Source organism: Gracilibacillus ureilyticus (assembly GCF_900111195.1).
Classification (GTDB): domain Bacteria; phylum Bacillota; class Bacilli; order Bacillales; family Amphibacillaceae; genus Gracilibacillus; species Gracilibacillus ureilyticus.
In genome coordinates this window covers 1-57,671 of sequence record NZ_FOGL01000013.1, presented here as the reverse complement: position 1 = coordinate 57,671, position 57,671 = coordinate 1, and the positions used below count along the sequence as shown (strand labels likewise).

Sequence of the window (57,671 nt, the reverse complement as noted above, 5' to 3'; positions counted from 1 at the left end):
AAAAAGCTGGTGATGAAATAAATGAGAACAAGATTGATAAAATCTTTACTTTGGAAGATGAAAATATAACGGCAAAATTCAAAACGCTAATAGCTGACATCCCTATAGAGTATATGGAATTATCTGAGAAAATCATTAACTACGCAAAGATGGAATTAGGTAAAAAGCTAGATAATAGTATTTACATTTCTTTAACAGATCACATTCATTTTGCTATAGAGCGACATAGAAACAATATACCGATAAAAAATGGGTTGCTTTGGGAGACAAAGCAACTTTACAAAGAAGAGTTTGAAATTGCAATTGAAGCATTAAATATGATCTTTGAGCAGTTTCATATAATATTACCTGAAGATGAGGCGGGTTTTATCGCATTACATTTGGTAAATGCTCAGTTTAGTGAAGATATGAGTAATGTTGTCGATATGACAAAGGTGACGCAAGATATTATAACGATCATCAAATATCACTTTAAGATTGAATTTGATGATAACTCGTTAAATTACTATCGGTTTATCACTCATCTAAAATTCCTTGCCCACAGATTGGTGAAGGGCAATCATTACAAGGGTGAATCTGAGGATGATCTCTTAAATGTTATTAAAAAGAAATATCCGGAAGCGTATAAATGCACCGAAAAAATCAAGAAATTCGTCGAGAGTCAACATCGATATCAGTTGACTGAAGAAGAAATGCTTTACTTAACAATTCATATACAAAGAATAGTTAAAAATAAATAATTCTATTTAGGATTGTGACTTATTAGGCAAAACCTAAATTGACCTTCTAAAGTAAAAAGGGTCGATTTAGGTTTTTTATATGTAAAATTGCAGATCTGAAGATATTCAGAAAAATTTTAAAGTTTAGGAATTTAATTACGTGGTGTTAGGCTGACTTTACATTTATAGACATAGCAAGTTTTATTTAGTGTGTGACCTGGAAAAAATAATATAACAAAAAATGTAAAATAAAATAAGGAGGAGAAAATATGAGTTATGAAAAACTAGCGAAAGATATTTTACAAAACATAGGTGGAGAAGAAAATATCTCAAGCCTTGTGCATTGTGCGACTCGATTAAGGTTCACGTTGAATGATACGAGTAAAGCAAATAAATCAGAATTGGAAAGCAATGATGATGTTTTAAGCGTTGTCGAAGCAGGGGGTCAGTACCAAGTCATTATTGGATCACATGTAGGGGAAGTATATAAGGAAATATCAAAAGTTACAAATGTAGGTGAAAAAGCAGACGATTCGAAGAACAAACCAAAGGGATCAATTATGTCTCAAGTGTTTGATGTGATTTCTCGAAGTTTTTCACCTTTGCTAGGTGCACTAGCCGGTGCTGGTATGCTTAAAGCGTTATTAACCGTCCTAACGATGGTAGGCTGGCTTTCACCAGAAAGTGGAACGTATTTTATATTATCAGCTGCTGGAAATGCTGTTTTCTATTTCTTACCCATATTACTAGCAATTACACTTTCTATTAGATTAGGCGCAAACCCATATGTAGGTGGATCGATTGGTGCAGCATTACTTGAGCCAAATTTAACAGGGTTAATTGATAGTGAGGCATCGTTCTTGGGAATACCAGCTATTATTGTTGATTATTCTGCAACTGTATTTCCTGTGTTTATAGCTATATGTATGTATGCGCTCTTTGAAAAAGGAATAAAGAAAGTAATACACAAGGATTTCCAATTGTTCTTAGTACCCATGCTTTCTCTTATCGTAATCCTTCCACTGACAGTTCTTATTTTCGGACCGTTTGGAACCTATTTTGGAGATGGGATTGCAGCAGGAATTAATTTCTTATTAGATCTTAGTGGTTTATTAACTGGTGCTGTTGTCGGAGCAGGTTGGTTATTCTTAACCTTATTTGGACTTCATTGGGGAATTATTCCGATTATTCTTCAAAATCTCGGCAATGGAGCAGACCCACTGCAGGCAATGTTAGCGGGTGCCGTTTTTGCGCAGATCGGGGTTGCAGTAGGATTCATAATTCGTGCAAGAGACAAAAAATTAAAAGCATTAGCTGCTTCAACTGTTCTTCCAGCAGCACTTGCAGGTGTCAGTGAACCGATTATTTATGGTTTGGCTATTCGTTATAAAAAAACATTAGCTTATGTTGCAATTGCTGGAGCAGTAGGTGGAGCGATTAATGGTGCTCTAGGTGTCAAACAAGTCGAATTTGCTTTGGTTAGTTTCTTAGCAATTCCTACATTTTCGCCAATGGGCTTATTTGTAATCGGTGCTCTAATAGCGTTCATTTTAGGTATGCTTATGACCGTAATTCTAGGGTTTGAAAAGAAACAAGACAAACAAGTGGATACTGATACAATAAAACCCGAAAACGCGCAAGAACGTCAGGTTTTAATCAAAAAGGAAAAAATAGCTAGTCCACTTACAGGAGAAGTGAAATTATTAAGTGAAGTAAGCGATCCTGCATTTTCTTCTGAAGCGATGGGAAAAGGAATTGCCATAGAACCTTCAGTTGGTGAAGCTGTTTCCCCGGTGAATGGTAAAATATCAGCAATATTTCCTACTAATCATGCGGTTGGAATTACATCGGATGATGGTGCCGAAATATTAATTCATATTGGAATTGATACAGTACAGCTGGAAGGCAAGTACTTTACGTCTTTTGTAAAACAAGGTGATGTTGTAAAGCAAGGGGATCGATTAGTAGAGTTTGATATAGAGAAAATTAAAGAAGCTGGCTTTGCTGTTACGACACCGATAATTGTTACAAATACAAGTGAATATACAGAAATCGTTCCAACAGAACATGAAAATATTCAAATGAAAGAAAATCTGATAACACTAATAGTTTAAGCCTTAAAAGGTGAGGATAAACTCCTCACTTTTTATAGATATTCTTTATCATCACAATTTTTACTATTATTTCCATTATAGAAAAAAAGATATTGGGGCTGATATATGGCTCTGACAACTTTATAACATTGAAAAACAAGAATAAATTCATAAGAAATGAGGGGAGGACTTACATGTTAAAATGTGCGATTTCGGAACAAGATATTACACCTATAAAACCAATGGACCTCAGCGGTTATACTATTGATTTTAACTATCCATTAAGACGAGGTATAAGTAATGGAGCGTTAGATCCTTTACTATGTGTCACGATGTTATTAGAGATTAATGGTGAGAGGGTCCTATTTGTATCTTTAGATTTCATAGTAGTAATCAAATCCTTCACGGAAGAGATAAGAGAAGCAATTTCTAATCGTTTTTCAATTCCTGTAATGAATATTATCGTCAGTGGCACACACACGCACTCAGGTCCGCATGTTTTTCTGCCACAATATGTATCAAATGAAGACCAGGAAAAGATATTAGAAAAAGACTATTTAAATATAGTGAAAGAAAAAATATTTTTATCCGTTGAGGAAGTTCTACATAATCTAGAGTCAGTAGAAGCCTATTACTCAAATACACATATAAATGGTTATTATGGGAATAGAAATGTGCGAAGCGGCTCATATGATGACAGCTTTCATGTCATCCGATTCAAAAACTCTGAAGATAAGGTTATTGGCAGTTTTGCTAATATTAGCTGTCATCCAACCATTTTAAAAGAAAATTCTTTAAAGTTTAGTGCGGATTTACTAGGGAATATTCGAAAAAATATATCAGAGAAATGGGATTCACCAGTTTTACTGACGAATGGTGCTGCAGGTGATGTGAGTAGTAGACATTTTACAAATGATAATACGTATGACACTGTAATCGAGTTTGGAACAGGAATTTCAAATCAGGTTCTGAATAACTTTAATGAGTCAAGAATAGATCTGGACGATATTAAAGTGAAGAAAGTTAGCCTCAAGCAAGAATATTCCCCCAAAAAAGATAAGAATCTTGCAGGTATTAATATACTTGATAACCCAGATGTACCAGAAATTTTTAAAAAAGAAGTAAAAAGGAAACAAAGTGTAAATAATATTTTATTTGAATTAGAGAGTTATATTTATCTAATTGGACCAGTATCTTTTATTACATTTCCTGGAGAATGTGTTACAAGCCTTGCTGAGAAAATAAAATCGGCTTCTAATATGGAGATTACAATGTTAATTTGTTATGCTAATGATTTTTGGTATTATTTTGTTCCGGAAGAGGAATATGGAAAGTATTTTGAAAGTATAATTTCCCCCCTTCCAATGGGACTTGCTGACAAGTACGGACACTTAATAAGTGACGAGTTGCAAAATATTCAATCAAAATAAAAAAATCAAAATTTTCAAGAAAATGAGTAAAAACAGGAGGTAATAACAATGACTGTAAAAAATGAACAATTTCCTCAAGGATTTCTATGGGGTGGGGCAACAGCAGCAAACCAAATCGAAGGTGGTTTTTACGAAGGGAATAAAGGGTTAAATATTGCTGATGTGTTACCAGGTGGGAAAGAAAGATTGAAGGTTTTGAAAGAGCCTGGATTTAATTTTGAAATAGATAAAACAAAATACAATTATCCAAATCATGAAGCTATTGACTTTTATCATCGGTACAAAGAAGATATTAAGTTATTTGCTGAAATGGGATTTAAAGTATTTCGTATGTCCATTGCCTGGAGTCGCATTTTTCCAAAAGGTACAGAGTTAGAGCCAAACGAGGAAGGACTTGCTTTCTATGATCGCGTATTTGATGAATTGCATAAATATGGGATTGAACCAGTAGTTACTATTTCTCACTATGAAATGCCACTAAATCTTGTAAAAGAGTACAGTGGTTGGAAAAGTCGGGAAGTCATACCCCTATTTGAACGTTATGCGTCTGCTGTTTTAAACCGATATAAAGGAAAAGTGAAATATTGGATGACATTCAATGAGATTAATAGTGCACTTCATTTTCCGATTATGAGTATGGGTTTCTCAGTTCAAGAAGGAGAAAATAAATATCAAAAAATATTCCAAGCTTTCCACCATCAATTTGTTGCAAGCAGTCTCGCTGTTAAGGCATGTCGTGAAATCATTCCAGAAGCTAAAATTGGTTGCATGCTTTTGCATGCACCTGTTTATTCGTATGATAGCAATCCAGAGAATATCTTGTATGCACTTCAAGAAGAGCAGATTTTTAATTATTTCTGTGGTGATGTACAAGTTAGAGGGGAATACCCTGGTTACGCTAAACGTTTTTTCGAAGAGAACCTTGTCGACATTTTAATGGAAGATGGTGACTTAGACTTAATTAAAGATTATACAGTAGATTATATTGGATTAAGTTACTACATGTCGCAAACACAGAAAAAAGAAAAAGAAGGTCTAGATACAGCTGCCGGGAATCTTTTAGAAGGTGTCAAAAATCCATTTTTAAAAGCAAGTGACTGGGGATGGGAAATAGATCCAACAGGTTTGAGGATAGGTTTAAATAGATTGTATGGTCGTTATCAAATCCCATTATTCGTCGTTGAAAATGGCTTAGGAGCCTATGACAAGATTGAAGATGATGGACTTATTAATGATGATTACCGTATTGATTATTTAAGAAGTCACATAGAAGCCATGGCAGAAGCGATAAAAGATGGGGTGGATCTTATGGGATATACAAGTTGGGGATGTATCGATTTAGTTAGCGCATCAACTGGTGAATTCTCGAAGCGGTATGGATTTATATATGTCGACAAACATGATGATGGAAGTGGCACACTTAATCGCGAGAGGAAAAAATCGTTCTATTGGTATAAAGATGTTATTAAAAGTAACGGAGAAGTTTTATAAATATAGCAGAATGAATAATGATACGTCAAAAGGAAGAAAGGGAATTCCCTTGTGGTATTAATTAACTAGCATCGTTACTAAAAGGTTCCTATAAAACCTAAAGGTGCCTACTTTTCAGTTGATACTAAAGCTTTTATTATGACTGTATGGAGAGGTTTCACTAATTTACTAAATTTGTGAGTCATGCATCATTTTATGAGTTTCGCATAGTACTAGCTACCGGCCAATGTAGGATGCTTTAATTGTGCAAATATAATAACGTTAGACATTTACAGTACTATTGACCCATCTATGTTTTTAGGTGGTGAGTAATTGACGGTGAGACTTGGATTCAATTTATGGAAGTTTTCAATCAAGGAATTTTGTTAGGTACAGAAACAAGTAAATGGAAAGTAATTGGGCGGAAGAAAATCATTAAATATTGTTTTATAAATATTAAGTGTATTTAAAGGAATATTAATTTAATCATAATGTTGACCTCAAAAGATCCTCTCCTGTTGAACAAGTTCAATCACTTGAAAAAGGAGATGACTAACTTGCTAAATTTTAAAAATATTGTATCTAAAACAATTTTGACTCCAGCAAATGGATGTGTTGCAAACAATGATTTTACGTTTTCATTAAATCCTTATGTTGGCTGAATGTTTGCTTGTAAGTATTGTTATGTTAGAGAAATGCCAAAGGCTAGATATAGAGGAGAAGAATGGGGAAGTTATGTTGACATAAAGTCAAATGCAAGCACCTTATTGAAAAATGACATAAAAAAGCAAAAAAGAAAGATCAGCGTATCTCCATCTTTATGAGTACAGCAACTGATCCGTATCAATGGATAGAAGCAAAAGAAAGATTAACAGAAGCAATATTAGAAAGTATGCTTACATTTATTGACGATATTGATTTTCTAATGAATCACACACGTTCGCCATTAGTTATGCGGGATATTGAATTGTTTATGGAATTCAGGGTTAAAATATTTGTTAGTATGACTATAGAAACAGATAGCGAAAATAAAGGAAAATTTTCACACCTTTTGCGCCACCAATTCCAGCAAGATTAAGAGCTTTAAAGGAAATCATTCAAGCGGGGATCCCTACAAGAATATCCATTTCCCCATCCTACCAATGACAAAAAAAGTGATGAAGTTATTTAAAGAGGCAACAGATACTGTTGTATTAGATACGTACTCATTTTGTAATGGAGGAAAAGGTAATCGAACCGATCAGATGGGAATTAAAAAAATTTATGATGATATAAAACTCCCTCAATGGTATGAAAAAGATGCTTATAAAAAAATCATACCAATATTAGAGGAAGAGTTCGATGAAGTCAAAACGATTAAAGATGAATGTAGTAAATGTAGCTACTTTTCATCCTAGAAATGATGATAGGGATAAATGACTGATATGTTTTGTGATGTAGCAATAAGTGTAAACTTACAGACGATAAACGCCGTGTTGCTTAGCTTTATATTTATAATCATTTAAAGATGAGAGGAGATTTGTTTGGATAATAATATATGGCTTCAAATGAAAGACTATTTTGCTGAAAACATGGGTGATTTTTTAATTGCAGTGAAAGAGCATTTAGAAGTCAGTTTGATTGCTTTACTCATTGCAATTATCATTGGTATCTCGTGTGGATATGTTTGCTTTAAGTATAAAAAAATGGAAAGTAAAATTATACCTTTTTTTCAGGTGTTGAGAGTTATTCCAAGTCTTGCGATTTTACTTTTGTTAATACCGATTATGGGTACTGGTATAAAGTCAGCGATTATTGCGCTTGTCCTATTATCAGTACCACCTGTTCTCATGAATACTGTTGTAGGCATTAAAGAAGTCCCTGGATTTTTGATTGAATCAGCATATGGGATGGGAATGACGGAGAGACAAGTATTTTGGAAGGTTCAATTGCCATTAGCCTTGCCCTTGATATTTACAGGAATTAAAATCGCAACAATAGAAATAATTGCCAGCGCCACATTAGCAGCCAAAATAGGAAGTGGTGGAATCGGAGAGATTATTTTTACTGGTCTAGGCCTTAACAGGACAGACTTACTTGTAATAGGTGGTATTACTGTTGGGTTAATGACCATACTAGCATCGTTTATTATAGAATTAATAAATAGAATGCTGATGAGATATAAATACTTAAAGTAGTAAGAAGCAAATCCAGATATTGCAGAAATTATTCATAAAAAGAGTGCGATATTGGATAATGCGAAATTAAATGGATACTAAAGTAGATGAAGGAAAATAGAGTTCAAAAAAGTAATATAGAGTAGTGGAAATCCAATAAATAATGGATGTGGGAGGTTTTTATGACCCAAAAAGCAATTGAATTCCATAATATAAGTAAAAAATTTAAGCATGCACAATATTATGCAGTCGATAAAGTGAACCTCAGTATTGAAGAAGGTGAATTTATTACTATATTAGGTTCATCTGGATCTGGAAAGACAACATTGCTTAAAATGGTTAATAAGTTATACGAACCAAGTCAAGGTTCTATTAGTTTGTTCGGTGAAGATATTGCAAACATTGACTCTATTCGTTTACGTAGAAAGATTGGGTATGTTATTCAACAAATTGGTCTTTTCCCACACATGACTATTGCTCAGAATGTTGCAACTATACCTAAATTGTTACAATGGAATAAAAAAAAGATTAACGATAGAGTTGCATATCTCCTAAACTTAGTAGGTTTAGATGCCAATGATTTTATGAATCGATATCCATCCCAGTTATCTGGTGGACAACAACAAAGAATTGGGCTAGCCAGAGCATTAGCAGTTGATCCGAAAATTATGTTATTGGACGAGCCTCTAGGGGCGGTGGATGCCATCACACGACTTAGTCTTCAAGAAGAATTGTTACGCATTCACGGAGGATTGAATAAGACATTTTTACTAGTGACTCATGATATTAATGAAGCGTTTAAACTAGGATCTAGAGTAGTTATTATGAATAGTGGTAAAGTCTCTCAATTCGACACACCTAGAAATATTGTAGCAAACCCAGCTGATGAATTTGTATATTCACTGATTGAATCATCACGGAGTCAAGAGCAGTTCTGGGAGGGGTTAAGGTGATAGAGTATGCTTTAGAATACCCAGACAAGTTATTGTATCCATTACTAGAGCATATACAAATGTTGGTTATCACTTTAATGATATCCCTTATACTAGCAGCTTTTCTAACAATTATATCGATTTACTCTAGATTATTGTCAAAGACATTAGTTTACTTTTTTTCGGTGATTTATGCGGTACCAAGTATAGCTCTTTTTGCTTTATTAATACCATTAACTGGGTTAGGAAAAACTACTGCTATTATCGTTCTTGTTTTATATAATCAATATGTATTATTACGGAATTTTCTAGAAGGCCTCGATGAAGTGGATCCTGCTGTAACTGAAGCAGCAACTGGTATTGGAATGACTAAAATGCAATTGCTTATTAAGATAAAAATCCCATTATCAAAAAGAGCATTATTTACAGGAATCCGAATTTCGGTTGTTACAACAATTGGGATAGCAACCATCGCCGCTTTTATTAATGCTGGCGGATTGGGAAGTATTCTAAATGATGGACTAAGGACAGTTAATACTGTGAAAATTCTCTGGGGTAGTATTTTAGCAGCAGGTCTTGCAATTGTAACTAATACTATATTAAGTAAATTTGAACGAAAATTGTAATCGGAAAGTGGTTAAATCAATTTAGTTTTTAAACAGAAAGATGGAAGAGGAGAAAACTAGTTTAAGCTTTTTATAACCTCTTCCTAATCTGTTGAGAAATATTTCACTACTGAAGATGCAACTTTGTATGTCAGGATAGATAATGAATCTACTTTTCAAAATCATGAGAAGATTTTAAACCAGAATTCTCAAGGTTTTATTAGATTTTTGAATTAATAAAAATATATATTGAAAAAATTCAAATGTAATGCTAAAATAAAGAAAACGCATTCATACATTGAGTGTTTGTTATGTTATAGGATTGTTACTCTTTGAGTTAAACTCTTTGAGGCATGACCTTAATTTATTTGGCATGCTTTAAAGAGTTTTTTTATTCGAATTTTTTGGGGAGTCGTTGTTATGAGAGTAATTAAAAAGATTAACAATAATGTAGCAATATGTAGGGATAGTAATAATAAGGAGTTAATAGCCTTTGGAAAAGGTATTGGTTTTCCTGTTATTCCATACAACATTACGGACTTAAGCAAAATATCAATGACATTTTATCGAATTGATAGTCGATTCTACACACTTATCGAAGAGATTCCTGAGGACATTTTAGAAGTTGCTGCACTAATAGCAGATAAAGCGCGTGTAACATTAAAGGGGCCACTGAATCCAAACCTAGTTATTGGTTTATCTGATCACATTAATTTTGCGATTGTCCGAATGAAAAAATATAAAAAAATGAAAATGTTGTTTTCTTATGATGTGGAGCAATTATATCCAAATGAGACAAAGCTTGGAAGATATGCGGTAAACCTGATTCAGAGAAAGCTGTATGTAACACTGCCAGATAGTGAAATTACCAATATTGCGATGCACTTTGTTAATGCACAAGAAGAAAAGCTGCCAGATGAAGGTCATGATGTAGAGGTGCTAATTGCGAAAGCTACAAATGAAATTGAACAATTTTTTTCTATTAAAATCAATAGAAATGACTTTAATTATAATCGATTTGCGATGCATATGAGATATTATATAAAAAGGATAAGAGAGAGAAAGCAATTTATTGATAATACAACTGTACTTGTGGATGCGATGAAAGAAAATATTCCTAAGGTTTATGAATGTGCATATAGAATAGGAAATTTAATAGATGAAAGTCTAGAGTCAAAAAGTAACGATGAAGAGATTGTCTATTTGATGATACACATTAATCGAATGATTGGAAAAACAAAATCTGAGAATGAGGGATTGTAACTCGTTGTGGAGGCATAACCCAAAATTACTAGGAGTTTTACTCTTAGTGGTTTTGGGTTTTTTTATATATAAAAAGGAGGAGAAAAAATGGAGAAAAAAAAGAAGTACCATAAACTTGCCGAAGATGTATTGAATGCAGTAGGAGGAAAGGATAACGTCACAAATGTGACACATTGTATGACAAGATTACGATTTAATTTAAAAGATGAAAGTATTCCAAACAAGGAAGAGCTGGAAAAAATATCAGGAGTATTGGGTGTTACAAAAGCAGGTGGGCAATTCCAAGTTATTATTGGACAGACAGTAGATAAGGTATTCGCTAACCTAAGTGATATAGGAGGATTTGATCATAATTCGAAAACGGATGATGATCAAAATCAGCCTAAAAGAAAAACAACTCTAAAATCAATTGGAAGTAACATATTAGACGGTCTTGCAGGTTGTCTTACACCATTAATTCCACTACTAATAGGTGCTGCAATGTTTAAATTATTAGTTTCACTTCTTGGACCTACTATGCTCAATTTAATAGAAGAAACTAGTGATTTGTATATATTGCTAAATTTCGTGGGGGATGCAGGATTTTACTTTTTACCGATCATAGTTGGTTATACTGCAGCAAAAAAATTTGGTGCAACACCAGTTGTTGCCATGTTTTTAGGTGGTATTATGCTACATCCAACTTTAATGGGAATTGCAGCAGAGGGTAGTCAATTTTCTGTATATGGCATTCCAACTAATGCAGTTAATTATTCCAGTACAATTTTGCCAATGATTATGTCTGTTTGGGTCATGTCCTATATTGAAAGGTTTTTCAAACAGTACTTACCGAGCACCCTCAAAACAGTACTTGCACCATCGCTAACTATTTTGGTCATACTACCGATAGCACTAACTGTTTTAGGTCCGCTAGGTTCGTTTCTAGGAATATACATTGCTGATGTACTATTAAGTTTTAACGGAGTTGCAGGATTTATAGGAATTGCAATAGTTGCTGCTTTATGGCAATTCCTAGTCATGAGTGGTATGCATATTGTGATGATTTCAACGGTGATTTTAGTATTTTCTTCGGGTGGTAATGAATCCTTTATAATGCCAGCTGCTGGAGTTGCAAGTCTGGCGGTTTCTGGAATGTGTTTAGGGGTAGCGCTTCGTATTAAACATAAGGAGCAACGAGGACTTAGCATTGGTTATCTTATTGCAGGCTTTGTTGGGGGTGTAACTGAACCAGGTCTATATGGTGTAGGAATTCGATATAAGCGACCATTAATTGGTATGATGATTGGAGCGTTTGCGGGTGGGCTTTATGCAGGCATCACGCAAGTCACTGCTTACACGATGGTTCCTGTAGCAAGTATTCTTGCAGTGTTATCCTTTGCCGGGGGTCCTATTCCCAATTTCGTTCAAGGGGTTATTTCATGTGCTATAGCTTTTATTGTTGCAACAATTGCAACGTATTTCACTGGATTTAAGAGAAATGATCCAATTACAAAAAAGCAAGCATAAAGAATACGAATGATGTGAAGAGTTTGGGAAAGTGGATTTTTTAAAAATAGAAAATGCAAAGCTCCAAACTGTATCAAAAGAGGCATGGTTAGAGGTAATAAGTGGTCCAAAGTTAGTAGGCTATAAATAGAGATACTAGAATAAAATTAGAGGACCCAAGCGAAACTTTTATATAGAGGAGATATTAAAATGATAAATTTATTAGTTAGAGCCGATGATCTTGGCTATTCGGAAGGTATAAACTACGGTATTGCTAAAAGTGTGAAAGACGGCATCGTTAAAAGTGTTGGAATCATGACTAATATGCCAACTGTCGTACATGGCATAGATTTGCTCGAAGGAACAGATGTCTGCTATGGTCAACATACAAATATTTGTATTGGAAAACCGCTTACAGATCCATCTCTAATTCCAAGTATCACTGATAAAAATGGTGAATTTATACGATCGAGCGAATTTCGCCGAACAAAAGAGGATTTTGTTGTGTTAGACGAAGTTATTTTGGAAATTGAGGCCCAATACAAACGATTCATAGAGCTCATTGGAGAGCCACCCCGTTATTTTGAAGGGCATGCAGTCGCAAGTAATAATTTCTTCAAAGGGTTAAAAATTGTTGCAGAAAAGTATGGTTTAAAATACTCTCCATTTTCAATTGGGAAAGAGCCAGTAAGAATAGGTAACAAAGATGTTTTTATTACTATGGAGAGTTTGGATCCTAGTTATGTGCCAATTAATACTTTGGAAAAAATTGTAGAAAATGCACAAAAAGATGAGTACCATATGTTTATTACGCATCCAGGTTACTTAGATAATTATATCCTGAAAAATTCCTCACTTACTATACCTAGAACGTTGGAGGTTGATATGCTTTGTGAACCAAAAACAAAGGAGTGGCTAAATCAGCTAGGTGTCGAATTAATTACGTACGATGATCTATAATGTCAGTGATTATAGATGCTCGTTATACTTGATTTGTGTTACACTCGGAGAAATTATTCACCAATTCAGTTATTGGGTTAACTCCTGAATTTTAGGGGTTAACCTAACTTCCTCTGGTAATTCTACGATATATCAGTTACCTCAAGGTTACTATCTAATAAAAAAGTGCCTACTTCACCATATTTAACTTTTTTTTTAAAATAATACTAGTACATCTTTTTATTGTTGTGAGAAATCAGAAAGGAGCTTTATTTAAGATATATTCGACAATTATTTCTAGTGGTTCTGGGATATTCTATAGAAGAGTGATCCATGCATGCTAACAAATAAGAGAAATTATAGGGGGAAAAATAATGAACAATAGAATCAAAAAAATACTGGTAGGAGTTACTGGTCTAATTTTGCTAATAGCTTTAGTCGCATGTGGAAATAATCAGGCAGAGAGTGATACAACGATTCGTGTTGGTACAAAAGATTTTACTGAAAATTTGATAGTTGGAGAACTTTATGCATTAGCGCTAGAAGATGCGGGGTATGATGTGGAACGTATGCCAAATATCACCGGATCTGTCATCCACACCTCTATCCTTAATGATGAAATTGATATATATCCTGAGTATACGGGAACCGGTCTTTTAACAATACTGAATATGGATTTAATTACAGATCCTGAAGAGGTTTATCAAACGGTAAAACAAGAATACGATGAGCAGTTTGATTTAACATGGCTGGATTACTCAGAAGCTAATGATGGTGCTGGTCTTGTTATTCGTACAGAAGTATCTGAGGAATTAGGGATTACTACTATTTCAGATCTGCAAGAACATGCAAGTGAAATTAGATTTGCTTCTCAAGGTGAGGTTGATCAGCGAGAAGATGGTATTCCATTGTTGGAAAAAGTATATGGGGAATTTAATTGGAAATCATCAAAAGTATATGATAATGGCATAAAGTATGAAGTGTTAAAAAATGACGAAGCAGATGTGGCGCCAGCATATACAACAGAGGGGCAATTAACAAATACTGAGGAATTTACATTACTGGAAGATGATAAACAAGTTTGGCCACCATATAACTTAGCTCCAGTTATTCGCAATGAAGTGTTAGATAATAATCCTGAAATAGAAGAAGTAATTAATAAAGTAAGTGCAACATTAGATACCAAAACCGTTACAGAATTAAATGCTAAGGTAGATTTAGATAAAGAAGAGTATACTACTGTGGCTAAGGAATATTATGAGTCAATCAAATAATTATAAATGAAGTATATTCTTTCTACTGGTTGGTCAATTTTTGGAGTAAGATCTTTAGTGGAAATTTGAGAAGTGATTTTAATGAAACAAAGAACACCTAGAAAGGACTGAAGGTAATGAAAGCCGTTGTATTAGAAAAAGCGTGTTCTGCAGAAGAATTAGTTGTAAGGAATGTCCCTTTGCCATGTGTTAAGCCTGGATGGGTTTTGGTTAAAATAAAAGCGTTCGGTATTAATCGATCAGAAATTTTCACACGACAAGGAGATTCTCCATCTGTTAAATTACCACGAATTATAGGAATCGAATGTGTTGGTGAAATTCTAGATCCTTCTGACAGTGACTTTCAAACCGGACAACACATTGTTTCCTTAATGGGAGGTCTAGGCAGGGACTTTGACGGGAGTTATGCAGAATATACCTTAATTCCTGCTAATCAAGTCTATTCTATTGAACATGATATCGATTGGATCACATTAGCTGCCATTCCAGAAATGTATTATACGGCCTATGCTTCCTTATTTGAGACATTAAAAGTTACAGCGGATGAGACATTATTAATTAGAGGTGGGACTAGTTCAGTAGGCTTAGCTGCATTACAACTTGCTAAAAGTGTTGGATTAACTGTATTTTCAACTACCCGGGATGAAAAGAAAATTTCTTTATTACAACATTACGGAGCTGATCACGTACTGCTGGAAGATGGGACTTTACGGGAACAAGTATTATCTATTATGCCAAATGGAGTAAACAACGTATTAGAGTTAGTTGGTACCGCTACATTGAAAAATTCATTACAACTTGTCGCAGAACACGGAAAAGTATGTATGACTGGTATACTTTCTGGAGAATGGGTTATGGATCATTTTGAACCTATGATTGATATACCAACAAATACGTATTTGACACAATTTACGAGCACATTTATAAAAAAAGATTTATTGAATGACCTTTTTGACCATATCCTGAAACATGATATTCATGTTCCAATTGCAAAGGTTTTTAAATTGGATGAGATAGGAGAAGCACACCGACTTATGGAAAGTAACCAGGCAAATGGGAAAATAGTAGTAACTAATGAATGATAAATAAACCTCTCATATATTCATTAGTCAAACCATCAACAGATTTTTCAACCTGATTCATAGAAGCAATTAACTCTTTCATTATAAGGGGGAATTCACGACATGAGAAATGACTACCAAGTACGATTGAATCAAATGATGAAAAGATTAGAAGAAGCGGAATATATTTTAGTCGGTGGTGGTGCAGGATTGTCAGCTGCTGCGGGGCTAGACTATACTGGTGAAAGATTTACAAATAACTTTTCATCTTTTATTGACAAGTATGGTTTTACTGATTTATATTCTTCAAGTTTTTATCCATTCGAGACGCAAGAAGAAAGGTGGGCCTATTGGGCAAAACATATCAGTGTAAATCTTTATGAAATAGATGCAACAAAATTATATGAGGATCTTTACCAATTAGTAAAAGATAAGAAATATTTTGTTATTACAACAAATGTTGAAAGCCAATTCACAAAAGCGGGTATTCCTTCTGATAAGGTGTTTGAAATCCAAGGAAATTATGGTTACTTGCAGTGTGAAAGAGGATGTCACCAGAAACTTTATTACAACGAATTAGTCATTAAAGAAATGCTGGAAAAAACAAAGGATTGTAGAATTCCATCTTCATTAGTTCCAAAGTGTCCTAAATGCAACGGAGAAATGGATGTAAATTTAAGACATAACGAATTTTTTGTTCAAGATGATAAATGGAATCAGTCAGATGAATTATACCGAGAATTTCTTCAGGAGGCTGTTGATAAAAAAATTGTCTATCTGGAGTTGGGCGTTGGATTCAATACACCGGGAATTATTCGGTATCCATTCGAAAAGCTGACTTATCATAATAAAAAGGCTACATTAATACGTTTTAATAAAAATGATCACCAAGGGTTCCAAGAGAATAAGAAAAAGACGATAACGTTTACAGAAGATATACAGGATACAATTATGGCTATTGGAAAATATTAAAGTGATTTTTAAGGAGGGAAGATGGTGGCACAATTAGTTTTAGAAGAATATTCCTCACTTATTTCATTAGATAGAAAAGATAAAGATGAAAAGAATCAGCTTTTCAATAAGCAAGAACTAGTTAATCATCTACTGGATATATTTATTAAAGAAAATAATAGTCTTAAAAATGTTGAAATTCCTAGTGATTATCACAATAAACGTGAATTATTGAAAGATATATTAACAATACGGAAACCTAATCCTTTGCCTAAAGTTGTTTTAACAGAATTAAATCAGCTTTTACTAATGGAAGCAAAGGAGAAAGGTATTGTAGACATTCAGTCACTATCGACTGGATCTGAGATCATGCACACCAAAAAATACTCGAATAGTGATAAATTTATTTTGTGGAAAGGTGATATTACAAGACTAAATGCAGATGTGATTGTCAATGCAGCAAATAAGTATATGCTGGGGTGCTTTCAACCAGGACATCGGTGTATTGATAATGCAATTCATGCAGCTGCAGGACCTCAGCTTAGAGAAGATTGTAATAAAATCATGCAAAAACAGCAGGAGGACGAAATGACTGGAGGTGCAAAAATCACCAGCGCATACAATTTGCCTTCTAGATTCATCCTTCATACGGTTGGACCAATTGTACCTAAAGAAGCCTTTCTATCAGTAACACACAAACAAGAATTGGCAAACTGTTATAAATCTTGTCTAGAACTTGCAAACAAATTTAATGAAATTCATACCATTGCATTTTGCGCTATATCAACTGGTGTATTTGGGTTTCCCAAAAAAGACGCTGCTGAAATAGCTATTGAAACTGTTAATAATTGGTTAGACCAACACCCCCATCATTTTAAAAGAGTCATCTTTAATGTATATACAGATATTGATTATAATGAATACGCTAACGTTTTTGAAAAATAATAGTAGTTGAGAGTAGCGAAATTTCACATACATTAATAGCAAATTTGCACAAAGAAAGAAACTATGAGGATTAAAAGTCACACATATTCGTATAGCGGGTGTGTTTATGGATGTTGTTTTCTTATATTTAAATGTATAAAAGGAAAGGTATTTTTAACCCTTTCCTTTTAAAGTACATCTTTTAATTCTGTATCAGAATAAATAGATATTAACAATATCGCTTTACTTTCTCCAATGTTTTTTACGAAATGTGGAACACTTGCGTTCCAACTAAATGAATCCCCCTCCTCTAATATTACCGAATCTTCGCCTTGTTCAGCTAAAACTCTTCCTTTTATAACTAAATGAGATTCTTCACCTTCATGAGAATGCGGTTCTCCGATTGATGTATTAGGTGGAAACTCCACGATCATATTTCTCAAACCGCCTTTTGATGCCAAATGTTCAATTTTTAAATGATTAAAAGTTGAAGTTCTTCTTTCACTTTTTCTTACTGTTTTCATATGTTGGTTTTTATTTAGCAATAAATATGGGAGTGGTACATCAAGATATTCTGCAATAGTATTCAATGTATTTATAGAGGGTGATGTATTATTGTTTTCAATATTGCTAATAAACCCCTTTGATAAACCTGTTCCTTCACACATTTTTGCGATAGTAATTTTTTTTCTATTTCTAATTGCTCTGATTTTGGTCCCAATATCCAGTTTAACCATCCACCTCTCCAATCAAAATTTTAAAACTAGATTAATGGTAACAAAAAAAACGTTGACATGCTACTTTTATTTTGTTATCTTATATGTAACAAATATTTCTATTAGAAAACATTTAATAGATAAAGTATTTGTTTGAAATAAGATTACGATAACAAGGAGGTTTAACATCATGATTAATAAATATGAAGTTAGTATATTAATTTTACGAGTTGTATTGGGTATCTCTTTTTTCATCCACGGCATAGCTAAATTTCAAGGTGGGATTGAAAACACGGTTGGCTGGTTTGATAGTATTGGTTTACCTGGTTTTTTCGCTTATGTAGTAGCTTTAATTGAAGTTCTAGGTGGAATTGCATTAATTGTGGGACTATTAACAAGAATTGTTTCAACCTTAATTGTCTTATTAATGATTGGTGCTATTTTTAAAGTGAATTTAACAATGGGTTTCTTGGGTGGATATGAGCTAGATATTGCTTTCCTAACAATGGCATTAGTAATAGCTATTACCGGTTCGAATTTATATTCTATAGATCATATGCTTAAAAAGATGAAAAGTAATTAGAACATAAATTGATAGGGGAAAGAATGGTAAAATTTATATTTTACTATTTCTTTCCTGTCATTTATAGAAAAAATGATTCTTGCTTGTTAAAAATCAAAACACTATTTAAATTAAAATGCAAATGCTCTCGTTATTTAAGTTTTTTTGAGTAAGTAACTTTTCTGGAATAATATGAACACAATTATTTTTATAAATGCAGTATCTAATAGTTACTAAAAGGTTATTCTATAACTAAAAGGTGCCTACTATTCAAAATTGATATAAGTTGTTAACATATATTCCGATCTAAAATTTTATAAAATAAATTAATTTGATTGTACGGAAAGGATGTATTAATAATGAATTTTGATCCAACTAAAACGGCTTTACTAATTGTAGATCTACAGAATGATAATTTGACAAAAGGTGGAAAATTTGAAGATTCAGGGGCTGTAGAACATGCAAAGAAGCAAAATGTTGTCGAAAATATAAAAGTAATAGCGGAGAACGCAAGAAAGATTGGAATCCCAGTTTTTCATAATCATTTTGTCGTAGAAAAGGATGCTAAAGGAATCGGCAACCGAGCTCCAATATTTAGAGCCATAGCTGAAACAAAAAGTATTGTTAGAGGAACTTGGGGAGCTGCTCCAGTTGAAGATGTTAAACCACAGGAAGGTGATTTTGTAATCGAAAAATCACGTATGAGTGCTTTTAATGGAACATCATTAGACACATTATTAAGAGGGCTAGGCATTGAAACAATTATTGTTACAGGTGTATGGACGAATATGGCTGTAGAGCATACATGTAGAGATGGAGCGGATTATGGATATAATGTTGTTATCGCAACAGATGGAACTTCAACAGTTAGTGAAGAATGGCAAGAAGCAGCACTCAATTATGCAATGAACAACATAGCTACAAAGATGAGCACAGCAGAGATAATAGGAAATATGTAATATAAAAAATATTAGGAAAAATTATTTTGAATAGGAAAAAGAAATTTCATATCATATTGGATAATGAATAGCTGCTACTTACAATGAACGATTTGTATTTAATTAAAAAATTATTTAATCATGATTATGAAGAAAGAGAAGGAGAAGTTTAATGGCTATGATTCAATATACATCCAAAGTCCAGTCAGTTTTAAAAGATAAAATTCAATTGCTTAATAATAAAGAAGGGGCTATATATTTAGTGGGTCCTATTCGACTTCCTGTTAATCTTTATGGAGAAACAATTGAGTTTAAATGGTATTGTTGGCTAAACTGTGAAGAAGTTACAGAAAATTATGAAAGAATTATTGCCAAATTGTCTGCTTCTAACCTTGCAGAATTACAGCAATCGAGTATTCTGACATATGGTGATTTTGAAAATGATGATGATGCGCTTATTAGAATGCACTCTATTTGTCATACGGGAGATATATTTGGAAGTAAACGTTGTGATTGTGGTTTTCAATTAAAACAGTCGATGAAAAAAATTGTCGAACATGGAACAGGTGCATTATTTTATTTAGCCAATCATGAAGGTAGAGGTATTGGGTTATTTAGTAAGGCAATGGCCTATATCCTGCAGGAAAATGGATTTGATACTGTTGAAGCTAACCATGCACTTGGTTTTGAAGACGATTCTAGAGATTATAGTGATGCTATAAAAGTGTTAAAAGCATTAAGAAGTAAACCAGTTTCTCTCTTAACTAACAACCCTAGAAAATTAGATGCTCTTAGCAATGATGGATTGACTCTATCAGGAAGAGAAGCTTTGTGGGGGGATGTCTCAGAGTACAACGAGAAATATCTTGAGACAAAAATTAATCGATCCGGTCACATTAGAGATAAGGAACCTTGCGACAATGACTAGCAATGAATTCTACATGGATCTTGCCATGCAAAATGCAAGAGCGATGAAAGGTCAGACAGATCCAAACCCATTAGTAGGTTCTGTTATAGTAAATGAGGATCGTATTGTTGGTATAGGTACCCATTTGAAAGCAGGAGAACCACACGCTGAAATACATGCACTTAATATGGCAGGTGATAAAGCAAGTGGAGGAACAATTTATGTTACTTTAGAACCTTGTTCACATCATGGAAAAACTGGCCCATGTGCCGTTGCAATAAAAGAAGCAGGAATTAAAAAGGTGGTTATTGCAACACTCGATCCAAATCCTATAGTATCAGGGAAAGGTGTCCAAATACTCGAGGATGCAGGAATAGAAGTGGAAATTGGTGTTCGTCAAGAAGAAGCATTACAAATGAATGAGGTATTTAACAAATTTATTGTTCAAAATAAACCATTTATTACATTAAAAGCAGGTATTACATTAGATGGTAAAATTGCTACACATACATCAGATAGTAAATGGATTACTTCGGAAGATTCTAGGTTGGATGTACACCAAATAAGAAATGAAAATATGGCTATTCTCGTCGGTGTGAATACGGTTATTCAAGATGATCCTGCACTTACTGCAAGAATCCCGAACGGTCGAAACCCTGTTCGAATAGTAGTAGATTCTAAATTGAAGACTCCTCTAAGCGCTAAAGTAGTAACTGATCAGAAAGCGAGTACTTGGATTTTCACAAGTCAAAATGCGGACATTGATAAAGAAAAATCATTTACATCAAATGGAATAAAAGTAATTCGTACAAGCGGATTAGAGAATGTGGATTTAAACGATGTAGTAGAAATTTTAGGGGAAAACCATATTTCTTCTTTGTTAATTGAAGGTGGAGGAAATATTAGTGGATCTTTTCTAGAAAATGGATTGATTGATAAATTAATTCTGTATTTAGCACCAAAATTAATTGGAGGCAAAGATGCACCGACATTTTTAGAAGGTGTTGGAATAAGCAAGATGAAGGATGCTGTTGAACTGTCCAATATAGAACTGTTTAAAATAGGAAATGATTTTAAATTAATTGGATACCCAGTATACAATAGGTAAATTTAGTTCTATAGAAGGGTATAAATTCTTGAAATATTCATTAATTGAAAATTAAGAATGATTATTCCAAGATAAAAACTGCAGAGCAGTATACTGTGATGCATCTGATTATGTAATTGAAAAATGGGATTACTGTTCTACCTGAATAATGGTAGTTTTATTGATGATAATTTTAGTCATAAATATTATCTAAAGAGATAGGATAAGATAATTTAAAAATAAATCAATAGTTTCGAATCTTAGGAGGAAGATATTGATGAAAATTGAAGCAGCAGTAGCGCATAATGTTGACGAAGATTTAGTAATTGAAGAGGTACAATTAAAAGAACCTGGCAGTGATGAAGTTTTAATTAAGATTGTAGCCACAGGCGTTTGTCACACGGATGCAGAGTCAATTAAAGGAAGAGGGGCACCATTTCCTGCAGTACTTGGCCATGAAGGGGCAGGAGTTATTGAAAAGGTTGGTTCTAATGTGACAAATCTACATACAGGAGATCATGTTGTATTATCTTACAGTTATTGCGGAGAATGCTCACAATGTTTATTAGGAAATCAAAATTTATGCGAAAGAACTGTAGAACTTAACTTTGGTGGTAAATCAATAGGTGGTACATATAATATTCATCAGAATGATCAAGAACTCTCAACATTTTTTGGTCAATCATCCTTTGCTACCTATTCTGTAGCAAATAAGAACAACGTAGTAAAAGTAGATAAAGAAGTAGATTTAGCTTTATTAGGTCCATTAGGATGCGGTATTCAAACAGGTAGTGGTACCGTAATGAATAGTTTACGTCCCGAACCTGGTACTTCAATTGCTATTTATGGTGGTGGTTCAGTAGGTCTTAGTGCGGTAATGGCGGCTAAGATTATAGGATTAAAGCATATTATTGTAGTAGACCTTCATCAAAATCGGTTAGATCTTGCAAAAGAACTAGGTGCTACCCATGTATTAAATGGTAAGGATGTAGATGTAGTACAAGAAATTAAAAATATTACAAATGGTGGCGTTCACTTTGCAGTTGAAACAACTGGTGCTTCTCCTGTAATAAAACAATCGATTCATGCACTACGTGTATCAGGTACAGTAGCCATTGTAGGAATGGGTGGAGATGTTACTTTAAATTTTACAGATGATATATTAATGGAAGGTAAAAAAATTATAGGGACCGTGCAAGGTGATTCTATTCCTCAATTACATATTCCAAAATTAATTCAATACTATAAAGAAGGAAAATTTCCATTTGATAAATTAGTAAAATTTTATGATTTTGAAGATATTAATAAAGCCTTTGAAGAATCGAAGACCGGTGTAACACTTAAACCAATTGTGAAAATTGCTAAATAACTAAGCTTCTTATAACAAAAGCATCCTATATAATAGCCAAGAACTAGACTATTTATAGGGTGCTTTTGTATTTCGCTAGAAAAAAATAAAAGTAAAAGGATGTTTTTCTTAAATAACGATTTTAAATATTTGTATGTATGATTTTTAATAACTTTCATTGTGTATAAATATTGATGATACGAGGAGGAAAAAATGAATTTTCATCGGAAACCCATTACGTTTGTAAGTCAAGTTAATTTAAAGGTAAAAAATATAAAACGATCAGTAAAATTCTATAAAGAAATTATCGGTCTTAAAGTATTGGAAGAAACCGAACGTAAAGCACAATTAAGTGCTGACGGAAAGAAAGTACTATTATCTATTGAACAACCTAGTGACGTAATAACAAAACAAAATCGTACTGTTGGTTTATTTCACTTCGCATTACTATTACCTAATCGCTCTGATTTAGGCGAATTTTTAAAACATATACTTCAAGTAGAGTATCCTTTGCAAGGAGGTGCCGATCATCTTGTGAGTGAGGCACTGTATTTATCTGACCCTGATGGAAATGGCATAGAGATTTATTGTGACCGTAATCCGTCTGAATGGGTATGGAAAAGAAATGAAGTAGTAATGCCATCAGAAGAATTGGATGTTAATGACCTCTTAGAGAACATAGAAGGAAAGGAGTGGAGTGGTCTCCCTGTCGGTACTATAGTAGGTCACATACACTTACATGTATCAGAATTAAAGAAAAATCAGGAATTTTATATAAAGGGACTTGGTTTTGAAGTTGTGAGTCGATATGATAATCATGCAATATTTATGTCAGAAGGTAAGTATCATCATCATGTCGCTTTAAATATATGGAATGGGATAGGTGCTCCGCAACCTCCGATTAACAGTGTGGGTCTAGAGTCTTTTTCTTTGATGATTGCTAGTGAAGAAAAGAGAAATAAAATTGTTACTCAATTGAAAAATATTGGCGCATTTGTAAAGGAAGAACATGGTTCAATTATTACTGCAGATCCTTCCGGAAACCGCATTCGTTTAATAATCTAATTTGTGATGTTATATTAGATAAAACTATATTAGCGAGGTATTTCGCTAATATAGAAACTGATCAAAATATATAAACGTAAACATACTATTTATAATAAGGAAATTGATGCAAATACTATAATTAAACTCATTGAAAAGTATAAAAAGAGAGTGGCTTTAAAAGCCATTCTCTCATTAACTATGTTTGTCACTTTAAAGATATCGTCTATGCTGCTTTTTCATTAGCTATAGCTGTTTTTTTCGTTTTTAAGAAAAAAGATAGCAACAGTCCGACAATGGATAATATGGTTGCGACCCAAAACACGGTGTTATAACCACTAATCGCAGCATCTCCTGCTACTTGTGCCATCTCTTCCTGTTCGGACAAGCCTGTTAAATCCGCTTGATCTGGTTGATAATTACTTGCTGTTGTTGTCATTAAGGTAATTAAGATCGCTGTCCCGATAGATGCAGATACTTGTTGCATAGTATTAGCCATTGCTGTACCGTGTGAATGCCATTCATCTGGCAATTGATTTAATCCAGCAGTCATTACTGGCATCATAACAAGTGATAACCCAAACATACGAATTGCATAGATGATGACAAGGTAGCTAAATGCTGTATCAAGTGCAAGGTTCGTAAACAAGAATGTGGTAATCGTAACTATCGTAAGTCCGCTTGCAGCTAACCATTTCGCACCAAACTTATCGAACAACATACCGGTAATTGGTGACATAATCCCCATCACAATTGCACCTGGAAGTAGCATTAGACCAGAGTCTAAAGGAGAGAAATCTCTTGTGTTTTGCATATAGAGTGGTAATATCGTCTCAGCACCAATTAATGCCATTAGTACAATCATCGTGATGACTAATGATAATGAATAGACAGGAAATTTAAAAACACGAAATTCGAGCATTGGTTTTTTAATTTTAAGTTGACGAATGATAAATAGTGTTAAAATAACCGCACCACTAATAATAATTGTTAATGCAGTACTATTTAAACCGCCTGATGCCTCACCTGGACCGTGTCCGCCAATACTGCTAAATCCGTATAGTAAGCCACCGAAACCAAATGATGACAACAAGATGGATAGTATATCAATTTTCGGAAAGGTTTGCTTTGTAACATTTTTAACATATATAGATGCAAAAATAATTGCGATGATTACAATTGGCAATACTACGTAAAATAGTCCTCTCCATGAGAAGAATTCAAGCAACCATCCAGATAATGTTGGACCAATTGCAGGTGCAAAGGAGATAACAATCCCTGCCATACCCATTGCTGCACCACGTTTTTCGATTGGGAAGACAGCTAACATAACGGTCATCATTAGTGGAAGCATGATTCCGGACCCTGACGCTTGGATGATACGTGCTGCAAGTAATAATTCAAAACTGTGTGATATGGAAGCAATGAATGTACCTACTGCGAATATAGTTATTGCAGTAATAAATAATTGTCTTGTCGTAAAACGTTCAATGAGAAAGGCAGAGATAGGGATCATAATCCCATTTGTAAGTAAAAATGCGGTAGTTAGCCATTGTACCTGTGTTTCGAGTATACCAAAATCTTCCATGATACTGGGTAATGCTGTTGCCAGTAATGTCTCATTTAAAAGGCCTACAAAAGCCCCAATTAACATGACTGCAACCATAGGTATTCGCTTAACATTTGCTAAATTCGTTTGTTGATTCATAAATCTTCCCCCTGTTGTAGCAATTGTTCTAATTGCCATATTTTTATTTTTAATTCTTTTTTTTGTTTTAGAAAATGCAACAATGCTTCTAATAAAGGAATATTGATATTCTCTTTATTCCATTCTGTTTCTATTAACAGAAGTATTTCATTATACTTTGACTGCTCAGATTTATCATTAATATTGTGAATCATTTGCTTCAAATCCTGGATAAGTTGTGTCATATTTCTTGGATTGCTGTACGCTAGTAAAGGTTCTTTTTCTTCAATATGCTGGATGACAGAATGCATATGGTGACTAATCCAACTAGCAATTGATGATGGAGAAATATGCAGTTGACGATGGATAACAATCTGGATGATATACTCACGCATCATCCCTTCTAATAGTAGAACTAAATCTGATATATACTTTTCCAATCTTTTTCCATATATGTGGAAAAAGATATCGTAGTGATTGTTTAGCGTTGCTTCATGTAATTTTTCCATACGATCGGTAATTTCACCATTAGAATTAGGTGTAAATTCTCTGAAAAGAACATAGAAAAAAGGTTGGTTTTCCATCCATGCTTCGACTTCTAACTCAATATAGTTAGTTAGCGAATTTATGGAAGTTGATTCTTTCCAATCAAATTTATTTGTACGTTGAGTAATTTTATGTTGGTATTCATCAATTAAATCTAACATTAACTCTTGTTTAGATTTAAAGTAGTTGTAAAAACCGCCTTTTGAAATTTTTGCGCCATTGGCAATTTCCTGAACAGATGTTTCATTAAACCCTTTTTCTGCGAATAATTGTAAGGCGACTTGGGTAATTTCAGTTTTCTTATTCAATATTCCATCCCTCCGTATGACTGTCTGGTTTAATTTAATGACTTATTGGTCATGTGATTATATTAAGGGGTTTATGAAAGGATGTCAATCATTAAAATTAATGAACAAGTTATTTTTTCTAGTATCAAGAAAGAGAGTGGTGTAACGAATATTCAAATTTTCTTGCAACTTCCTTTATGATAGCAATATTTGTGTTGATAGCTTTAATCATATGATAATGATAAGGTTTGAATCAAAATATATTATCGCTATATAGGCTTATTACTTGTATTATTAGTTGTTCAGATTTAAAATAAATATAGTAATATCAATTTTGAAGGTTACAATATTTTAGATGTTTAGTATCAAAAGGGTAAAAGGAGTTGAAATGGATGCTTACAAAAGAAGAGTTACCACCATGTCCAGTAGCAACTACAGTAGGATTGATAGGCAATAAATGGAAATTATTGATTCTTCAACAACTTTTAAAAGGTACCCAACGCTTTGGAGAATTAAAGAAAAGTATTCCTGCTATAAGTCAGAAAGTTTTAACCCAGAATTTACGATCTATGGAGGAAGATGAAATTATCATACGAGAAGTATATGCTGAAGTACCGCCAAGAGTAGAATATAAATTAAGTGAATTAGGAAATACACTAAAACCTATTATTAATGTTATGGAAGATTGGGGAAAGGAATATCAAAACACAGTTCTTAGCGAATCAGGAGAATAATAATGATATGAATGAATCATTGTTGACCCTTTCAATATTGGTAGGGTCTTTTTTATATGATATCATTTAGATTACTGATTAAAGAAATCACTAATTTCATCTTCTTTTTAAACTAATTAGAGACAAAGATAACAAGACGTAATGAGTAATAGAATGTGCAAGTGAGAAATGATGACTTTCTATTAATTAACATAGTTTAATTCCCACCCTTTTTTGCATTTTAAATGTGAAGGTATTCATATTTGATAATTTTACATTTATTAGTTCAAAAATTACTGTGAAGGTATATTTTTATGATATGGAGTCAATTTTTTTAAATTTATAATTGACACCGATTACAAAATAGGTTAGGATAGTTAACATAATTAAATATAAAATCTTAATGTTGGATTGTGACCTAATTGGGCAAAACCTAAGTTGATGAAAGTATTACAAGTTTGTAATACTGTTATCGATTTAGGTTTTTTTATTGCTAAGTTGCTATGGGGGTGAAAAACAAAATGTTAATCAGAAAAATATTTAACAATAACGTTGTCCTTGCTGAAGCAGAAGGGGATAATGAACTTATTTTAATGGGACGTGGAATAGCCTTTCAAAAAAAAGTCGGCGATTTAATAGACAAATCCAAAGTGGATAAAAAGTTTGTACAAGGCTTGTCAAATCAACTTTCAGAGTTGTTAGTGGATATTCCGCAATCTCATTTAGATCTGGCAATTGAAATCATTCAAAATGCAAAATCTAAGTTATCCCAAAAATTAAGTGAGTATATTTATTTAACCTTAACCGACCACTTGGATTTTGCTATAACAAGGACGAAGAATGGACAAATCCTTAGTAATCCATTGCTATGGGAAATAAAAAAAACTTATCCTACAGAATATAAAATTGGTCAGAGTGCCTTAGAAACTGTAAAAGACAGATTGGGCATTGTTCTCCCAGAAGATGAGGCGGGATCAATTGCACTACATCTAGTGAATGCTCAGAACGGTGTCCATGAAATGGATCAAACAATTGAGATAGCCGAGATAGTGCAAGACATTTTACAAATAGTTAAATATCAGTTTGGAATTGACTTTAACGAGGATTCAATAAATTATAGCAGATTTGTAGTACATCTTCGTTTCTTTGGTCAAAGGCTACTGGAAAAGCAAACAAATCCTCATGAGAGTAATGACCTTTTTGAAATTGTAAGAGAGAAATATCCAAATGTCTATGACTGTGTTGAGGTAATTAATGGATATCTAAAGAATGCAAGGAATACGCATCTTTCTAAATCAGAAATGGTCTATCTGATGCTCCATATTCAACGAGTGACAGATAGGTCAAAAAAATAAATACACAATCTTGGGATTGTAACTGTTAAAGGCAAAACCTGAGTTGTATGCAATAAAAGGATAATCATCCTTCTGTATATAACTTAGGTTTTTTTATAGGATTTTATTTTTTGTCAAAAGGAGCTGTGAATATGAATTATGAACATATATCAAAAAAAATCTTAACAAATGTAGGTGGTAGTCAAAACATTAATAATCTTGAACATTGCATGACAAGACTACGCTTCAATCTGAAGGATGACAAGCTTGCAAACAAAACAGAGATTGAAAACACTCCTGGAGTAATGGGCGTTATGGAGAAGGGTGGGCAGTTCCAAGTTATTATCGGAAATGATGTCAAAAATCTTTATAAAGAGTTTGTGAAAATTGCCGGAATAACAGGAGAACAAAAAAACTCAACGAACGATAAAAAGCAAGGAGCTCTAGATAATTTTCTTGATACACTAGCTGGGGTATTTACTCCAATTCTACCTGCTATCGTAGGGGCAGGGATGATTAAAGGTTTACTGTCAGTGCTTCTAATAGCAGGTTACGTATCAGAAGAGAGTCAAACATATCAAATATTTAATGCTTTAGCAGATGGGGCTTTTTACTTCTTGCCAGTTTTGATTGCATTTAGTGCTTCGAAGAAGTTCGGAATGAACCCTTTTGTTGGTGTTGCTATAGCTGGAGCTGTACTTTATCCGAGTTTGACAACATTGATGACAATGGCTAAGGATACTGGAGAGAACCTATCATTTCTTGGTTTGCCGGTTACACCTGCAACATACTCGGCTTCTGTTATTCCGATGTTCTTAACTATCTGGTTCGCATCTTATATAGAAAAAATTACTGATCGCTATACACCTAATGCTCTTAAAATAATCATTGTTCCAACAGTTACTTTGCTAATCGCAGTCCCTGTGTTTCTGATTGTAATTGGTCCAATAGGAGCTATTCTTGGCAAAGGACTTGCTACAGGAGTAACTTTTCTCTTTCAATTTGCTGGTCCGCTTGCAGGTTTAGTCCTCGGTGCTGTGATGCCTTTACTAGTAATGATAGGAATGCATTATGCTCTTGTTCCAATTATTATAGAGTCTATTGCAACGAATGGTTATGATTATATCTTACCAATTTTGACCGCAAACAATATTGCTCAGGGTGCTGCAGCCTTTGCTGTCTTTTTTATAGCAAAAAACAAAAAATTCAAATCACTTGCATTTTCAACAGGTATAACAGGTATGTTTGGTGTGACTGAACCTGCAATGTATGGGGTTAATCTTCGACTAAAGAAACCATTTATAGCAGCGATGATTGGGAGTGCTGCTGGTTCTGCTTTCATGATGATTTTTGATGCAAAAGCTTATTTTTACGGAAAAACTGGTATTCAAGGAATTCCAATGTTTATTGGTGAGACGTTTATTTATGCCATTCTTGGATCTATTATTTCAATCGTGGTTGCGATAGGAATAACTTTACTCCTCAGATTCGATCAAACAATTATTGAACAAGGCACAGAAGAGAAGGGGAAAGAGAAAACAGAGGTAGAGGTTCGTCCTACTACAGTATTTAGTCCAATGAAAGGGATTGTCAAACCCGTCGAAGAAGTGGATGATATTACATTTTCAAGTAAAATTATGGGTGAGGGGATAGCTATTGAGCCTACACAAGGTCGTGTAGTTTCTCCAGTTAATGGAACCGTGACTTCTCTTTTTAATACAAATCATGCAATTGGGTTAACTAGTGATACTGGAGTTGAGCTTTTGGTCCATGTAGGATTAGATACAGTGAAACTAGGAGGTGAATTTTTTGAATCCCATGTTAAACAAGGGGATGAAGTATCAGTAGGAGATCTTCTTATTGAATTTGATCTCGAAACAATTAAAACCGAGGGTTATGATATAATAACGCCAATCATTGTTACAAATAGTAAGGAGTTTACCGATGTTACGCACAAAAAAAATCTTGAAAAAATAGATGAAACAGAAGCTTTACTTGAACTTTCAGTCTAAAAGTAAATAGCTCAGCTGATGAAATTAGAAAATAAAAGTAGATGAAAAGACATTTTATCAAGGACTTTTATATTTTGAATCTATAATTATATGAATTGGAGGAATATTAACAATGTTTCAAATAAAAACAAAATTTCCAGATAATTTCTTGTGGGGAGGTGCAACGGCTGCTAATCAATTTGAAGGAGGAAGTAACGTTGGTGGTAAAGGGCTTTCTGTCTCTGATGTTTATTATTTTGATGAGGATATTCCAAAAGAGCAGTTGTCAAATCAATGGCTTAAAATGACTCGTAAACAAGTAGAAGAAGCTCAGGATCCAACAATTAAGAAGTATTATCCTAAAAGACATGGTGTGGATTTTTACAATCATTATCAGGAAGACATTGCACTATTTGCAGAGATGGGATTTAAGGCTTTTCGTATGTCTATTGCTTGGACACGAATTTTTCCAAATGGAGACGAGCAGGAACCAAATGAAGAGGGACTAGCGTTTTATGATCGCGTCTTTGATGAATTAAATAAATATGGAATTGAACCAGTGGTTACGTTATCACACTATGAAATGCCACTGAACCTTGTAACAAAGTATAATGGATGGGTGAACAGGGAAGTAATAGATTTATTCGTCCACTATGCTACAACCGTCTTTGAACGATATAAAGGGAAAGTAAAGTACTGGATGACATTTAATGAAATAAACTCATGTAAACATCATCCATATGTTAGTCTTGGATTGATAGATGAAGACCACCTTCATCTTGAACAGGCAAAATATCAAGGTGCTCATCATCAATTTGTAGCAAGTGCACTTGCTACAAAAGTCTTAAAAGAAATAGATTCTGAAGCGAAAATGGGCTGCATGGTTAGTTACACATTATTTGTTCCATATAGTTGCGCACCAGAAGATTTCCAGAAAACAATGGACAGACAACGTGATGCATTACTATTTAGTGACGTTCAAGTAAGAGGATATTATCCAGGCTATACAGCTAGGTTACTAGCTGATCGTAATGTTGTGTTGAAAATGGAACCGGAGGACGAACAAATCCTAAGAAACAATCCAGTAGATTATGTATCTCTCAGCTATTATATGTCTAGTGCGGTTAGCGCACAACCGGAAAATCTTGAAGGAGCTATAGGCAACTTATTGGTTGGAGGAATCAAAAATCCTTATCTCCCAGAAAGTGCTTGGGGATGGCAGATTGACCCCAAAAGTTTAAGATCTGCGTTGAATCAGTTATATGATCGCTATCAAAAACCATTATTCATTGCTGAAAATGGCTTAGGAGCTGTAGATACATTAGAAGAAGGTGACATTATAAATGATGACTACCGAATTTCGTATTTAAGAGAACACATTAAACAAATTAAAGAAGCAATAGCAGACGGGGTTGATGTTTTTGGCTACACTAGCTGGGGCTGTATTGATATGATAAGTGCTTCAACAAATCAAATTTCAAAAAGATATGGTTATATTTATGTTGATCAGGATGACATGGGAAACGGGACTAAACGACGAATAAAGAAACAATCATTTTATTGGTATAAGCATGTGATAAAAACTAATGGTGAACAACTAGAATAAATTTTTAATTGAGAATAACATGTAAAATTAGCTGATGAGAAGGTATTAAGTAATGAATCTAGAGAATTCATGTATTTTATTTTTCTTTATATCGTTATGGTACATATTGATCGAATGATTAAAAAAATTACTGAAAATCAGGAATTGTAACAGGCGATGGTGGAAAACGGAAAAAAATATGCGAATTCGAAAATAGTATAGATATGGAAGGAGAATAAATGAAAAAAATAATAATCAAAGCTAAGAGGTTTGTCTAGAGAAGAGATGGCTTCATATAAAGACAAGTTTCTTTCTATGAATACCGCAGAAGAAGTGGAGATATTTGTAAGAAAAGTATCAAAATAATAGCTTCAAAACACTTCACACTAAGTTAATTTGGTTGTTTGATGCGAGAGTTATAGCTAGGATATCAAGTAGGAAAATTTATAAAATCTAATAAGACTTTTAAGAACGTCTTCGAACAATAAGTAGTTCCGTTTCGGTGGAGGAACATAAGAAAAAGTATACTAAATAAGAGACCAAATCGCATATGATTTAGTCTCTTATTTTTTTATATATTAACGACTCCAGGATATAAACACTTGAAATAGCATACAAAATCACAACCGAAATAACATAGTTTCCAATAGCTGTCAATTTGCTAATTGCAATGTTAATTAGTATGCCATTTCATTTGCATTGTTGATTTTTAACGAATGCTCTACCTTAGTGTTAGTGGCGAATCACTGCTTGCCAGCTCATATCAATAAATATTTTAATCATGCGTTGATCGATGGAATGATTATCAATGCGCCCTTTCAAATAATTCATGATAGGATCGAATATATAGGTGACGAGAAGTTTCGTATCCACATCTTTAAATAGGTTTTGCTGTATTCCTTTTTCAAACACGCTATAAATATGATGAAATAGAGATTGTCCTTCTTGTTGTGCAAAATTATTGATTAAAGGTGAGTTAGCAAACTGTGTTAAAAACAATAAATGTGCTGTGTTTTCAGGTAAAAACTTAACAAAGTTTGTCAATGCATGGCTGAAAGCTTCAAATAATTCTAAACTATCGCGAAAATCTCTAAATGTTGCTTCGCTAATATCCTCTTTTACCCCTAAATATACCTTGTTAATTAAATCCTCCTTGTTTTCAAAATAAATATAAATGGTTGCTACAGATACATCTGCCTTTTTAGCAATCTTTGAAATAGATGTACCTGATAATCCTAATTCATTAATCGATTCAATAGCGGAGTTAAAAATACGGTTATATTTAGCATTGTCTTTTAATCGCATGTCATCAATATAAATAAACATTCATTAATTTTCAAAAAAAATCAGAATACTGTTTGAAAGGTCTGTCATTTTATTAGTAATATTATCGTTTGCTGTTAAGGGTATAGGAGACATTTTTGTTGAACCGTTGCTTGCTCTACTTAATATACCGGAATCGCTTATACCTATTGCAAAAGAGTATTTACAAATTAATTTTATCGGTGTCCCATTTATAGTAGGTTATTATTTTGTTAGTACAGTATTACGGACATTTGGAGATAGTAGAACTCTGTTATATTTTATCTTAGCGGGAACGGTTGTGAATGCTGTGTTGACACCGCTACTCATTACAGGTTTTGACATAGGGGTGGCAGGCGCTGTCTATGCTACGGTGTTGGCATACATGGTGTCATTTTTGTATAGCTTGTTTTATGTAGCAAGGAAGTATTCAAAGCATTCTTTCAAACTTCAAATCCCGAAATGGACAGAAGTAAAAACAATTTTAGAATTAGGCATTCCATCGATTATACAAATGATTGTCATTTATGCGGGAATGAATGTTATTTTATCCGCAGTGAATGCATTTGGGGTCGATGCCGTAGTCGGATTTGGTGCTGCACAAACGCTTAGATAACCTAATTTTACTGCCAATAATGGCGATTGGCACAGTTGTGAATGCGATCGAAGCACAAAACATAGGGGCAAAAAAGTGGGATTGCGTATCGCAAACTTCAAGAGCTGGTGTCATTTACAATATTGGTTTTATGTTCGCGGTTGCTGTTGTCTTATTTGTTTGGGCAGAACCACTAGTTAAGTTATTTATTCAAGATCCGGAGAGTGTTGCATTTGGTAAATTGTACATAGAGCTGATTGTTTTCTTTTATCCTTTCTTGGGCTTGAATTTTATTTTAAATGGTATTGTGCGAGGAGCAGGAGCGATGTTTCAGGTATTAGTTTTAAATATCATTTCATTGTGGATATTTCGTGTCCCATTAACACATATGGCTTCTTCTCTATTTGGGGAAGTAGGGATTGCATTAGGTATGGGTACTAGCTTCTTGATAAGCTTTCTATTTTCTATGGCTTATTATCAGTGGGACAACTGGCTGGAAAAGGAATTATTTTCGTAACCACATAAATCATTCCTTAACGAGCGTTCATGAGCATTTGCATTAGAAAAATTCGGCGGTCCCGAGGTTTTGCAAGAGTATAATTTAGAAGTAACAGAAATAGGAGAAAACGACGAAGTATTAATTGAGGTAGAAAACACAGGAATTAGCCCTTATGATTTTCATGTTCGTCTCGGTGAACAAGAGGGGAAACGACTTCATCCGAAACCTTTTGTTTTAGGATGGGACATCTCAGGAGTTGTTCGTAATGTTGGAAGAAACGTGAAAATATTAAAAGCAGGCGATGCGGTTGTGGTGATACAAGATTTACAATGGAATGGAAGATATGCTGAATACACGGTGGTGAATGAAGAAACAGTTATTAAAAAACCAGATTCTCTTTCTTTAGAAGAAGCGGCAACAATTCCTATTAATGGTTTAACGATCTATCAAGCTTTGGTTAAAAATGCAAATATTTCACAAGGTGATCGAATACTCATCCATGGCGGCGCAGGTGGTATTGGAGTTTTTGCTATTCAGCTGGCCGAAGCAAATAGAGCTTATGTCGCTACCACTGCGAGTGAACATAATCATGATTTTTTAAGAATGTTGGTTGCAGACGAAATCATTGATTACCGCAAGGAAGATTTTGCGAATGTTATTTCAGTCTATGACATTGTGTTAGATACACGAGGTGGGGACACGTTAAAGCGGAGTTATGATGTTTTAAAAGTAGGAGGACATCTAGTTTCCATTCGAAGCCGAGTCAATGAAGAGAAAGCGAAGGAGAAAAATATTAAAGCTTATTATTGAGATATGGACGTTAACCGAGAGGATCTGATGGAGGTCGCGAAATTATATGAAAATGATAGTGTAAAAGCCTACTTTGATACTATCTTTCCACTATCTGAAGTGCGTAAGGCGCATGAGCGTAGTGAAGAAGGACATGCAAGAGGGAAAATTGTTTTGAATATAAAAGGGTAATAATAGTATTAAATCCAAGAGTAGATTATCACCCTACTTATGAAGGGGAGGAAAAAAGTTGAAATTAGTTGGCTTAGAAAAGAAGTAAGGTAACATAAAGTTAGGTGCCAGTTGCGGCACTTAACTTTGACCGAAATAATTGTAAACTCTAACGATCGATGAAGTTTATGAATATCACATAAACTTTATTCGGTAACAAACTGTTTCAATAAGGCCTACTTTGTCAACCTTTCTATGATAAAGTCAATAAAATTTCTACTGGCTATTGGTAGCACCTTTTTATCTTTGTATGCAAGACTTATTGTTCGATTAATTGATGGTTCAATGGGTTTTGTTTCTACATTATACGGACATCTATTCAAAAGAAGCTTCGGTAAAATAGAAATACCAAGTTCTAGATCAATCATGGACATGATTGCATAAGGATCTTGAACCTCATACTGTATATTGAGTTCTAAATTGTTTTGCTTAAAAATAGAAAGGGATTCATTTATTACTCCTTCATCTAATAATATAAATGGTTCAGTAGTTAAATCTTTTAATGACATTTTACTGGATGCTGCTAAAGGGTGGTTTTTTGGTATGGTGGCAAGCATTTGATCTTTTTGCAACGGAGTAATGGCAAGGTCCGACACAATAGTAGAATTGATGAAGCCGAAGTCTACACTTCCTTCTTTAATCCAATTAGAGATATTTGTATAATTACCTTGGTGTAATTCAAAACGAACAGTTGGATAGTATTTTTTAAAATCTTTTATTAACCCTGGTAGCCAATGACAGGTAACACTAGAAAATGTCCCAATTCGGATAAGTCCACTTTGAAGTCCTTCCATTTCTTTGAGTTTTTGTATCAGTTCCCTATGTGAATTACAAATATTTTTAATATAGGGTAAAAAATCCTCGCCATCTGGTGTCAGTCTAATACCCTTTCGAGAACGTAAAATAAGAGTGGTAGAAAGTTCTTTCTCCAATGAATTCACCATTTGACTAATGGCAGATTGAGAATAGCCAAGTTCTTTAGCAGCTTTTGTAAAACTTCCTGTTTCTATGGATTTTATAAAAGCGTAGTAGATATTCACTTTCATTATCCTCCTTATATTAGAATTTCTTATATATCTATTATAAATATTCGTTTTACTAATGTAAACTCAGATGATATGATTTTCTTAACCGTGAAGTTTTTGAGTGTGGTATTAATGAGAACAAAATTCACCTTTAAGAAATGTTGCAACTCAGAAGTAAGGAGGCGAATACGAATAAATATTAACTCTAAATACAGAAATATTATTTTTGCATTTTTTATGGCATTTAGTATGTCCTTTTTTATTTCCTTTATATTAGTCTCAATAAATCAAGGTTATGACCATAGGTTTGTAGTTACATGGTTAAGAACATGGTCTCAGGCTTTTGTTTGTGCTTTCTTTGGAGCTTATTTTTTTCCGAAAGTAATACATCTAATCATGGGGAAAATAAATTTTACAGAAAAACCACAAATAATTAAACATGATAGTGATAAATCAAACATGAATACTACGGCGACGAAAAAAGTTAATTTATAAAGCGGCATACCATCCACTTATAGCCAGTATCCTAGTAACCAAAGCTCATATAGAAATCTCTTCGAAGGTAATATTATAATGGTATGGATGGCTACAAGTATGATCTGATAGTATCTTGAAACAATAGAAAAACAAAGAGAATCATTATTTTCTCTGTTTTTCTAAAAGAGGCTATACCCAGCTTAAACTGTCAGAAGGTTGGAGGGAAAGAAGTATTAATAACACACAGGAGATGTGAAAATTAAAAACTGTTTCTCATTAGAGTAATTATATGTACCGGTTCCATAACTACTACACAAGTGTTTATTTTAATAGGAAATCCAGTACCACTAATTTATGTATAGGATTTCCTATTTAAATCGTCTTCTACAAAACATCGATTAATTCAGTATCTGAATAAATGGAGATCAATACCACTGCTTTTTCATCTCCAACATTTTTTACATAGTGGAGAACACTTGCATTCCAACTAAATGAATCGCCTGCTTCAACAATAACTGAGACTTCATCCTGTTCAGCGAGGATCTTCCCTTCCAAGATTACATGGCATTCCTCACCCTCATGAGAATGGGATTCTCCTATCGTTGCGCCGGGAGGGAATTCTACCATCATCATTCTTAGTCCTCCTTTTGAATGCAGATACAAATAAATTAAGTTAGTTTTCAAAGTAGCATTACCTCTATTACAGGGGGTGTGCTTTCTTTGTGTAAGGATTAATTAAATGTATAAATCTTGTAACTTATTTAAAATATAATCATAACAAAAAAATTAGAATAAGGTGGATACTAATGACATAAACAAAGTTCGAATCCAAGGTACTTTCCATATTTAAAAATAATATCAACCTAATAAAAACTGACAAATGAGCTATTTATTTAGTTGGCCCTATAAAAGTTCCTGTTAATTTGTTCGGAAGGTAACTCAGTTTCGGTAACCATACCAAAATGGAAGCTTATACGAAAAGATAAAAGCAGCCGAGAATTTACAGTTGAGAAAGTTATTTTATTAGAGGAAGATAACTAGCAGAAAGTAGAGAGTAAGGAGAAACAACTATTTGGAGGCAAATATATTACATATGCCGAATTTGGAAACACAAGAAAAGTTTTAAAAGAAGAATGTAAAACGATAGAACCACCTTAGGCTAAGGAAGTTCTTGTTCAAATGTTAGCACGCCCTATCAATCCATTCGATTTAATACCATTTACAGGGTTATTTCTCATAGGATCTCATTACCTCATGTTCCGTGATATGAGGGAGTTTGCATTGTAAGAGATGTAGGTACAAGTGTTTCCTCGGACTTTATAGGAAAAAGAGCGTTGCCACTAAGAGAGGAGGGGACTTGGAAGGAGTTTGCCATAAGTTCTGCAGATTCAACTGTCGTTATACCGAAACAAATTGATGATTATACTGCTGCACAACTGTATATTAATCCAGTTACAACATGGATCATTTGTACAGAAATTCTCGATCTGAAATATACCGATATTTTATTAGTAAATGCTTGTGGATCTGCAATTGTTCACCTGCTTGCTCAATTATCAAATGTTTTTGGCAATACGTTAATCGCAGTAACTAGGAATGGAAAATATAAAAAAGAATTGCTTCAAAATGGTGCTTCTTATGTGATTGACAGATCAAAGGACTCACTTTATCAATTGGTAATGGAAATAACAGGAGGGCGTAATGTCAGTGCTGCCGTTGATTCGATTGGAGGAACGGATAGAAATGAATTGGCTTTTTGTCTGCAGTATGAAGGCAAATTTTTAACAATTGGTCTATTATCAGGTATTCCATTAGATTAGTGATTGATTGGCAGCAAACAAAGTAAAAGTGAGTGCGAATATATTTCATTTGCGTCAGTGAATTCGGCATGTTTCCTCAGCAGAATGGCAAGCCGTTATTAGCGAGTTAGTTAGGTTGATCGGTGATAAAAAATTACGCTTAAAGAAGATAGATTCTAAATTTGAATTAGCCAATATTAAAAATGCGGTAGATGTGATGGAAATGCCAAGGAGAAGGTTTTTTTGGTATAATTTCAGGTTACTAGTGTCATCTTCAATGTGAAAAAAAGACCAGCAGTTTGATTGACACCAGAGAATAAGAGTAGTGTCATAGTGGGAGGCGATTAAAGTGGGTGTAAGTATTAGGTGATACTTGTAGGCTTTATAAGAAGTGTAAAATATGTGGCGAATTAAAATATCTAAAAAGATTTCCAACTTCCGACGGGAATAAGAGCGGTCTATCTAGTAGGAAATCCTACTGTGGGGACTGCAAAGATCGTAAGGAAGAAATAATACTTGACTCAAGACATGAATTTAAGTTTGATACGACTGATAGATGTATCTAAAAAAATTGCCATTCGAGGTCGTGATACAAATAATTATAGATATGAAACTATAGTTAGCTATGACAAAGCAAAAAAGTTAGTGAAAGAGGGAACAGCAGGTATTGTACACTAGAAGATTAATTAATGGTTTTTCAATAAGAAATTTTCAACAAAATTCGTACTCCTACGGGATGTCCATACATGCCTTTATTACAGTTTACATGGTACGATTGATCATAAGATGCCCAAATCAAAAGGTGGATTAAGCACACCGAATAATTGTGTTTATTTTTATATAAAATGTAACCGAAATAAGCCCCATAAGGTATGAAGAGTATGTAGATTTGGTCAAATTGTTAGAATAAGTTGAATAATATTTATGCATGTGAGGGTTATAATGTGGTGTTTAATGTTGTAACGGAAAGCGATGAGCGGTTGTTATTCAATCTTTAACATTAATGATTTTTGGAATTTTGCAGGATTTAGATTTTAATTTTTAATTTTCCATAGTCTCCATTTCTTAATCCTTCATCGCTTTGACCTTCACCATCATTATTCATTACTACAATCTTTATCCTGTTGTTAATTACATAATGTCTTTGATTGTCGAAAACACTAACAATATAGCAAATTCGAAAATAATGATATAATTATCCGGTAAAAAAATAGCAGTCCAATTCAGTAGAAAAGGAATGATAATCTATGAAAAGAGTATTAGTAAACAAGATCCGATGTAAACAGTGCAATGATATCATTGAATCGATACATCGCCATGATTTTAAGAGATGTAAATGTGGATCTATATTTATAGATGGAGGGAAGGATTACCAGCGATTTGGCTGGGGAGGAAATCAGCCTAAAGATGCAAAGATAGAAGATTTTATTGATTTTAGTTATTCGGATTATGAGGGAGAATGAAGATAGAAACGAAGGAGAAAGATGAAGATTCCGCGGGGTTAATATTGCAATATTGCCAGTAAAAGCAGTTGCAATCTTGAAATTTGTTATAAGTGTTTCTAAAGATGCAATGGAGGGGGATAGCATTTTACATCGTCCAAACAATACTAAATAAAGGGACAAGATGAAGAATATATTGAATTGTATAATATGATTTGTGGAAAACAGCAAATCCACTGTATATAAAACTCTTATATTTGAGAGTAATTACATTCTGATATGCTCCTCTGTGACCGCTTGATAGAGTTACTTGATATAATACAATCCTATTTTTAGTTAGCAATCCCTTTTTATGGACACATTAACGAAGCTGTGGATGTTGCCCTAATGAGGCAGTAATACGGAATAACAATAATTGTACACGGAGAATCTTCTGACAGTATATTAATGGGTCGATTGAAATAAGTTATTCCATTAACAGAGACGTATCTTCAATAAAATTTTTTATTTTATCGGTGGTGCATGATATTAAAAAGCCAATTTTCTTAAAGCAAGAAGAAATTCGCTTGATCAATTAATCCTTTTCAAACTGTTGGAGAACAGGATATGCCCATTCGGGAAGGTAGGTAGCTTCGAAAGTCATGAAACCATTATTTACTTCAAGCACAATTTCTCCATCTTCCTCACTGTTATCAATTAATACTAGGTTGTCAATCATATAAGCATAGTCATAAAGATGCTCAAAAGAAGTTTTATTCCTCCTCATGATATCTTCAGTAGGGATATGATGTCCGCCATTCTTAACTCTAATGGCAACCCTTTCTATGTTTTGGAGAACATTATTTAGTGCAACATAAAACATAGTTATTTCATAGCCTATCTCTTTAGCTTTCTGCACTTGTTTAATAGCATTTTTACCACCAAGGGTTGTCTCAATTGAAAAGTCCTTACCTTCCTTAATGTACTTATTGACAGATTTAATGACTTCCTTACCTGCTGAAACCCTATTTTTTTCAGGGTTTTTTGGATCGATTCTTCGAGAGATAGCATCTGGATCAATATTAATATCCATACCAATTTTATCAATAATTAAGTTACGTATTGTGCTTTTACCACTTCCGTTATTACCCGCAAATACAAAGAATATAGGTTTGTGGCTATGCATTACAAGTCACCATTTTTGTTCAATGGCACAATATCACCATTAGGGAATTCCTTTACAAGCTTTCCGTCTTTTTCATATACGATAAATGTGTTATTTACTTTAGCATCAATTCTCGCTCGCTCACCAGTCATTTTAACCCATTTACTTAACCATTCATATTTTCTCTTAGGTTCATTGTTTTGTTCTAACATAAGGAACACCACCTTTCTTTAAATTATATCAGATTAATTATTACTTTTATAAGCGATTTGAAATGTAGTAAGTAATGAGAATTTTTGAATAGCTTCACTTAAAGTAGCGAATGGCTTTTCTTAAACAAAGAAGTTGCTTAAAGACACTAAATTATACAATTTTTTATACATCACTTGTTATTTGCTTTAACTAAATTTCCTATTAATTGCATCATTTAATTGAGCAATAACTGTGTCATTTAACTTGACGGTAACACCACTGAATACTCTTAATCAAAGGAATAAAAAAGCAAGTAATTTTAGGGTAAATAAGATTATATAGTCTCGAGAAAAGCTGTATATTTTTACGATTAACTTACATAATTAATGGGGTTTAAAAGTTATTGGAGTTATGAATCCGTACATAGGGTTAATTGGGTAGGGAAAAAGGTACCCAATTAAGTGTATGAACCATCCTGATTTCTAAGTCGGATTTCATAAAACAATATAATATATATATATTCTGGGGAAGAAAAACAAATAAACATATGCAAATAGAAAGCCTTTTATACGTTAGCTATGGACTCGAATTATATCTGCATAAAGCTAAAATTTTCTTTTAGAGATTTTTTTCTAAGGCGATATCGAATTTACAAATAGTGCTAAATATGTATAGCATATGTACAGGGTATATATGTGAAATAATTAATTTAGTTGTGTAAGTGTATATGGTAATCGAATATTGAGCCACTAAGAGTTTGTGAATATAAGATTATTATCCATTAAGAAGGCTTGATATGGAGAGGAATGCAGGTACCCTGTCTGATAGACAGTGCTTAATCTTTATATAAAGCACTTTTTCGCAAAATTCCATGCCCGTAGAGGCTTCATGTCGGTCCAAGAGCTATTCGAAAATTTTAATTATATTTTGTAATTAAATCTTTCACAATGAAAACTAATTTATGTTCTTTTATCATACTAACAATGTTTTGATGTAATGTTGTTACTACAATTAGATACTAATAAAGGTAACTTATCTTAAATCATTGTTTAATAGGTATGAAATGGTTGTTATAAGGGCATTTCAAGAGTATCCAATATACGTATCTAATACACATTACAGAAGGATTTTTTAGCATAAATAATATTGAATAAGGGTGTTCGATAGTTAATCGATACTAATAAGGGTATCTATATCACAAATAGGTGATTAGGTTTATATGAGTAATAATGAAATATAAGTGAACAAGAAATATTTATAACAAGAGGATGGCGAATTTTGTCATCCTAATTTTGGTGATATAGCAAGTGATTAAATGATACGGTTCTTTTCTAAATTTGGTATTCAAACTCTTGTTTGTGCATTAACGTGACCTGGTGTACTATTTTTATAACAATAGTTATGAAAAGTTAACAAAGGGGTGAGCAAATGGGTAAAAGAAAAACAGATGATCAATTTAAAAAAGAGGTGTTCGATTTAGGAGGAGAGGATTACCAGCCGCTAACTAAATATATAATTGCCCATCAAAAACTTATAATGAAGCATAACGCATGTGGATATAAATATTGGGTAACACCAAATAAGTTTTTACAAGGGCGACGTTGTCCAAAGTGCAATAGGTGATATAAATAGTCCACAAAAGAATATAAAGATCTAGTGTATAAATTACTACAGGATGAGTATGAAGTTTTGGATGAATATACGTTAACTGATAATCCAATATTAATGCAACCTCATAAATGTGGAACGAAATGGTACTCGAAGCCTAAGCATTTTTTAAATGGATCACGTTGTCCTTACTGTTGTGGCAACTTACGAGTTTCGCAACAACAATTCCAAGATGAAGTGAAAATTTAGTAGGCGATGAATATACTATTATCGGTGAATATGAGAATACTAATTCACCGATAGCGATGATTCATCATACATGTGGACGAACTATTCAGATTGTGAGATCTAGATTCTTATCGGGGAACCGCTGTCATCACTGTATAAAGAGTAGGTTTAGTGAAAGGTAGCGTAAGACTACATTGCAATTTCAAGATGAGTTAAATAAGTTAACTATAGATAATTTCGTAGTGGTAGATAAATACCGGGGGGCATATGAATCTATTACCTTGCGACATGTGGAATGTAACAGAATATTTACATTATCAGCTGCCCGGGATCTGTTGTACTACCCTCAATGTAGAGTTTGCGACAGGAAAGAGTCCACTGGAGAAAAAATGATTAGAAATGAAATGGAAATGCGTAATTGGCCGTATCAACAACAATACCGATTTGAAGATTGTCGAGATAGATATACACTGCCCTTTGATTTTGCAGTAATGGATAACGGAGAAGTAAAATTTTTAATTGAATTTGATGGGCAAATGCATTATCACCCGATAGAATTTTATGGAGGAGAAGATGCGTATAAAGATAGAGTTAAAAAAGATCAAATGAAAGATGTTTATTGTAAAATTAACGATCTTCCATTTTTGCGAATACCCTATTATAAGCAGAAAGAAATTCCTCATTTATTAGACTTGTTTTTTTACAAGAGAAAATCAACATGAGTGATCAATCAAATGATATAAAAGAAATCACCCTTATAAGTTGAGGTTTGTCAATACTTTATTGACCTAATGGCCGCTTTATATAACAAAAGTTATTTTATTTTAACATAAGTGTAAAATGTTGAAACGACCTTACATCTAGGGTTATAGGTAAAGGGATTTTAATAGATGTAGAAAGAGAAGTATAGAAAAAAATTGCAAGAGGTACTTAGAATTACATGGAATTGCTGTTATAGTATTTGCGCTTAGAAGAGGAGGAAAACAAGAGAGTTAATCAATAATGTTGCTATCTCTTGTTTTACATTTCATTATCAGTAAATTGCTCCAAAATATCGAGCAATATCTTTCTTTGTTTCGCATTTATTTGTATTCCACGAAAGAAAATGTTGTTTTGTTGTAATAGCAATTTTCCTAAATCCACATGCTCAGGAAAAGTAGTTGGTTCCTTCAAGTAACCCGCTTCAATCATTAAAGGTTGATGGGAAACTTTTAAGGGTAAGCAGAGTTTTTTTAAAATCTCAGATGAAGGCACCCCTCGTTTACCTGTTTCGATTTGTGAAATGTAAGCATTACTGATACCTGTCAGTTCTTCTAATTGGTTGATAGTTAAATCATTTCTTTTCCGTAATGTTCGTAGGTAATTGCCGAAATTTGCTGAATCCATATTGTATCCCTCTTTTAAGTGAAATTGGCTCTTTATAAGATTGAAAGGAGGAGTCAGACATGTCAAATGGTACCTATGATAAATATATGAAGGCATTTCTACACATCTTTACTAATCATAGCAAATTGAAAAACTATTTAACAGAAGAATATGTGGATCTACATGATTCGTTTATTGATGTGGAGAGATTACAGCGGGACTCCAAAACATGGTCGCGAAGTGAAAAGTTTTTGTTGGAACTAGCTTTACATGTATACACTAACAATAAAAATATAGACATTAATGAGATTGATATTCTAGATCATAAAAATAAAATGATCGTTCGTAAAGCTTTCGAAATTCGATTTGGTTGGTAGTAGAACATTGGACATAGTCCTAGAACGACTATGTCCAACTAAATAAGGAAAAGGAAGAGGAGTGTTAGAAATGGAAAGGATTCATGAATGTTTCCTAGAACATTCTGTGAAAGTGGGGAAAGTATCATACACAGTGAAAACGTATAAATCAATGTTCTGCCAATTTGAGCAATGGCTGGAAAAGAAGTGTATAACCAATTATCCGGAAGCTATCATGCCAAGACATATTGTAAATTATATTGATGATTTAGAAAGTAATCGAAAATTATCAAAGGCCATGGTAAAAAAGTATATTCTTCTGCTTAAAATCTTTTTTGATTATTTAGTAGATCGTGATCTAATATATTGATTGAAAACGAGGAAATAGTAATCCATTTAAAGGAAGATGAGAAAAGCTATTTGAATTCGTTTGTTTTAAAGGATGTATATGCTGAGAATTTTCGTGAATGGTTAAAAATACGTGAAGAAATGCCAAGGCCAATACACCAGCAATCTGCCAATGTATTTGTATCAGAGGCAACCTCTCTACTAACGGAAACTGCAATACAAAAACTGCTTGGAAAATATGCACAGAAAGCAAAAATGGAAAAGGTCACCGCATTAAAGTTGCGACATAGCTTCTGTCGGAATTTAGTGGATGAAGGATTTTGTGTGGAAGAACTACAACGGCTGGCAAGACATGAAAGGATAGAAACATCCGAACTTTATTATCTGTAGTTTGGATCTTGACTGATGATAAAAGTTTTATTTAGTATGTTCCGAAAAAAACTAGTGGGTGATTTATTGAGTAAACAACATAAACATCTGTTCACTCAATAAACTCACCCATTTTCTCTGTAGGAAGTGATAAAGTGGATACTTTTAATTCTATATTAAGATCATATGTTATTATGAAAACCGTTGTCAAGGGATGTTGTAAAAATTATAATAAATGAAAGGAATAGATATTAAAATTTTTTTCATGCCTTAAATTGCTTTGGAGAACAACTATCACTCGTTCGTAGAAGAAATTAAAAAGTTTAAAAATTTTTGTAAGAGGGCTAAGCATATTTGATTGAAATTATTTAAATATGTTTGTTGAATATGACAAAAGGAGCAGTTACTATGATTAATACGCTTACTAACTTTGCAATCTTATTAATTATCTTTGTAGCAACATTTTGTATTTTAAAGATTTTTTGGACCCAATTGATTAAAGTTATGATTCATTTTTTATTTAAGAAGCTATTGATTGATTTAGATAATCAGAGACAAATGAATATTGAAAAATTGCAAAGCATGGGCATTAAAGTAACAAAAGATTGTGATACTAAAGGCAATATGTATACAAGCGTAAGGTAAGGATCAATAATGGATATATTTATGTAATGAAAAAAATAAAGGTAATAATAAACAGAGCAGTAAATTGTTTAATTGAGATATACATTGTACATGTATTTTTTTGCTGTAGATGAAGCAAAGATAGAAACGAAGAAAACTATTTCCTACGATGGATAATTGTGATATAATAAAAATATAAGTGAAAAGAAGTCGTTAAAGATTAGTGTCCTAATTCATGTATTGCTTACAATGGCGACCTGAGTAATATAGTCTTGATAAGATGAGATAGAAGATTAAAATTTTATTTGTCCAACTTATTTATAAGATATATAATCCTAAATTAATCATGTATGAAAATTAAATATACAAAAAGGGAAAACCCCAAAACTACTAGGTCTTTTAAAAAATGGCCATTATAGTTTTGGGTTTTTTTGTGTTTTTGGATTCAAACGGAGGTTGAAAAATGACAAAAATAGACAGAAAAATGATAATGAAAACAGATAATCTCAGAAAATTACCTGCAATTTCATTGAGACTAATTCCATATCTAGCTTCCAAAACAGATTTGGATGGGCGAATCAATTTCTCGATATGTGAAATAGAAAATACAGGAATCATGTCTAAAAAGGTAGTAAAAGAAGCTCTACAATATTTAGAAAAAGAAAACTGGATATATCTTGCTGATGATTATTCTTATTATAGTAAATTTAACATTAATTCCCAAAAATCTAGAAAAGATTATCATTATATTAATTTATATAATTTCTTTACAGATAAAAAGTTTTTCAGCCTATACAAACGTCAATTAATTTTTCTCTATTATATTCTGGGTGTAAAAATGCCGGGAACTGAACATTCAATTGCAATTGAACATTTATATAATAATCGAACAAATCGGGAAAATGTAAAATTGCCATTTTTTATTAGTTTTGAAGATATGCTAACAAATCTTATTAAACTCATCGAAGCTGGCTTTTTTGAAGTACGACTTGGAAAAAGTAAATTATTTCTTAATAAAGGAACAGAAAAGATTAAAGAGAAGATTCGTATTTACGCTGGAAAAACCAAGGATAATAAAAAGCAACGGATGAGTTTGAAGAAAGAGAATAATAAGATCATTCATATCCGTATATCAAGAAACTTGGTTTCTAAAGACCAAATCGTGGATATTTACGACTCATCGCGATTATCAACTCTATTAGATTTGAAATCAATTGCAATGGAATATGGCTGCAGTATAGATGTATATGAAGAAGATATATTTAAAAAAATTCATGCCACTAAGGAAGCTTTGTATAAAGAATTTGGAATCACTGGTATCCAATTATATAGAGAGGCAATGGTTGATTTCTTTGAAAAACAAACACATTCATTTGAGAATTTAATGAGAAATGGTGAGTGTTCAAATGTCCTAAAAAATTATTATGTAATTCCTTTAATTGAAAAAGAACTAAAAGGTATTGTTAATGAAGTTAAAAATGAATGTGCTGAAAATAAAATTGGACTTCCATATGTTGAATTTGATTCGGATTATGCAATTAAAATTCTACAAAAGAGTAAATCTTATTTATCATATTTTATCGATTATGCATATGATGATAGAAAAATCGTATTAGATTACGACATGAAGAAAAATGAATATAGGCTGTACGATGATATTTCCAAATTAAGTCGGGAATGGTACTTGTTCAGGAACAAAGTCGATGAAATTTATAAGTACGAGAAAAGGGCTTATGATAACAATTCAGATCAAGTGCTGTATTTAGCAAAACAAGGTCTACTCACAAATAAGAGTCGACAAATGCAAGATATTAGCATTAACAAGCAGAAAAAAGTTTATCAAAAACCTGAAGATAATATTCTTTTTTATAATTGGTTAAAGGAATAATGGTGGTTAAGAAAATAATAAATTGTTATTAAATCTATATAGTATCTGGAACTGAGATGGATCGTGGTTAGCTGGCCAGCAATAATATTACGGAAAATAATTGATAGACTAGGATAATGAAGTTCTATTTACATTGGTTGACAATCTATTTTAAAAATTTTAAAAATAAATATTAATAATTCTGCCATTCTGCCTAATTGGAGAAGGGCTATTTGTCGTCCCTCTATTTATTCCCCTTTATAATCATCATATTAAATCATTTAACTAAACTCTCTATACTAGCGGATGGTAAAGATACGCTTTCACCTTTTGGGAATTTTTTATAGTATCCTCAAAAAAGTTATTTTATATGGGGATTTTTTTACTCAAACCAATAAATTTTATTTTATCTAAGATACATTTTAAATTATGCGGGAAAAGTATTGCAGGCGTGTTTTTAATAAGTACCCCATAACCCTTGATATATAAGGGCTTTTACTGGCATTTCTATCTTTTAATGAAGAGCCAATTATTTATATTATGTATTTTATTACTGGATATATTACGAATTATATTATTGGTATTATTAAAACATAGTGAGAACTACTGGTTTCATAATAATAATTCAATTTAGTTATTGATTACCAATTCGCACCATCTAGATAGTCAAATATTAAATAACATGGTTGTAGATTTACAGATTACGGTTTTTGCATAATTAGGTTAATGTGGTTAATGTTAAGTTGCCATTCAATAAAATACTCTCTGAAAGTTGTCCAAATATTGAAACACACCTATGATATCAGCTTAAAGAGAAAACTATAAATATAATGAGTGGCGGTCAAACATGATATGCTTAATGGGAGGAGGGTTATTAAATGTATTTACATACTTTGAGATTGTGGAATTGGAGGAAATTTAGTGAAAGTCAAAATGGAGAATGTGGACTTGAAATAGAATTCAATAATGGTCTAAATGTAATAGTTGGTGAAAATGATTCAGGTAAGACAGCAATTATTGATGCAATAAAAACTGTTCTTTCTACAAATAATCAAGATGTGAACTGGGTAAGGGAAGAAGATTTTTACGAAGGTAGTACAAGTTGTTTAATGCAAAATAAAAGTATAGAGTATTGCAACCAAAATGTTAGAAGGTTGCAGACATAAAATAAGGCTTGCCAGTCCTCTCAAAATAACCTACCGTTAATGGTGTCTAATCAATTAATGGTGGGGGGAAGTGAAAGGATGCTAGCAATGCCTGAAATTAATCATATCAAAAAATTAAGGAATATAAAATCACTATCAATCAATGAAATTTCAAAACGTACTGGTTTTTGTTGGGAAACCGTAAAAAAGTATGCGGATGAAGATCAATTGCCTAAAGAAAAAATAACTGTAAAGAAAGGGATGATGTATGAAGAACACTGGGGAGAAATTGTATCAGACTGGCTAATGGAGGATTATGCACTAAAAAAGAAATTGAGAAGAAACAATAAAAATATATTTGAACAATTACAGCAGTTAGGGTTTCCAGGTTCTTATCGAACCGTGTGTAACTATATTGCAGAGTGGAAAGATAAAACGCTGGATGAAGCCGATGGAATTAAAGAAGAATCAGAAAGGCTAACACATCCTCCTGCAGAAGCACAAATAGACTTCGGTATTACAGAAGTGGTACAGGATGGAAAGGTAAAGGATATCCATTGCTTGATAATGAGTTTCCCATATAGTAATGGGGGATTGGTTGTACCTTTACCTGCGGAAAATCAAGAATGCTTTTTAGAAGGCATTAAGATGCTTTTCGCAGAGGCGGGATATGTCCCAAGAAAGCTTCGTCTTGATAATCTTTCAGCTGCGGTTGTAACGGCAAGAGGTCGTCAACAAGAAACTGTTTTTACAGGTGCTTTTCAACGTTTTGCGAGTCATTATGGATTTGAACCACAAGCATGTAATCCAAGAAAAGGAAATGAAAAAGGACATGTAGAAAATAAGGTGGGGTATGTTCGATACAACTTTTTCACCCCAACACCTGTTATTAAAGACTTAACACACTTACGTGATTTATTACGAGAACACTGTAAGATAGATCATGAACGAAATCATTACAAGAAAGGGATAACTATTTCAGGTTTGATGAAGGAAGAGAAGAAGTACGGTTTGGCATTTCCCGAAACCGAATACCCTGTATTTAAAGAAACCATGGTAACGGCGAATAAATATGGTGAGGTAATGATTGATGGCAAGGCAATTCACGTACCAAATAGTTATCACTATAACAAATTATATCTGATTGTCTATTGGGACCACTATAAAGTTATTTCTCAACATGGAGAGGTACTTTCTAAAGGCCCTAGGCCTTATATGAATCAAACAAGAGAAATTCCATGGCAATCCATATTAAAAAATTGGATGAGGAAGCCGCGATCTGTTGTGTATTCTCGATATTTTCCTTATCTTCCTGGTAGAATCGCCCATTACTTAGATATCGAATCGATGAAGCTAAGAAAAGAACGGGTTCATTGGCTAATAAGCCTAATTATAAAATATGATATGCAGGAAATAGCTGAACGATTTTATGAATTACTACCGATGGAGACCGAAGAAAGAGAATCATTTCATGATTCCATCGAACACCCTTATGACGTGAATTGGAACATATATGACTCCCTCCAACCTTTGAATGCTTCCCTAATAAAGGAGGAGGTGTAAGATGTCAAATCCAATCAAAGAAAAATGTAAATCACTGCGTTTAGCATATGTTTCCGATATTTATGAAAAAATCCCATTTGAGAGCCCAGAGCAATACGTAACAGCACTATTACAACAAGAATTAGAGCTAAGAGAGGCTGTAAAAGGAGAACGGTTAATCAAGAAAGCAAAATTTATGAATGAAAAAGAACTTACGAATTATCAATGGAGCGATCATATACGATTTCCACCACAACTGGATAGACAAACGCTTGAATCCCTCTATTTTATAGATAAGAAAGAGAATGTAATTTTAACAGGTGCTCCTGGGACTGGGAAGTCGCACCTCGTAACAGGATTAGGCCGAAAGGCTTGTAGAAACGGATATGAAGTCCGTTTCTACCGGGTGGCTGATTTAGTAGATTTACTCGAAAAATCGTGGAGAGAAGGACGCTTTCAATCATTACGCAACAAGTTTAAGAAGGTAGATATGATTATTCTAGATGAAATGGGTTATGTCCCTTTCAGTAAAGATGGCGCAGAACTATTGTTTCAGCTGATTTCTGATTGGTATGAACAGTGTAGCCTTGTGATTACATCTAATTTAGAATTTAGTCAATGGAATCGTATATTTGTGGATGCGCGGCTAACAGCCGCCTTAGTGGACCGCGTGATTCATCACGCGCATATCTTGAGTTTTACAGGAGATAGTTACCGTGTAAAACACGCACTATCAAATCATTAGTCATATCGAAAAAAGAGGGCTGGCATAGTTCTAAACTTTTCTTTGCATTTTTCTAAACTTTTTGCTTGCAAAATACACAAGTTTGAAAATAGAGTGCATATTTAGAAGTTTAACGCCAAGAGAAGAAGCTTTCTTTTACGAATGGTTAACAATAAATCCTGAAAAAACTGAACTTCGAGTTGTAATGGAAGCAGAAATTTACGAAGATATAAATAAACAGATGAAAATTAAAAAGATTGTACAAGCTGGGCCTGAAAGTCTAGAAAGTGGTATGGAAGATACTGTTAGACATCTATTGTCAGTGACATATTTAAAACCTTTAAGAGATGCAGCAGCTGAATTAAGGCCGGGTAAACGTTCTCGAATAGCCCAAGTAGTAAAAAATCTGAGTGATTTTGCAGATGATAGTCCAGAGCAAAAGCAAATAATTGATAGCTTTGCCCATGCATTTGATGAATTAAAAACAGTTTTAAGTGATCCTGTGTTAAAAAAAATTGGGGAAACAGTTGATCATTTTTTTGAGGATAATAATAGGAAGGAACCTGAAATCAGAAGCAAAGAAATGAGTTTTGTTGAGATTTTGAGAAAACTTGAATTGAATTTAGGAGAAGTTGGAACAGGATTAGGAAGCTCTAACTTACTATTTATGGCTGTCGAATTATTATTATTGAGTGAAGCAGAGGTTGGACCTAAAATAGCCCTTATTGAAGAAGTAGAGGCACATATACATCCACAAGCACAGTTGCGTATTATAAAGCATTTTGAGAAGGATTCAATTGATACGGGAATTCAATACATATTTACATCACATAGTCCAGTCTTAGCTTCTTCCATATCTCTTGAAAGTATAATCTTTGTTTACAATAAACAGGCTTATCCAATGAGAAAAGGATACACAAAACTAGATGAAGCAGATTATGAGTTTTTAGAACGTTTCTTAGATGCTACTAAGGCTAATATGTTTTTTGCTCAAGGGGTTATTTTTGTAGAGGGAGATGCAGAGAACATATTATTACCAGCAATATCAGAAGTTATTGGACGACCTTTGCATAGGTATGGTGTTTCAATTATTAACGTTGGTAATCTTGCTTTTAAGAGATATACATCTATTTTTCTAAGATATGATGAAAGTAAACTTCTGAATTTTCCAGTATCTATAATAACAGATTTAGACTTAAAGCCAATTGATTACTATGATGAACCTTGTTATATCATGATAAATGAAAAACTTAATAGGGAAATTGCCAATTTATATGGCTGTGAAGGTATAAATAGGGAATTAGAGAAAATATATGTTACTACTAAAGATATGTTTAGTAAGTCTAGGACATTATATGGTAGTAAAATAAAAGAAAGCTTATCACTTGATGAACAAAGCAAAAAATTTAAAGAAATTCATACTCAAATTGCAGAGATTTTACAGATGACTGAACCACAATTCGAAGAGTTTAAAGAAAAAAATGAGTATGAAATAAATGAGAGATATTTTAATAACATTGAAAAAACAAAAGTTTTTATTTCTAGGCCTTGGACTCTCGAACATTCCATTGCTTTGAGTAGTTTAGGAGAGGACTTTGAAAACATTTTATTAGAATCTCACTATACTCAAGAAGTAAATAGAGATACTAAAAAGAAAGAGTGGGAAAGATTTTCAAAACCAAATCAAAGAGCAACAGCTGTTTATAGGTTTTTGTTAGAAAAAGAAGTTTCTAAGGCTGTTGTAGCTCAAAAGTTTGCTAAATTCATGTTAGATAATAAATCTCACTTAAAAGAAGTATTGCTTTCAGATGAATTTCTAAAACATCTTGTTGATGCTATTTATCATGTTACAGGAGGAGAGGACGGTGCAATTTAAGGAAGAAGACTATAAATTAGTTGAGAAAATATTATTAGGTAATGGCTATTTTAATAGTAAACAAAGGGAGTTTATTGAATTAAATGAATCAAAAACAATTGTGGCTGGTCCGGGTGCAGGAAAAACAACAGCCTTAGCTGCAAAAATAGCATTGTTACTTAAAAATTTGAGTGCAACTAATAGTAAGGATGGAGTTTGTATTATTACACATACAAACGTTGCGGTTAATGAGATAAATAATGTTTTAAGTAAAGCTGGAGTTGGTCATGTTAATCACCCACATTTTATTGGTACAATTCATGAATTTTTTAATCGATTTTGTGTAATTCCTTTCTTCAAATATAAATTCAAACATAACAGTTTAATATTTGATAAAGAACATAAAAGTGACTTAGAATATTATAAAACTTTTCTTGGTCGTAAAAATTCTTGGATGAATAATGGTGTGATAGATGCTATTTCAAAAAGGGTTCATAATAGTGAATTATTATTTGACAAGGAAAATGATAACTTAGATTTATATAACTCTACTGATTGGGACAAGTTCGAAAAATATAAATCACAAATGTTGATCGCCAAATATTCTAGAAAAAAACAAGGGTTTTTAACCCATAAAGATACTTTTTTGTTTTCAAGTATTTATTTACAAGAAAGCAGATTTAAAGAGATACTGATAAATCGTTTTAAATATGTTTTTCTGGATGAATTTCAAGACACAACCCCTGCTGGAGCTAGTTTATTGGAAGAACTTTTTGGAACAGAAGAAAATATTTATCAAAAAGTTGGTGATCCTTATCAAACTATTACATATAATCAACTAATGCCATACATTGATGAACATAAAGTTTTTAGGTTGAATATAACCAACCGTTTTGGAAAGGAAATCGCAGAACATTTAAATATATTAATGCCTAATGCAAATATCCAAACAATTCCAGGAAAAAGGTCGATTAAACCAATAATTTTATTATATACAAAAGAAGAGGAAATCTATCCAGAATATCAAAAAATCATAAAAGAGTATGAAGATAAGAATCAAAATTTTAAGGAGAATCAAAAGGAGGATAAAGTACTGGTTTTGACTAAACCTTGGTCTTCTATAGTAAAAAAAGGTATACCATATATAGAAAAGAAACAAAACCAATTAAAATCAATAAACCATGTTTTAAAAACGTTAGTTAAAGATTTTATTGTAAAAAGAATAATAGATGATAGAGAGAATCTTTCTAAGGCAAAATTGTGGATTGAAAACCATCACCAAATTACGCAACTCAATATCATATTAATTGAGATAATAAAAAATGGTTTAACTGATACTTTAAAAAACAAATTAAAAAAATTCATTAATGAACTATTGCAAGAAAAAGGTGTGGCAAGTATTAATATAAGAAATAATATATTTGACCAACTAGAATTAATCTTATTAAATCCAGAAGTACCAGAAAATGAGAAAGATAAAAATGACATCTATACTATTCACTCAGTAAAAGGCGAGACATTGAGAACAGTATTAGTAGTGGATTTTGTTGAAAAGCCATTAACTAAAATTTTATTCCATAGGTATGGTGTTAATAATGACGATAACTATTTGTACACAAATCATAACTTATTATATGTAGCTATGAGTAGAGTTACGCATTTATTTGTTTTTGCAATGCATATAGATGATTGGACGGATAAGGTACAAGAAAAATTTAAGAATAGTTGGCAGATTAGAGGAACTAAAATAGAAATGGCTGTGAATTAAATTGTATAGCTAAATGATCGCTTTTGTTGAAGATTTATGCCTAATTTCTCACTACAGGTACGGAGGAGAGTTAGGCTTTTTTATATTTTATAAATATTTAACCTATTACACATAGACTCTCTTGGCATTTCCCCAATTAGTAAATGGGTTGTCTTAGTAAATAAAAAGTAATAATTATTTTGTAGAAAAAACTCATCATATAATATACATTATATACGTTGCATAGATTACTAGAGGTGTTATACTCGACATATAATGTATGATTTATCGTAAAAATACATTGATTAATAGTTTGTTAAACTCGTCATATAAGTGAAAGGGTGGTGGTTCTGATTAAAGATTTTATATCTTATCTTCGAGAGAAGGGCGTTTCTAATAATACGATTGTTGCTTATACAAATGATTTAAATGCATTTTGTCAGGATTTAAATATTAGTCTGGATGACTATATTACTTCCACTGATGTTAGAAAATGGGTTGATAGCATGTTAAATCCTACTGATATTAAACCATTGTCGGTTCCTACTATTAATAGACGTATTAATTCTTTAAGAAGCTACTATTCTTGGGCGACTTTGAATGGAAAGCTTCAACATGATCCAATGAAAAATATTAAGGAATTAAAATCGGCTGATGAGGAATCTGAAAAAATCATGTGGCTAACTGAAGATGAATTTGAGGATCTGCTTCAAATAATGAGAAAGAAGCCTATTAAAAGTCGTGCAGTCGATCCGGAAGAGAAATATCGGAGAGACCGTGCAATTATTTTTATACTTACTTATGCAGGTTTGCGTGTAGAAGAATTATCTAATTTGAAATTAACGGATATAGACATAGAAATGAAGCGGATCCGTATTGTTGGAAAGGGAATAAAGGTTAGAACTATTCCTATTTCAAATATATTATTAGCAGAAATAAAAGATTGGTTAGAATACCGCAATGAAATGTCAAAGGTTAAGGAGAATGTATCCGCTTCTACGTTTGTTTTTTACAGTCAACGTTCACCGAAATTTAGTGTGAGAGGAATCCAGACAATGATAGAGGGATATAGTTTACCAAATAAGAAACTCACTCCTCATATGTTTCGACACACGTTTTGTAAATGGATGCTTAAAGCGACTAATAATGATATCGAGAAAGTAAGAAGGTTGGCTGGACATAGTAATATTGCTACCACTAGCAGGTATTTAAAAGATTCATATAGTGATTTAGCAGATGCGGTTGAAGCGATGCCAAAGTTTTGACCATATTGTAAAGATATCAAACATAGAGTACCCCAACAAATACCTATTAGATGTAGGTAAATTCGTTGGGGTCTAACTCTTAAAATTGGATTAGGGCATTGAAAGAATTAAACAGATCAATTATAAAATTTATTTAAGAAAACGATTTAAAACTTTAGGGTTATCTAGTCAAAAGTTTATATTTTCCCAAATAAAATGGAATTGATATGAAGCAGGAAAGTTCTAATTTAGTTAGTTATTAATTGTAGCCAATTATCATTAAATAGCATATTTCTTAATGAGTTAACTTTAGATTTAGTAGATTTCCCTGTATGCGCACTACCATTTCTGAGTTTAATAACTAGTTCTAAGAATTCATGTATGTTAGGCCAGTTTTTAATACTAACGTTGTTAAATTTATGATAAATTTGACCTAAAGTTAAACTCTGCTTTTTATTAATAATATTATGATTTTTTAATGAATGGTTTAACTCATTTTCAACAACTTTCGAAAATTCAACTACTATAGGAGCAAAATCAATTATATTATCTTGATGAACTTGATAAAGATATTCTCCCGTGGTAAGGAATTCTAAACTATCAGGATGTAAATTTGGGAATCTCTTTTCAATTTTTTCTTTTAATTGTATATAATCTACATTTGAATCTTTATTAGCCTCTTTCATACTTAATGCAATCTTATGCATTTGTTTTAAAATAACTCTCCAAACACACAATGCTTTCATAAGCGTTTTAAAAGGGATTGTAACGGTTTACTGTAAGCCCGAATTATAAAAAAATAAGCGTACCTTCGAGTACGCATCACAAATAGCCGTATATTCTGATTTTTTTAATCGAATAACGGCTATTTCATTTATTTGCTACATTCTTCCTGAATCATTTTTGACCAGGGCATATATTGATCTAAAATTTCAGGGTTTTGTTGGAGACTGAAATTTGGTAGATCCGTAAAAAGTTTCTTTATATATTCATAGAAATCAACGCCGTTACTTTTGGTAGTTTCAGCGATACTCAAACAAATGGCATTCGCTTTTGCACCAGCTTCACTTACACTAAAAAGCCAATTTTTTCTTCCTATAACATTGG

At 32.9% G+C, this 57,671-nt stretch carries 54 protein-coding genes and 3 pseudogenes (1 of these 57 running past the window's edge); 46 read left to right on the top strand and 11 right to left on the bottom strand.

Annotated elements, in window-relative coordinates; genetic code table 11:
* The 16 genes from licT (BMW36_RS12855) to BMW36_RS12780 all read left to right on the top strand — a co-directional run.
* On the top strand, positions 1–740 hold the 3' portion of the coding sequence (gene licT, locus BMW36_RS12855; protein ID WP_089741736.1) for a BglG family transcription antiterminator LicT. The gene continues 94 nt to the left of window position 1, outside the view; the window shows 740 of its 834 coding nt (coding positions 95–834); its start codon lies off the left edge, out of view; the stop codon is at positions 738–740.
* Positions 741–988: 248 nt separating this feature from the next.
* Positions 989–2,833, top strand: a complete 1,845-nt coding sequence (locus BMW36_RS12850) for a beta-glucoside-specific PTS transporter subunit IIABC (RefSeq protein ID WP_089741734.1) — start codon at positions 989–991, stop codon at positions 2,831–2,833.
* A gap of 173 nt (positions 2,834–3,006) precedes the next feature.
* Positions 3,007–4,242, top strand: a complete 1,236-nt coding sequence (locus BMW36_RS12845) for a neutral/alkaline non-lysosomal ceramidase N-terminal domain-containing protein (protein ID WP_089741732.1) — start codon at positions 3,007–3,009, stop codon at positions 4,240–4,242.
* 48 nt (positions 4,243–4,290) lie between these two features.
* Entirely contained in the window at positions 4,291–5,733 is a 1,443-nt protein-coding gene (locus BMW36_RS12840; protein ID WP_089741730.1) for a glycoside hydrolase family 1 protein, read from the top strand.
* Positions 5,734–6,532: 799 nt separating this feature from the next.
* Positions 6,533–6,790, top strand: a complete 258-nt coding sequence (locus tag BMW36_RS12835; protein WP_089741728.1) for a hypothetical protein — start codon at positions 6,533–6,535, stop codon at positions 6,788–6,790.
* 76 nt (positions 6,791–6,866) lie between these two features.
* Positions 6,867–7,109 (top strand): hypothetical protein, encoded by a 243-nt coding sequence (locus tag BMW36_RS12830; RefSeq protein ID WP_139180320.1) that lies wholly within the window; start codon positions 6,867–6,869, stop codon positions 7,107–7,109.
* Between the two features lie 126 nt (positions 7,110–7,235).
* Positions 7,236–7,889, top strand: coding sequence for an ABC transporter permease (locus tag BMW36_RS12825; RefSeq protein WP_089741724.1), 654 nt, complete (start codon positions 7,236–7,238; stop codon positions 7,887–7,889).
* Between the two features lie 161 nt (positions 7,890–8,050).
* Complete coding sequence (locus BMW36_RS12820) at positions 8,051–8,821, top strand: ABC transporter ATP-binding protein (protein WP_089741723.1); 771 nt, start codon at positions 8,051–8,053, stop codon at positions 8,819–8,821.
* Positions 8,818–9,426 carry an ABC transporter permease gene (locus tag BMW36_RS12815; RefSeq protein WP_089741721.1) on the top strand — a complete coding sequence of 203 codons (609 nt, stop codon included), beginning with the start codon at positions 8,818–8,820 and terminating at the stop codon, positions 9,424–9,426. The genes BMW36_RS12820 and BMW36_RS12815 overlap by 4 nt, the downstream gene beginning before the upstream one ends.
* Before the next feature lie 399 nt (positions 9,427–9,825).
* Positions 9,826–10,668 carry a PRD domain-containing protein gene (locus tag BMW36_RS12810; protein WP_089741719.1) on the top strand — a complete coding sequence of 281 codons (843 nt, stop codon included), beginning with the start codon at positions 9,826–9,828 and terminating at the stop codon, positions 10,666–10,668.
* A gap of 87 nt (positions 10,669–10,755) precedes the next feature.
* Positions 10,756–12,174, top strand: a complete 1,419-nt coding sequence (locus tag BMW36_RS12805) for a PTS transporter subunit EIIC (protein WP_089741717.1) — start codon at positions 10,756–10,758, stop codon at positions 12,172–12,174.
* Between the two features lie 189 nt (positions 12,175–12,363).
* Positions 12,364–13,113 carry a ChbG/HpnK family deacetylase gene (locus BMW36_RS12800; protein WP_089741715.1) on the top strand — a complete coding sequence of 250 codons (750 nt, stop codon included), beginning with the start codon at positions 12,364–12,366 and terminating at the stop codon, positions 13,111–13,113.
* A 353-nt stretch (positions 13,114–13,466) separates the two neighbouring features.
* On the top strand, positions 13,467–14,366 hold the full coding sequence (locus BMW36_RS12795) for a glycine betaine ABC transporter substrate-binding protein (RefSeq protein WP_089741713.1): 900 nt from the start codon (positions 13,467–13,469) through the stop codon (positions 14,364–14,366).
* Positions 14,367–14,482: 116 nt separating this feature from the next.
* Complete coding sequence (locus BMW36_RS12790; protein WP_089741712.1) at positions 14,483–15,448, top strand: zinc-binding alcohol dehydrogenase family protein; 966 nt, start codon at positions 14,483–14,485, stop codon at positions 15,446–15,448.
* Positions 15,449–15,550: 102 nt separating this feature from the next.
* Positions 15,551–16,399 carry an SIR2 family NAD-dependent protein deacylase gene (locus tag BMW36_RS12785; RefSeq protein ID WP_089741709.1) on the top strand — a complete coding sequence of 283 codons (849 nt, stop codon included), beginning with the start codon at positions 15,551–15,553 and terminating at the stop codon, positions 16,397–16,399.
* A 21-nt stretch (positions 16,400–16,420) separates the two neighbouring features.
* Positions 16,421–17,323, top strand: a complete 903-nt coding sequence (locus BMW36_RS12780) for a protein-ADP-ribose hydrolase (protein ID WP_089741707.1) — start codon at positions 16,421–16,423, stop codon at positions 17,321–17,323.
* Between the two features lie 167 nt (positions 17,324–17,490).
* On the opposite strand, the gene BMW36_RS12775 is transcribed toward BMW36_RS12780, so the two are convergent.
* A complete protein-coding gene (locus BMW36_RS12775; RefSeq protein WP_089741874.1) occupies positions 17,491–18,030 on the bottom strand; it encodes a helix-turn-helix domain-containing protein in 540 nt (179 codons plus the stop codon).
* 178 nt (positions 18,031–18,208) lie between these two features.
* On the opposite strand from BMW36_RS12775, the gene BMW36_RS12770 reads away from it, so the two are divergent.
* From BMW36_RS12770 to BMW36_RS12745, 6 genes are all read left to right on the top strand, one after another.
* Entirely contained in the window at positions 18,209–18,601 is a 393-nt protein-coding gene (locus BMW36_RS12770; RefSeq protein ID WP_089741705.1) for a DoxX family protein, read from the top strand.
* Positions 18,602–18,939: 338 nt separating this feature from the next.
* A complete protein-coding gene (locus BMW36_RS12765; RefSeq protein WP_089741703.1) occupies positions 18,940–19,539 on the top strand; it encodes a cysteine hydrolase family protein in 600 nt (199 codons plus the stop codon).
* Positions 19,540–19,690: 151 nt separating this feature from the next.
* Positions 19,691–20,446, top strand: a complete 756-nt coding sequence (locus BMW36_RS12760; RefSeq protein ID WP_089741701.1) for a GTP cyclohydrolase II — start codon at positions 19,691–19,693, stop codon at positions 20,444–20,446.
* Positions 20,439–21,533: a bifunctional diaminohydroxyphosphoribosylaminopyrimidine deaminase/5-amino-6-(5-phosphoribosylamino)uracil reductase RibD gene (gene ribD / locus BMW36_RS12755; RefSeq protein ID WP_089741699.1), complete on the top strand. Its 1,095-nt coding sequence runs from the start codon at positions 20,439–20,441 to the stop codon at positions 21,531–21,533. The genes BMW36_RS12760 and ribD overlap by 8 nt, the downstream gene beginning before the upstream one ends.
* A 256-nt stretch (positions 21,534–21,789) precedes the next feature.
* Entirely contained in the window at positions 21,790–22,881 is a 1,092-nt protein-coding gene (locus BMW36_RS12750; protein WP_089741697.1) for an NAD(P)-dependent alcohol dehydrogenase, read from the top strand.
* A 192-nt stretch (positions 22,882–23,073) separates the two neighbouring features.
* Positions 23,074–23,925: a VOC family protein gene (locus BMW36_RS12745; RefSeq protein WP_089741695.1), complete on the top strand. Its 852-nt coding sequence runs from the start codon at positions 23,074–23,076 to the stop codon at positions 23,923–23,925.
* A 205-nt stretch (positions 23,926–24,130) separates the two neighbouring features.
* Here BMW36_RS12745 and BMW36_RS12740 read toward each other — a convergent pair whose 3' ends face one another.
* On the bottom strand, positions 24,131–25,612 hold the full coding sequence (locus BMW36_RS12740; protein ID WP_089741694.1) for an MDR family MFS transporter: 1,482 nt from the start codon (positions 25,610–25,612) through the stop codon (positions 24,131–24,133).
* Positions 25,609–26,445 carry a TetR/AcrR family transcriptional regulator gene (locus BMW36_RS12735; RefSeq protein ID WP_175480462.1) on the bottom strand — a complete coding sequence of 279 codons (837 nt, stop codon included), beginning with the start codon at positions 26,443–26,445 and terminating at the stop codon, positions 25,609–25,611. Before BMW36_RS12735 ends, BMW36_RS12740 begins: the two co-directional genes overlap by 4 nt.
* 371 nt (positions 26,446–26,816) lie before the next feature.
* Between BMW36_RS12735 and BMW36_RS12730 the strand changes: the two genes are divergently transcribed.
* From BMW36_RS12730 to BMW36_RS12715, 4 genes are all read left to right on the top strand, one after another.
* Positions 26,817–27,158 carry a winged helix-turn-helix transcriptional regulator gene (locus tag BMW36_RS12730; protein WP_089741690.1) on the top strand — a complete coding sequence of 114 codons (342 nt, stop codon included), beginning with the start codon at positions 26,817–26,819 and terminating at the stop codon, positions 27,156–27,158.
* Between the two features lie 500 nt (positions 27,159–27,658).
* A complete protein-coding gene (licT, locus tag BMW36_RS12725) occupies positions 27,659–28,492 on the top strand; it encodes a BglG family transcription antiterminator LicT (RefSeq protein ID WP_089741689.1) in 834 nt (277 codons plus the stop codon).
* Positions 28,493–28,623: 131 nt separating this feature from the next.
* Positions 28,624–30,483 (top strand): beta-glucoside-specific PTS transporter subunit IIABC, encoded by a 1,860-nt coding sequence (locus BMW36_RS12720; protein WP_089741687.1) that lies wholly within the window; start codon positions 28,624–28,626, stop codon positions 30,481–30,483.
* Between the two features lie 112 nt (positions 30,484–30,595).
* Entirely contained in the window at positions 30,596–32,068 is a 1,473-nt protein-coding gene (locus tag BMW36_RS12715) for a glycoside hydrolase family 1 protein (protein WP_089741685.1), read from the top strand.
* Between the two features lie 711 nt (positions 32,069–32,779).
* Here the strand turns inward: BMW36_RS12715 and BMW36_RS12710 are convergent.
* On the bottom strand, positions 32,780–33,352 hold the full coding sequence (locus BMW36_RS12710; RefSeq protein ID WP_175480461.1) for a TetR/AcrR family transcriptional regulator: 573 nt from the start codon (positions 33,350–33,352) through the stop codon (positions 32,780–32,782).
* 40 nt (positions 33,353–33,392) lie between these two features.
* Here BMW36_RS12710 and BMW36_RS12705 point away from each other — a divergent pair, with 40 nt between their 5' ends.
* From BMW36_RS12705 to BMW36_RS12695, 3 genes and pseudogenes are all read left to right on the top strand, one after another.
* Positions 33,393–33,965, top strand: coding sequence for an MATE family efflux transporter (locus tag BMW36_RS12705; protein WP_089741680.1), 573 nt, complete (start codon positions 33,393–33,395; stop codon positions 33,963–33,965).
* A complete protein-coding gene (locus tag BMW36_RS12700) occupies positions 33,943–34,461 on the top strand; it encodes an MATE family efflux transporter (RefSeq protein WP_139180319.1) in 519 nt (172 codons plus the stop codon). Before BMW36_RS12705 ends, BMW36_RS12700 begins: the two co-directional genes overlap by 23 nt.
* Before the next feature lie 69 nt (positions 34,462–34,530).
* Positions 34,531–35,424, top strand: a pseudogene (locus tag BMW36_RS12695) (NADP-dependent oxidoreductase).
* A 215-nt stretch (positions 35,425–35,639) separates the two neighbouring features.
* On the opposite strand, the gene BMW36_RS12690 reads toward BMW36_RS12695, so the two are convergent.
* The gene (locus BMW36_RS12690; RefSeq protein WP_089741676.1) at positions 35,640–36,503 is read right to left on the bottom strand and encodes a LysR family transcriptional regulator; all 864 of its coding nucleotides are present in this window, start codon (positions 36,501–36,503) and stop codon (positions 35,640–35,642) included.
* Between the two features lie 78 nt (positions 36,504–36,581).
* Between BMW36_RS12690 and BMW36_RS20805 the strand changes: the two genes are divergently transcribed.
* On the top strand, positions 36,582–36,983 hold the full coding sequence (locus BMW36_RS20805) for a DUF2798 domain-containing protein (protein WP_342707268.1): 402 nt from the start codon (positions 36,582–36,584) through the stop codon (positions 36,981–36,983).
* A 366-nt stretch (positions 36,984–37,349) separates the two neighbouring features.
* Here BMW36_RS20805 and BMW36_RS12680 read toward each other — a convergent pair whose 3' ends face one another.
* Positions 37,350–37,598, bottom strand: a complete 249-nt coding sequence (locus tag BMW36_RS12680; protein ID WP_342707267.1) for a cupin domain-containing protein — start codon at positions 37,596–37,598, stop codon at positions 37,350–37,352.
* A 546-nt stretch (positions 37,599–38,144) separates the two neighbouring features.
* On the opposite strand from BMW36_RS12680, the pseudogene BMW36_RS12675 reads away from it, so the two are divergent.
* The 4 genes and pseudogenes from BMW36_RS12675 to BMW36_RS12670 all read left to right on the top strand — a co-directional run bounded on the left by BMW36_RS12675 (position 38,145) and on the right by BMW36_RS12670 (position 40,227).
* Positions 38,145–39,047 (top strand): annotated as a pseudogene (locus BMW36_RS12675) (zinc-dependent alcohol dehydrogenase family protein).
* A gap of 233 nt (positions 39,048–39,280) precedes the next feature.
* Positions 39,281–39,442, top strand: a complete 162-nt coding sequence (locus tag BMW36_RS20400; RefSeq protein WP_175480459.1) for a hypothetical protein — start codon at positions 39,281–39,283, stop codon at positions 39,440–39,442.
* Between the two features lie 96 nt (positions 39,443–39,538).
* Entirely contained in the window at positions 39,539–39,640 is a 102-nt protein-coding gene (locus tag BMW36_RS20840) for an HNH endonuclease (protein WP_425431951.1), read from the top strand.
* A 371-nt stretch (positions 39,641–40,011) separates the two neighbouring features.
* On the top strand, positions 40,012–40,227 hold the full coding sequence (locus BMW36_RS12670) for a DUF7695 domain-containing protein (RefSeq protein ID WP_089741674.1): 216 nt from the start codon (positions 40,012–40,014) through the stop codon (positions 40,225–40,227).
* 553 nt (positions 40,228–40,780) lie between these two features.
* Here BMW36_RS12670 and BMW36_RS12665 read toward each other — a convergent pair.
* Both BMW36_RS12665 and BMW36_RS12660 read right to left on the bottom strand, forming a co-directional pair.
* Positions 40,781–41,371, bottom strand: a complete 591-nt coding sequence (locus tag BMW36_RS12665; RefSeq protein WP_089741672.1) for an ATPase — start codon at positions 41,369–41,371, stop codon at positions 40,781–40,783.
* Entirely contained in the window at positions 41,371–41,562 is a 192-nt protein-coding gene (locus tag BMW36_RS12660; RefSeq protein ID WP_089741671.1) for a hypothetical protein, read from the bottom strand. Before BMW36_RS12660 ends, BMW36_RS12665 begins: the two co-directional genes overlap by 1 nt.
* 1,408 nt (positions 41,563–42,970) lie before the next feature.
* Here BMW36_RS12660 and BMW36_RS12655 point away from each other — a divergent pair.
* Positions 42,971–43,165: a hypothetical protein gene (locus tag BMW36_RS12655; RefSeq protein WP_089741669.1), complete on the top strand. Its 195-nt coding sequence runs from the start codon at positions 42,971–42,973 to the stop codon at positions 43,163–43,165.
* A gap of 407 nt (positions 43,166–43,572) precedes the next feature.
* Entirely contained in the window at positions 43,573–44,100 is a 528-nt protein-coding gene (locus BMW36_RS12650; protein ID WP_089741668.1) for a hypothetical protein, read from the top strand.
* A gap of 298 nt (positions 44,101–44,398) precedes the next feature.
* Here BMW36_RS12650 and BMW36_RS12645 read toward each other — a convergent pair whose 3' ends face one another.
* Positions 44,399–44,764, bottom strand: coding sequence for a helix-turn-helix domain-containing protein (locus BMW36_RS12645; RefSeq protein WP_175480458.1), 366 nt, complete (start codon positions 44,762–44,764; stop codon positions 44,399–44,401).
* A 59-nt stretch (positions 44,765–44,823) separates the two neighbouring features.
* On the opposite strand from BMW36_RS12645, the gene BMW36_RS12640 reads away from it, so the two are divergent.
* The 10 genes from BMW36_RS12640 to BMW36_RS12590 all read left to right on the top strand — a co-directional run bounded on the left by BMW36_RS12640 (position 44,824) and on the right by BMW36_RS12590 (position 56,585).
* Positions 44,824–45,120, top strand: coding sequence for a hypothetical protein (locus tag BMW36_RS12640; protein ID WP_139180317.1), 297 nt, complete (start codon positions 44,824–44,826; stop codon positions 45,118–45,120).
* Positions 45,121–45,190: 70 nt separating this feature from the next.
* The gene (locus BMW36_RS12635; protein ID WP_089741661.1) at positions 45,191–45,469 is read left to right on the top strand and encodes a phage integrase N-terminal SAM-like domain-containing protein; all 279 of its coding nucleotides are present in this window, start codon (positions 45,191–45,193) and stop codon (positions 45,467–45,469) included.
* A gap of 50 nt (positions 45,470–45,519) precedes the next feature.
* Positions 45,520–45,837, top strand: a complete 318-nt coding sequence (locus BMW36_RS12630) for a tyrosine-type recombinase/integrase (protein WP_245711674.1) — start codon at positions 45,520–45,522, stop codon at positions 45,835–45,837.
* 1,066 nt (positions 45,838–46,903) lie between these two features.
* Positions 46,904–48,328 carry a hypothetical protein gene (locus BMW36_RS12620; protein WP_089741655.1) on the top strand — a complete coding sequence of 475 codons (1,425 nt, stop codon included), beginning with the start codon at positions 46,904–46,906 and terminating at the stop codon, positions 48,326–48,328.
* 857 nt (positions 48,329–49,185) lie between these two features.
* Positions 49,186–49,473, top strand: a complete 288-nt coding sequence (locus BMW36_RS12615; RefSeq protein WP_089741653.1) for an AAA family ATPase — start codon at positions 49,186–49,188, stop codon at positions 49,471–49,473.
* Positions 49,474–49,560: 87 nt separating this feature from the next.
* Complete coding sequence (gene istA / locus BMW36_RS12610) at positions 49,561–51,015, top strand: IS21 family transposase (RefSeq protein WP_342707266.1); 1,455 nt, start codon at positions 49,561–49,563, stop codon at positions 51,013–51,015.
* 1 nt (position 51,016) lies between these two features.
* A complete protein-coding gene (istB, locus tag BMW36_RS12605; protein ID WP_089741650.1) occupies positions 51,017–51,739 on the top strand; it encodes an IS21-like element helper ATPase IstB in 723 nt (240 codons plus the stop codon).
* Positions 51,740–51,821: 82 nt separating this feature from the next.
* Positions 51,822–53,594: an ATP-dependent nuclease gene (locus BMW36_RS12600; RefSeq protein WP_089741648.1), complete on the top strand. Its 1,773-nt coding sequence runs from the start codon at positions 51,822–51,824 to the stop codon at positions 53,592–53,594.
* The gene (locus BMW36_RS12595; protein ID WP_175480456.1) at positions 53,584–55,341 is read left to right on the top strand and encodes a UvrD-helicase domain-containing protein; all 1,758 of its coding nucleotides are present in this window, start codon (positions 53,584–53,586) and stop codon (positions 55,339–55,341) included. Before BMW36_RS12600 ends, BMW36_RS12595 begins: the two co-directional genes overlap by 11 nt.
* Positions 55,342–55,670: 329 nt before the next feature.
* A complete protein-coding gene (locus BMW36_RS12590; protein WP_089741870.1) occupies positions 55,671–56,585 on the top strand; it encodes a tyrosine-type recombinase/integrase in 915 nt (304 codons plus the stop codon).
* Positions 56,586–56,812: 227 nt separating this feature from the next.
* Here BMW36_RS12590 and BMW36_RS12585 read toward each other — a convergent pair whose 3' ends face one another.
* Complete coding sequence (locus tag BMW36_RS12585) at positions 56,813–57,271, bottom strand: hypothetical protein (protein ID WP_089741644.1); 459 nt, start codon at positions 57,269–57,271, stop codon at positions 56,813–56,815.
* Between the two features lie 167 nt (positions 57,272–57,438).
* Positions 57,439–57,671 (bottom strand): annotated as a pseudogene (locus tag BMW36_RS12580) (transposase domain-containing protein); the annotation flags it as partial.

Bases quoted from the DNA above. Each gene is read 5' to 3' on its own strand.
- BMW36_RS12835 (WP_089741728.1), top strand. From the start codon at position 6,533: ATGAGTACAGCAACTGATCCGTATCAATGGATAGAAGCAAAAGAAAGA.
- BMW36_RS12795 (WP_089741713.1), top strand. From the start codon at position 13,467: ATGAACAATAGAATCAAAAAAATACTGGTAGGAGTTACTGGTCTAATT.
- BMW36_RS12765 (WP_089741703.1), top strand. From the start codon at position 18,940: ATGAATTTTGATCCAACTAAAACGGCTTTACTAATTGTAGATCTACAG.
- BMW36_RS12670 (WP_089741674.1), top strand. From the start codon at position 40,012: ATGAAAAGAGTATTAGTAAACAAGATCCGATGTAAACAGTGCAATGAT.
- BMW36_RS12740 (WP_089741694.1), bottom strand. From the start codon at position 25,612: ATGAATCAACAAACGAATTTAGCAAATGTTAAGCGAATACCTATGGTT.
- BMW36_RS12810 (WP_089741719.1), top strand. From the start codon at position 9,826: ATGAGAGTAATTAAAAAGATTAACAATAATGTAGCAATATGTAGGGAT.
- BMW36_RS12665 (WP_089741672.1), bottom strand. From the start codon at position 41,371: ATGCATAGCCACAAACCTATATTCTTTGTATTTGCGGGTAATAACGGA.
- BMW36_RS12850 (WP_089741734.1), top strand. From the start codon at position 989: ATGAGTTATGAAAAACTAGCGAAAGATATTTTACAAAACATAGGTGGA.
- BMW36_RS12585 (WP_089741644.1), bottom strand. From the start codon at position 57,271: ATGCATAAGATTGCATTAAGTATGAAAGAGGCTAATAAAGATTCAAAT.
- BMW36_RS12715 (WP_089741685.1), top strand. From the start codon at position 30,596: ATGTTTCAAATAAAAACAAAATTTCCAGATAATTTCTTGTGGGGAGGT.
- BMW36_RS12730 (WP_089741690.1), top strand. From the start codon at position 26,817: ATGCTTACAAAAGAAGAGTTACCACCATGTCCAGTAGCAACTACAGTA.
- BMW36_RS12820 (WP_089741723.1), top strand. From the start codon at position 8,051: ATGACCCAAAAAGCAATTGAATTCCATAATATAAGTAAAAAATTTAAG.
- BMW36_RS12720 (WP_089741687.1), top strand. From the start codon at position 28,624: ATGAATTATGAACATATATCAAAAAAAATCTTAACAAATGTAGGTGGT.
- BMW36_RS12840 (WP_089741730.1), top strand. From the start codon at position 4,291: ATGACTGTAAAAAATGAACAATTTCCTCAAGGATTTCTATGGGGTGGG.
- istB (WP_089741650.1), top strand. From the start codon at position 51,017: ATGTCAAATCCAATCAAAGAAAAATGTAAATCACTGCGTTTAGCATAT.
- BMW36_RS12745 (WP_089741695.1), top strand. From the start codon at position 23,074: ATGAATTTTCATCGGAAACCCATTACGTTTGTAAGTCAAGTTAATTTA.
- BMW36_RS12615 (WP_089741653.1), top strand. From the start codon at position 49,186: ATGTATTTACATACTTTGAGATTGTGGAATTGGAGGAAATTTAGTGAA.
- BMW36_RS12805 (WP_089741717.1), top strand. From the start codon at position 10,756: ATGGAGAAAAAAAAGAAGTACCATAAACTTGCCGAAGATGTATTGAAT.
- BMW36_RS12750 (WP_089741697.1), top strand. From the start codon at position 21,790: ATGAAAATTGAAGCAGCAGTAGCGCATAATGTTGACGAAGATTTAGTA.
- BMW36_RS12645 (WP_175480458.1), bottom strand. From the start codon at position 44,764: ATGGATTCAGCAAATTTCGGCAATTACCTACGAACATTACGGAAAAGA.
- BMW36_RS12655 (WP_089741669.1), top strand. From the start codon at position 42,971: ATGGGTAAAAGAAAAACAGATGATCAATTTAAAAAAGAGGTGTTCGAT.
- BMW36_RS12620 (WP_089741655.1), top strand. From the start codon at position 46,904: ATGACAAAAATAGACAGAAAAATGATAATGAAAACAGATAATCTCAGA.
- BMW36_RS12800 (WP_089741715.1), top strand. From the start codon at position 12,364: ATGATAAATTTATTAGTTAGAGCCGATGATCTTGGCTATTCGGAAGGT.
- BMW36_RS12770 (WP_089741705.1), top strand. From the start codon at position 18,209: ATGATTAATAAATATGAAGTTAGTATATTAATTTTACGAGTTGTATTG.
- BMW36_RS12640 (WP_139180317.1), top strand. From the start codon at position 44,824: ATGTCAAATGGTACCTATGATAAATATATGAAGGCATTTCTACACATC.
- BMW36_RS12780 (WP_089741707.1), top strand. From the start codon at position 16,421: ATGGTGGCACAATTAGTTTTAGAAGAATATTCCTCACTTATTTCATTA.
- BMW36_RS12660 (WP_089741671.1), bottom strand. From the start codon at position 41,562: ATGTTAGAACAAAACAATGAACCTAAGAGAAAATATGAATGGTTAAGT.
- BMW36_RS20805 (WP_342707268.1), top strand. From the start codon at position 36,582: ATGATTTTCTTAACCGTGAAGTTTTTGAGTGTGGTATTAATGAGAACA.
- BMW36_RS12845 (WP_089741732.1), top strand. From the start codon at position 3,007: ATGTTAAAATGTGCGATTTCGGAACAAGATATTACACCTATAAAACCA.
- BMW36_RS12785 (WP_089741709.1), top strand. From the start codon at position 15,551: ATGAGAAATGACTACCAAGTACGATTGAATCAAATGATGAAAAGATTA.
- istA (WP_342707266.1), top strand. From the start codon at position 49,561: ATGCCTGAAATTAATCATATCAAAAAATTAAGGAATATAAAATCACTA.
- BMW36_RS12760 (WP_089741701.1), top strand. From the start codon at position 19,691: ATGGCTATGATTCAATATACATCCAAAGTCCAGTCAGTTTTAAAAGAT.
- ribD (WP_089741699.1), top strand. From the start codon at position 20,439: ATGACTAGCAATGAATTCTACATGGATCTTGCCATGCAAAATGCAAGA.
- BMW36_RS12710 (WP_175480461.1), bottom strand. From the start codon at position 33,352: ATGCGATTAAAAGACAATGCTAAATATAACCGTATTTTTAACTCCGCT.
- BMW36_RS12680 (WP_342707267.1), bottom strand. From the start codon at position 37,598: ATGATGATGGTAGAATTCCCTCCCGGCGCAACGATAGGAGAATCCCAT.
- BMW36_RS12635 (WP_089741661.1), top strand. From the start codon at position 45,191: ATGGAAAGGATTCATGAATGTTTCCTAGAACATTCTGTGAAAGTGGGG.
- licT (WP_089741689.1), top strand. From the start codon at position 27,659: ATGTTAATCAGAAAAATATTTAACAATAACGTTGTCCTTGCTGAAGCA.
- BMW36_RS12790 (WP_089741712.1), top strand. From the start codon at position 14,483: ATGAAAGCCGTTGTATTAGAAAAAGCGTGTTCTGCAGAAGAATTAGTT.